This window comes from Halorubrum sp. C191, assembly GCF_002727095.1.
Taxonomy (GTDB): domain Archaea; phylum Halobacteriota; class Halobacteria; order Halobacteriales; family Haloferacaceae; genus Halorubrum; species Halorubrum ezzemoulense.
On sequence record NZ_NHNZ01000025.1, the window covers coordinates 1 to 54,886 of the forward strand.

Consider the following 54,886-nt stretch of genomic DNA (forward strand, 5'->3'; position numbering starts at 1 on the left):
CGGCGACGACCGCGAACCCGTACAGCGGGAGCGCGACGCCGCCGAGGAGCGCGTTCGCCGGCGCGCCCAGCCCGTTCCACGCGAGCCGGAGCGGACCGACGGAGTACTGCCAGCCGACGACGAGGATTCCCGCGAGGAGGGCGGCCGCTGTCGGCGGCAGGAGCGCCGCCTCAGCGAGCCCGGTCGCCTCGCTCGCGACCCCGAGGCCGGTCAGGGTCACGCCGAGCCCGCCGGCGGCGACCGCACCGCGCAGCGCGATCCTCCGCGGGAGGTCGGTCTCGACCAGCGCGCCGCTCCCGCCCGAAAACGGGGTGCGGTTGGTGAGCGCGTCCGTTTCGACGTCGGCGTATTCGTTAGCGTAGTGGACGCTCGCGGCGACCGGTATCAGCGCCGCGAGCCCGAGTCCGAGCCGCGCTGCGCCCCCCGTCTCGCCGTACCCCCGGCCGTACGCCATCGCGACGCCGAGCGCGTACACTAAGCCGATCAGCGCGACCTGCGACGGCCGCGAGAGCCGCCAGAGGGCGGCCGGGACGCGCCGGTCCATCGGTCAGTCGTCGCCCAGCCCGCGGACCTCGGCCAGCAGGTCGTCGATCTCGGGGCGGTCGGCGGGCATCCGACCCTCGTACGCGTACGAGACGACCGGTTCGCCGCCGCGAGCGTCGAGAATCATCGCCACCGGCATCCGCCCGACGAGGTCGTGGAGCGAGCCGAGGACCCCGAACCGCACGGGCTGGTCGTACGCGTCGCTCACGTCGGTCTCGGGGTCGGCGAGCAGCGGGAACGGGAGGTCGTACGAGTCCTGCCACGACCGCGCTCGGCCCACCGGCTCGGGGAGCACGGAGACGACCGTCGCGTTCAGTGCCTCGAACTCGTCGTACCGGTCGGCGATCGCTCGGACCTGCTTCCGGCAGTTCCCGCAGTGGTAGTCGCGCTGGAACAGGAGGACGATCGCGTCGGTGTCGGGGTCCGCGGCCGCGGCCGACAGTGAAAATCGGTCGGGACCCGCTCCCGCGTTCGGCAACTCGAAGTCGGGAACCGCCTCGGCGGACGTCCGAGTGTCGCTCATGGCGCTCGCTACGCGCTCCCGCCGCATAAACGGGGAGTCGGTGTGGCGCGCCGCGCGCGGAACCGGGACAAATATAGGTCAATGACACTCGTTCACGTAGTATGACCGAACGGAGCGGGACCGCCGGCTCGCCCGTCGAAGCTGCGAGCGGCGCGGCCGCGGAGCCCGCTCCGGTCGACGCCGCGCGGGAGTTCCTCCGGGCCGTCCGAACGGACGGCGACGTCGACGCGGCCCGACGACGGCTCGACGCGCTGCCGCCGGCCGCGCTGGACGCCCTCGACGCCGCGGAGCAGCTGGCGTTCTGGATCAACGTCTACAACGCCGCCACCGGGGACGCCCTCCTCGACGACCCGACGCGGCTGTCGAACCGGCGCCGCTTCTTCGCCGCGTCCGTCGTCTCCGTCGCCGGCGCCGACCTGAGCCTCGACGAGATCGAACACGGAATCTTACGCCGCTCGAAGTGGAAGTACGGGCTGGGATACCTGCCGGACCCGTTCCCCTCGGCGTTCGTCCGCCGGCACCGCGTCGCCGATCCCGACCCGCGGATCCACTTCGCGGTCAACTGCGGCGCCACCGCCTGTCCGGCCGTCTTCGCCTACGACCCGGCGACCGTCGACGAGGCGCTCGACCACGCCGCCGAGACGTACCTGCGAGGCGAGACGGTCGTCGCGGACGGCACCGCCCGCGTCCCGCGGCTCATGCTGTGGTACCGCGGGGACTTCGGCGGGAGGAGCGGGATCCGAGAGCGGCTCCGGCGGTACGGGGTGATCGACGCGGACGCGACGCCCGAGATCCGCTACCGCGAGTACGACTGGACGCCGTCGCTGGAGCCGTTCCGCGGCGGGGAGTGACTCTCGCTCGCTCGCGGCCGCCGAGGCCGTTGGGGCGGGCTTTTTGACCTCCCCCGCCGACGACCCGGGTATGACCGATCTCGACATCGACCTCGTCCTCGTGCCCGTCGACGGCAGCGAGGAGTCTCACGAGGCAGTCGATTACGCCATCGCACTCGCGGCGGAGTACGACGCGAGCGTCCACGCGCTGTACGTCCTCGACGAGGAGGTCGTCCGCGCCATCGACCACGGCGTGGTCGACGAGAGCGAGGTGGCCGACGACTCCGAGGCGTTCACCGACTCCGTCGCCCGTCGCGCGGAGACGGCCGGGGTCCCCCACAGCAACTCGATCGCCTACGGCTTCTCCACGTCGGTGAAGACCGTCCACCCGGGAAGCGTCGTCCTCGACACCGCGGAGGAGTTGGAGTCGGACTTCATCGTGGTCCCGCGCGAGCCGGTCTCCGGTGACCCCGGCGAGGTGCTGGGGAAGGCGGCAGAATATGTCCTCCTGTACGCGAGCCAGCCCGTGCTGTCCGTCTGATGGTCGGCGGCCTCCTCCCGGCCGGCACGACCCTGCCGCCCCTCCCGCACCTCCTCGCCGTCCTGCTCGCGACCGGCGGGGTCGTCGCCGCGCTTCGCCGCCGCCGCCCCGCCGTCACCGGTCGCCGGGTGCTCGCGCTCGCGCCGTGGATGGCGCTCGGCTCCGCCGCGCACGTCCTCTACGTCGTCGACGCGCTCCCGCCCCTGATCGCGCCGCTTGCGGGCTCGCCGACCGTCTACCTCACCGTCGGGTCGCTGGCGGGCGCGGCGTGGCTCGCCGCCGACGCTGCCCGTCCCGAACGGGTCGGGGGCACGCTCGCGACCACCGGCGTCGCCCTCCTCGTCCCCGTCGTCGCGGCCGCGGTCGGGGCCGGACTCTCCCCCGTCGGCGCGCGCTGGTCGGCCGTCGCGCTCGGGCTCACCGTTCCGATCGCCGGGGGCGCTTGGCTCGGGTTGACCCGCTTCCGGCCGGAGGTCGCGGTCACCGGCGGCGTCGGCGCGCTCGCCGTGTTCGGGCACGCGCTCGACGGCGTCTCGACCGCGGTCGGGACGACGCAGCTCGGCTTCGGCGAGCGCACGCCGGTGTCGCGGATCCTCTTAGAGATCGGCGGACTGCCCTCGCTTCCGGTGATCGGCGACGGGTGGCTGTTCCTCCTCGTGAAGCTCGCGGTCGCGAGCGCCGTGGTCTGGCTGTTCGCCGCATACGTCCGGGAGACTCCGGGAGAGGGCTACCTCCTCCTCGGGTTCGTCGCCGCGATGGGGCTCGGCCCCGCGGCGCACAACCTGCTGTTGTTCTCCGTCGCCGCCTGACCGGGGGCTGCGGGTCGTAACGCCTCACCATACGGCGAGCGCGAACACGACCGCGACGCTCGCCAGCATGACGGCTTGGACGAACGCGCTGGCGAGGACGCCGACGGCCGCGTACGCCGCCTGCCGGGCGGCCGCCTCGGGGTCGTCACCGTTCCCGTAGAGGGCGACGACGAAGACGGTCCCGGCCAGCCCGACGACGAGTCCGATCGGTCCCAGCGGGATCAGCAACGCGATGCCGACCAGCGTCCCGGCAACGACGGTCCGGGTCGACGCGCCGCCGAGCCGCCCGGAGACCATGCCGGACAGCAGGTCGACGGCGGAGGCGAGCAGCGAGACGGCGACGAGCGCGACCAGGACGGCGAGCCCCGGCTCGGCGAAGCCGGTGGTGTACGCGTAAGCGAGGACGGTCAGCGCCGCGAGGACGCCGCTGGGCACGAACGGAGCGAAGGCGCTGGCCGTCCAGACGACGAGCAGCGCGATCGCAAGTCCGGCCGCGGGAGAGACCATACGAGGCAGACGCGTCGCGCGTTCAAAAACGCGTCTACCGTCGCACCGTCTCGGGTCCCGTCACTTCGGGACGTACACGAGGGGTTCGTACCGGTGGGCGGCGTACGGCTCGGCGTCGTCGGCCAGCGAGAACACACTCTGCGGCCACGTCCCCAACACCTCGTGGATGCGTTCGTACGAAAGCAAGTTCTCGCCCGCGAGAACGAGTCCGAACCGATCGGTGAAGCGCTCGGGGTCCCACACGGCGTCCTCGCCGAGGTGTTCGTGCGGCGCTTCCGCGATCCGGTTGTAATGGGCCCGCGCGAGCCGGTTGTGGTAGTTGAAGACGAGACACCCACCGGGTTCCACCGCGCCGTAGAGGCGTTCTATCGCCCGTGCGATGTCCGCCACGTAACACAGCGTGAACAGACAGGAGACCACGTCGAACCGGCGGTCAGGGTCGAACTCCGGAAGGACCGCCCGCTCGAAGGCGACCTCGCGGTCGGCTTCGCGTGCGCGTTCGCGGTTCGCCGCGAGGACCGCCTCGGCGGCGTCGTACCCGACGACGGTCGTGTCCGGGTAGCGCTCCGCGACCTCGAACGCGAGGTCGCCGGGCCCGCATCCGACATCGGCGTACGCGTCCGGGCCGTCGCGGAAATTGGCGTCCAGAAACTCGACGAACGGCTCCGCGACGAGGTCCGCGCTCGGCCCCGTGTCCTCGCGCACCGCCTCATCGGCTCCGTCCCAGTACTCGCCCCAGTCGATAGTCCCCGCGTATTGGGTCTCGGTCATCGTTTCGTGGAAGTGATATTTTTGGCGTTCCCTGACCTTTCGGTCGGTTGTTTCGGCCTCAGTCCGAGAATAGAAAAGGAATCGACGAGCAAAAAAACTTACCAAAAATATTTACTTTACTGTTTGCTTACTATTTCGAGACGGAGAGAATTATATTTTGGGGTCCCGTAGCCGCGTTCCGTCGGACTCGTCCGTAGAACCCGTCGAAACCACTGTCCGACCACGCGTCGACGCCCGTTCGAACGAGGGCGACCCTCTCCGAACAGTTACAGCCCGTTCGGGCAGTGTTCTGGCCCGATCCGCGTGGCCCGCAGAAGTGTGCGTAAACCCGTTCTGACGCCGTCGATTCCGGTCCGGTTCGACGCCGTCAGTCCTCTTCCTCGACGACTTCCGGGTCCTCGATGGCCGACTGGAGGGAGTCGAGCCCGTTGACCCACTCGGAGACGAGGCCGTACTCCAAGTCCTCGACGAGTTCGATGTCGAGCGTCTCGCCGTCGATGACGCGCGTCCCGGCCTGAACGACGTAGCCGAGCGCGGCGTCGAGGTCGTCGCCCTCCTCGGCCTCGGCGGCCGCGCGGACGAACTCGCTCACGTCGCCGTCGACGACGCCGCCGACGAGATACTCCTCGGCCGCGTAGAAGACGGGGACGAGCGAGGTCTGGACGCCGTCGATCAGCATCACCTTGTCCTCGTCGTCGAACTCGACGTCAGCGAGGACGATGTCGCGGATGTCGCGGACCTCCTCGACGGCGCGGTCCTCGTCGATGCGGTCCTCGTCGAACGCGGCCAGCACCTTCACCACGGCGATCGCGGCGTCGTCCTGAAGGTTCAGGAGGAGCCGCGCGGAGTCCTCGTTCTCGGGGTCGATCTCCTCTTCGGCCAGCCTGTCGAGCCAGTTCTGCCAGCGTTCGTCGGTATAGAACGTTTCAACGGCGTCGTCGTCGGTCATGTCCCGTACGTCGCCCGGCCAACTCAAATGCCTTTCCTATCGATCGCCGCCCGAGAGACCGTCTCACTCGCGTGAATCCTCGGATTCAGGACTCGCGTTCCAGCGTCGCTTCGGTGTCGATCCCGTACACGGCCCGGGGAGTCTCGACGTGCGCCCGGCGGACCGCCTCGTCGTGTCCCGCCTCCAGCAGCCAGCGCACCCGGCGCGGGACGGTCTTCGGCCCGAGGACCATGCCCGGACGGTCCGGGTCGTCGACGAAGTCGGTCTCCATCAGGAACGGCTCGCCCGCCTCGGCCGCGCGCTCCAGGCGATCCTTGTCGCTCATCACGCTCGGCGTGACGCCGGCGAGTTCGCCCGCGGCGTAGTGTTTGACGACGCGCGACGGGTCCAGCCCCGACTCCTCGGCGACTGCGGCGAGGTCGGTCAGGTCCTCCGTGGCCTCGGTGTGGAGCTGGACCGCGCAGTCGACCTCCGCGCCGAGTTCGAACGCCCGCCGCGTGACCGCGTTCGACGCCTCCCAGACCGCGTCGCTCACGTCGTAGTGTGGGCGGCCGGACTTCAACGCGAGCGCGTCGCCCTCCGCGACGTACTCGCTCGCGACCTCCAGCCCGCCCCGCATGAGGTCGCGGGCCGCCTCGGGGGAGAAGTCGCGCTCGTCGACGAGCCGGCTGATCAGCCCGGGGTGGACGCCGAGGACGGGCCACGCGCGCCCTGGTAAGACCTCCGTCGCGGCCGCGACCGTCTCCAGCGTCTCCTCGAAGACGGCCCGGAAGTCGTCCGGCTCGTCCGGCTCGACGCCCAGCAGCCACGAGGGCTTGTTCACCACGAGCAGGTGGGTGCCGCCGAGCCGGACGAACTCCTCGACGGCCTCGATCCCGCGGCCGTGTCGGGGGTCGAGGTGGAGGTGGTCGTCCAACACCGGCGTGCCGAGGTCCTCGCTCATGGGCGACCGTTCGGCCGCGCGCGATTAGAAGGATCGGTCCGCGGCGATCGGGGGCACGGGGGCCGAGAGGGCGACGGACTCGCCGCGCCCGCTCAGTCAGCGCGGTTCGCCGCGAACTTCCCGTCGGGCCGGGGGACGGTCACGGCGGGGAGCTCGGCCTCGATGGCCTCGCGCCGCCCCTCGAACTCCCCGGGCAACACCAGCCGCTCGCCGAGCGCGTCGAGCGGCTCGTCGCTCGCGTAGCCGGGGTCGGCGGTGGCGAGCTCGAAGAGGACGCCCGCGAACTCCCGGAAGTAGACCGAGCGGAACCAGTGGCGGTCGATCTGCTGAGTTGGGCGCAGCCCCATCGACGCGACCGCGTCGCGCATCCCGGACTGGTCGGCGTCGGTCGGTGTCTGGAACGCGACGTGGTGGACCGTGCCGCGGCCGGAGCTCCCCTGTCGGTCCGTCTCGACGACGTCGACGTACTTCCCGACCGGGCCGCCAGCCGCGAAGCGAGTCCGCTCGTTCCCGGCCGCGTCGTCCGCCTCCGTCTCGGCCGCCGTCAGCCCCATCGTCCGGAGGAGCCGTTCGGTCCGCTCGGCGTCGCCGAGCCACAGCGTCACGGAGTGGAACCCGCGGATCGCGGCCGACTCGGGGACGAACGCGGTCCACGCCGTCGTCGGATCGTCGTCGGGAACCTCGACCGCGACCAGCTCGACGGGGAGCCCGTCGGGGTCGCGGAAGGGGAGGACCGCCTCGCCGAACCGCTCCTCGCGGGCGTCGTAGTCGACGCCGCGCTCGTCGAACCGGTCCTCCCAGTAGTCGAGGCTCCCCTCGGGCACCCGGAACGCGGTGCGCGAGACCTGACCGGCGCCGACCTCGCCCTCCGGGAGCTCCGTCCACGGGAAGAAGGTCATGCTGGTGCCGGGCGTCCCCTCCGCGTCGCCGTAGAAGAAGTGGTACGTCCCGGGGTCGTCCTGATTGATCGAGCGCTTCACGAGCCGGAGGCCGAGCGTCTCGGCCCAGAAGTCGAGGTTCCGCTGCGGGTCGCCGGCCACGCAGGTCACGTGGTGGATTCCGGGCGTCGGCGCGGGGCCGTCGCCGGTTTCGCCGTCTGTCGAGTCGGGTCCGTCGGTCATGTTACCCCGTAGGTCCCGGACCGACTTGAATCGGCGCGGACACGGATGTTACCGGGTCCCGGCGGCGGTGAGCCGGCGGGGCGACCGGTCACCGAGCCAGCGCCATCGCCCGCTCGATCCGCTCTCTGAGCGCCTCGAGCCGGTCGCCCACGGCGCCGACCGCCGCCAACACCGGATACGTGACGTCGAGGTCCTGGTAGCAGTACCCCGGGAGGTCGAGGTCGCCGTCGAGCGCGAGCCGGCGCGTGTGCTCGGCGAGCACGCGCTGGCGGCGCGCGGCGATCCGGTCGCAGTCGTCGCGGAGCGCCGCGGTCCGGGTCCGGCAGGCGTCGAGCGCGCCGAACCCGGCCGCCGCGTCGTCCCCCTCGTCGCCGAGTTCATCGTCGATCGCCGCGATCTCGGACCGGATCGGGTCGAGGCGGGACGCCGCGCGATCGATCGACTCCAGCTCCGACTCCACGGCGTCGAGGAACGCCTCGCGCTCCTGGACCGCGGTCTCGGCGGCGCTCAGCACCGACCGCTTGTACTCCTCGCGGAAGCAGTCCGTCCGGGTGAGCGCGTACGCCAGCTCGGGGCCGAACTCCTCGGCGACGCTCCGCTCGTAGGTGTCGTCGTACTCCTCGGCGTAGTGCGGGACCGACATCACCGTGGCGCGATACGCGTCCCTGACCGTAACGAGCCGAGAGCCGGGGGCCGCAGCCGCGTCGCCGCGACCGCCCGCCCCGTCGCCGACCGCACTGCGCATCGCGTCGGCGACGCCGGCGAACCCGCCGGGCGCGGAGGCGTCCGCGGGACCGGTGCCCCCGCTCTCGCCCGGAATCGACGACACGCGGCTCCGGAACGCCCGGAACGCCTCGCGCTCGTCGACGACCCGGCGCCGCTCGACGCGGAGCGCGGCCCGCGCCGCCCGGATCGGATCGCTCCCCTCGTCCGCGTGAATCGCTGCCATGTGTCGCGGCACGGCGACACCTCCCGTAAACGCTTATATGAGACGTATCCGCCACACCGGACGGCTCCGGAGGGGTATATAGCTCTCGGGCCGGGGACAGCGACTTTCCCGCTCCGCCGCCGATCGGCGGCATGGAGAAGGTGGCCCTCGCCGAGGCGTTCGGCTCGTTCGAGGAGACGTGGTCCCCGCGGCTCGCGGGCGAACTCAACGGACAGGCGGTCAAGCTCGCGAAGGCGGACGGCGAGTTCGTCTGGCACAGCCACGCGGACGCCGACGAGCTGTTCTTCGTTCACTCCGGGCGGCTCCGGATCGAGTTCCGCGAGGCGGACAATGTCGTGCTGGAGGAAGGCGAGCTCACGGTCGTCCCGCGCGGGACGGACCACCGCCCCGTCGCCGAGCCGGAGGCCGAGATCCTGCTGTTCGAACCCACCGAGACGCGCAACACGGGCGACGTCGAGACCGACGAGACCGTGACCGACGTGGAGCGGCTGGACTGAGTCACGAGACGACGGCGCGCGCGAGCGACCCGAACAGGAGGAGCGCCAGTCCCGCGCCGACCGTGAGGTAGACGACCGGACGCATCCCCGGCACCGCGGCGGCCGCGGAACCGAGACCGACCGCGAACGCCGCGAGCGCGACGATACCCGCACCGAGCGCGTACGCGACGCCCCGCCGGACCGTCGGCGCGACGAGCGACGCGAGCGCGCCGGCGGCGATCAGCCCGAGCCAGTGGACCGTCGCGAGCGCGACGCCGACTCCCAGCGCGGCGACGAGCGCGACCGCGTGAGAGCGCGGCTCCGTCCGGACGCGTCCGAGGAGGGGCAAGGAGTCGTCGGGGGCCGGCGCGTCGTTCGGGGACGGCGCGTCGCTCACTGCGACCCCTCCGTCGGGGGGTCGAACCGAACCGCCGGTTCGCCGCCCGCGCCGAGCGGCATCGGACGCTGGTCGTTACCCAGCCAGCGCCGGAGCTGGTCGTCGTAGTGTTCCGAGAAGTAGTCCCCGGAGTTCCCGCCCGGGAGGACCGCGGTCGCGTCGGTCCCCGGGCGCACCACCATCCGCCAGCTCGACCCGACCGCGGACTCGACGCGGTAGTTCTTCACCGTCGCGGGCGAACCGTCAGCGGACAGTTCGTCGTAGTTCAGGAACGCCGCCTCGCCGCCGAGGGGGTGGGTCATCGCCCGCGTGGTGTTGTAGTCGCCGTACGTCTCCCAACCCTCCTCGCCGATCTCGTCGAGCGCGTCGCGGAGGGCCGCGGCCGCGAGGTCGCCGCGCGAGCCCCCCTCGAACAGTGGATCGTCGTCGGGGAGCCGCGCGAGCGTCCAGTCGCTCGGGTAGTAGGACTCGCCGAGGCCGCCGTCGGAGAAGGCGGGCTCGAAGACGCGCTCGCGGAACTTCGGCAGGTACCGGGCGAACAGCAGCGCGGCCCGGGAGTCCCGTCGCATTCGGTAGTTCCACTCGTCGAGGGCGTCCGCGGCGTCGACGAGCGGCGGATCGGGGTCGTCGCGGTCGCGGACCGCGGCGACCAGTTCGGGGACGAGTTCCGGGCCGCGCCCGTCGCGCACGTCGTTCTGGAGGGCGCGGTGGAAGTCGGGGTCGGTCGACCCCTCCCCCCCGTCGATCGTCCCCTCGAGACGGTCGGCGATCCGGGCGCCGCGGTACGGGGTCGCGTAGTCGACGCCGACGTAGTGGATCGGGTCGTCGATCGGGCGCTGGTTGGCGGTCGACAGCGCGTCGGGGTCGATCGCGTGCGGCTTCTCCGCGAAGGGGACGAACCCCTCCCACGACGACTCACCGAACGGCTCGAACCCCGCCCACTCCCCCTCGCCGGCGGAGCCGTCGAACACCCGGTCGCCGTCGACGACCTCGCCGTCGGTGCGGCGGATCGGGAGTTTCCCGGTCGCGAAGTAGAGCGTGCGGCCGTCGGCGTCGGCGTACACGAGGTTCTGCGTGGGGAGATCGAAGTTGCGCGTCGCGTCGAGCAGGTCGTCGATCCCCTCGCTGCGTCCGTACGCCTCGATGGCGACGGTGGTGCGCGTCGCGGTGTGGCCGGTCCACGCGACGCCGACCGTCTGATCCTCGCGTTCGATCAGGGGGCCGTGGACGGTTCGGCGCACCCGGACCTCCCAGTCCTCGCCCCCGGCGACCGGGATCGTCTCGCGCTCGTCGACTTCGAAGGGGCGCCACTCCCCGTCGTACTCGTAGCGGTCGCCCGCCTCGTCGATATCGTACCGGTAGCAGTCCAGCACGTCGGCGCCGAGGTTGGTGAACGACCACGTGCCGCGGTCGTTCGCGCCCGCGATGACGAACGGGACGCCCGAGAACGTCGCGCCCCGCACCGACCGCTCGGGGGTGTCGACCGACTGCTCGTACCACAGCGGGGGCGCCTGAAGCGAGAGGTGCGGGTCGTACGCGACGATCGGGCTCCCGCTCGCGGCGTGCTCTCCGGAGACGACCCAGCTGTTCGAGCCGACCCCCGTCGGCGACTCGAAGCCGGAGAGCCAGTCGGTCAGTTCGGGGTCGACGGGGTCGGCGCCGCCCCCAACGTTCGAGGTCGCCTCTAGGTTCGGCGCGCGCTCGCCCGCCCCGCGAAGGCTCTCGGCGCCCCTCCCCTCGGAGAGCCGCGTCTCGGTCCCGTCGAGGATCGGGTCGTCGTGGTCGTACCGCGTCGGAAACAGCGTCTCGGCGCGCTCGGATCCGAGGCGGTCGGCGACGAGCGCGCGCCGTAGTTCGGCGAAGCTCCCCGTGAGCGTCCACGAGATCTGCTTTTCCATCAGCATCGAGTCGACGGGGGTCCACGGCTCGGGCTCGTAGCCGATCAGCTCGAACTCCAGCGGGAGCGGTAGGTCCTCAATCGCGGCGTTGACGCCGTCTGCGAACGCCTCGACGAGGGGCCCGGCGCGCGTCTTGGCGACCGCGTCCCACGTGGCCGCGGCGGCGTCGGCGAACCCCATCGCGACGTTGAACTCGTCGCTGTCGAGCGTCGCCTCCCCGATCACCTCCGAGAGCCGGCCGCGCATCACCCGCCGCTGGAGATCCATCGCGAACAGCCGGTCGAACGCCTGACAGTAGCCGACCGCGAAGTACGCCGCGGGCTCCTCGTCCGCCTCGATCTGCGGGACGCCGAACTCGTCGCGGGCGACCGTCGCCGCCCCGTGCGGGCTCTCGACGGTCTCCGGGAGGGACCGGTCGGCGGCGTCCCACGCCTCGCCCGACAGCGGGGCGAACGAGTCGAGGAGGTCGGCCGCGTCGCTCGCCGCCAGTCCGGCGCTGCCGGCCGCGAGGACGCTCGCGAGGACCGCGCGGCGCGTGGTGTCGCGTGTCACCTCACGACCGACGACCCGATTCCTCATTATAATTTGGATCGGATCGGGGAGGTTCACGTATCCGAGCGTGAGCAGTGGACGACGGCGAAGCCGTCAGTACGCGCGGACTCCAGTCTGCGCGCTCTCGGACACGCGAAAAAAAAGCCGCGGCGGCGCTACTCCTCGGCGGCGGGCTCTTCGACCTCCTGTTCTTCGGCTTCCTCTTCCTCTTCGGAGCGGGCGGCCACGAGGGCCCCGCTGGCGACGCTGTACATCGGCTCGTCCGGCGAGTGGACGCCGCTGATGGAGAACGGGATGTTCGCGTCTTCGAGGTGGTCGGCGAACAGATCTTCGAAGCCGTTGGGGCTCGAGGTCCCGCCCGTGACGACGACCGGAACGTCGAGGCCCTCCTCGATGTCCTCCTCGTCGACCTCGCTGGTGATGTTCTCTATCACGTAGTCGAGCAGGTTCTCGTAGTAGATGGCGAGCGCCCCCTCGACGCCCCCCACGTCTGTCCGGAAGTCCAGCTCGAAGTCGTCCTCTTTAATCGAGGTCACCTTGTCGACCGGCGTCCCGGTCGCCTGCGCGGTCTGCTCGTCCACCCAGTCGCCGCCGCGGGCGATAGAGAACTTCATGACCGGAACCGCGTAGTACGCCAGACAGACGTTGGTCATCCCCGCGCCGAAGCTGATCCCCAGCCCGGTGAAGTTGTTGTCGGCCAGCTCGGAGTAGATGACCGCCATGCCCTCGTTGATCGGCTCCGGGTCGTACCCCATGTCGCCGAGCATCGACTCCAGCGTTTTCTCGTGATACAGCGTCGAGAGGTCCGAGTCGATGGGGTCGGCCGGACTGGAGTAGTAGAGCCGCTCGTTGTGCCGCGACGGCTCGCCGACGACCTGCTCCGTGATGAGCTTGATCATCGGGATCGCCGAGGACTCGTCGCTCGAGAGGATCCCGTGTTGCATCGGGCGACGGGTCTCTTGGTTGAAGATGTTCGCGAAGTTGAGCGCGTCGTCCCCGACGACGTACACCTGATCGTCTTTTCGGATGTGGAGGACTTCGCTCCGGGAGAGCATCTGCTCGGCCATGTCGCTGTACTCGATCTCGACGAACGAGTTCCGCTGTTGCACGAAGACGGTTTCTGCGCCTTCCTGACGCGCGGAGAGAATATTCATCGTGCCAACGTCAAGTCCCTTGGCCATACGCTAACCTCAAAGCGAATCCACATAAGTTTTCGTAGGAAGACAGGATGCTTAGAACAGCCCGCGGATCCGGTCGATGAGCCCCTCGCCGGCCGCCTCGGCCTCCTCCTCCTCGCGCTGCTGTTCGCGGAGCTCCCGGAGCGCGGCCGCCTGGTCGTCGGTCCCCTCGCCGCTCGCGGTCTCGACCTCCCCGCCCTGGAGGCCCTGTAGCTGTGAGACCGCGTCGGAGACGTTGCCGTCGCTGGTCCGGGTCTCGATCCCGGAGTCCGGCAGATTCTCGCTGTCGATGTCGTCGATGGCGCTCGTGTCGAGGTTCAGCCGTCGCGTCTCCGTGCGGCTGACGCCGCCCCAGGAGAGCTCCGCGTCGTCGAGCGCGCTGTCGATGTCGGACCGTACCTGCTCGTCGCTGACGGTCTCCGTCTCCTCCGCGTCCGCCTCGGTCGCCTCGGCCTCGCCCGTCTCGTCGACCGCGCGCTCGACCCGGTGGGCGACGAGGGCCGCGCCGGTCGCGGCGACCACGAGCGCGATACCGACGCTGTAGAGGGCGATGACCTGCGCGCTGTAGTCCGGCGGCACGGTCACGTTCCAGTCCTGCGGGTAGGCCCACACGAAGAGGCCGACCGCGACGAGGTCGATCACCGAGCCCGCGGCGGCGACGTACAGCATCCGCTTGTCGACCGGCAGCAGGACAACGATTCCGAGCAGCAGCGCCGGGAATCCGACCGCGCTGGCGACGCCGGCGACCTCGCGGATCGCGTACGAGGACGACGAGGCCGCCGGCAACGTCGCGCTGTAGAGGAACACCACGACGCTGACGGCACCCGCGACCAGTCCGACGAAGAAGAGGCCGAACCCGGCGTACACGTCGACGGTCCGGTCGGGGTCGCCGATGTATCGTCGGTAGTACCGGAGGAGTTGGTTCGAGTCGGTCGCCTCGCTCATACGGGAGCGTTCCGCCCCGACTGTAATCATTGTTCCCCCCGACCCTAGTCCTTAACAACTCCGCGACTGAGGTTCAACTGATCAACAGTGGAGCCGGACTGTCCACGGTGTGGCGACAGCCTGACCGCGTTCACGCTGGCGGGCGTCGAGGCGCTCGCGTGCGAGGCGTGCGGCTACGTCGGCGTCGAGGCCGATCACTCCGGCGATCGGACGGTCGTCGAGAGCTGGGACGACGCGCTCCGGCGGTTCCACGAGGAGTCCTGACCCATGCCATCGATCGACATCACCGACGACCAACGCGACCGCATCGCCGCGCTGCGCGAAGAGCTCACCGACGCGCACGCCGACAGATACACCTCGGTCACACTGCGCGACACCGTGGCCTACCTCCTCGACCTCGCCGACGCCGTCGACGACCCCGACCGCCGGGCGGCGGTCGATACCAACCGATCGGAGGCCGACGACGACGACGGCGGGTTTCCGCGGGAGCGGCTCGAAGCGCGGCTTCGCGAGCGTAATCGCCGCCACAGCGACGCAAACCCGGACGACCCGATGGACCTGTACAGCATCGCTGCGGAGTACGACGTCTCGGGCCGCAGCAGCATGACCAAGGGAGAGCTCGTGACGGCGATCCTCGACGTCGCCGAACGGCGCTACACGGCCCCGTTCGCGCCGGTCGACGTCGAGTTACCCGACGCCGACCACGACGGTGGCTCCGGAGCAGACACCGACTCCGCCGAGGGCGGTTCCGAAGCGGACCACGACGACGACGACGGTAGTCCCGAAGCGGACCACGACAACGCCGAGGACGGCGGCGACGAGAGCGATACCGCCGCCGAGTCCGACGCCGACGACCAAGCCGGAGACGACGGTCAGCTCAACGCGATGTTGAGCCTGCTCGAAACGCACAGCGACAAGTGGGACTCGGCCGACGGCGACGCCCGCTACGAGGTCGAACTGCCGGACGGGAGGGTCGAGACCGCGCGCACCAAAGACGACGTTCGCGCGGCCCTGTTTAAACACTACTAACGATGGGACTGCTCGACACACTCAGATCGTGGCTCGGCCTCGGCGGCGACGGCGACGCCGACCGAGACGGGGACCCACACGCGAACGCCGAGGTCGATACCCCGGCCGCCGACGAGACCGACGGCTCGGCCGCCGACGAAACTGACACCGAGGCCGCAGCGGAGCCGAAACTCGATCCGAGCGGCGTGACCGAAACCCGGGTCGAATCGACGGACAGCGCCGTCGACGCACTCAAGCAGGCTCGTAACGAAGGCGGCGACGACGACACCGGGACGACTCCTGCCGACGGTCCGAGCGCCGGTGCCGATCCGTCGACCGAACGGCGCGACTCCGACGCGTCCGCGGACGACGACTCGTGACGCCACTCCCGCCTGTGAACACCGCGGCTTCCTGTACCGGGGAAGCAGTCGTTCACGCTACGCTGAGGCGGCTTCTAACCTTTATCAGTCCGACCCGCGTAGATACATGTGGTGTGTTCACGTGAAACTCGCATTGATCGGGGTCGGACAGGCAGGTGGGAAGGTAGTCGACGAGTTCCTGGCCTACGACGCACAGACGGGCGCAGACATCGTTCGGGGAGCGATCGCCGTCAACACGGCGAAGGCGGACCTCAACGGGATTGACCGCCTTCCGGAGGACCGCCGGATCCTGATCGGGCAATCGCGGGTCAAGGGCCACGGGGTGGGCGCGGACAACGAGCTGGGCGCGGAAGTGGCCGAGGAGGACATCGACGAGATCCAGGGGGCGCTCGACTCGGTGCCGGTCCACGAGATCGACGCGTTCCTCGTCGTTGCGGGGCTGGGCGGCGGGACGGGATCGGGTGGCGCACCCGTGATCGCGAAGAACCTCAAACGGATCTACACCGAACCCGTCTACGGGCTCGGCATTCTCCCCGGCAGCGACGAGGGCGGGATCTACACGCTGAACGCCGCCCGCTCGCTCAAGACGTTCGTCGACGAGGTGGACAACCTCATGCTGTTCGACAACGACGCGTGGCGCAGTTCGGGCGAGTCCGTCGGAGAAGGGTTCGACGCGATCAACAGGGAGTTGGTCCAGCGGTTCGGCGTGCTCTTCAGCGCCGGCGAAATCACCGAGGGGAGCGACGTCGCCGAGAGCGTGGTCGACTCCTCCGAGATCATCAACACGCTCAAGGGCGGCGGCATCTCGTCGCTGGGGTACGCCGACGTCGAGGTCGACGAACCGAAGCGGTCGGGGTTGCTCTCGCGGTTCGGCAACGATTCGAACGAGGGGATCGACAGCACGGAGGCCACCAATCGGATCACGAGCCTCGTCCGGAAGGCGACGCTCGGTCGGCTCACTCTGCCGTGTGAGGTGAGCGGGACGGAGCGGGCGCTGCTCGTCGTCGCCGGGCCGCCGGAGTATCTCAACCGGAAGGGCATCGAGCACGGTCGCAAGTGGCTCGAGGAACAGACCGGGTCGATGGAGGTCCGCGGCGGCGACTACCCGCGACGCGGCGAGGGAACCGTCGCGGGGCTCGTCCTGCTCGGCGGCGTGACGAACGTCCCGCGAGTGAAGGAGCTTCAGCAGGTCGCGGTCGAGGCGCAACAGAATCTGGGCGAGATCACCGACGAGAGCGAGGACCGCTTCACCGAGCTGATGGATAGCGACGGGGAGCTGGAGTCGCTGTTCTGACCGTCATCGCCTACTCGGAGCCGTCCTCCGAGGCGCCTCGGGCGGGGCCCGCTCCGGCACCCGGCCCGAGAGCGTGAGACGCACGCGCGGCGGCGATCACGCGGACGCGGTCGGCGAAGTGCTCGATCCGTTCCACCGACCCGGGGCTCTCGCATGCGAGCGGCCCCGAAGCGGAGTCGCTCGACGCTCGGTGCCGGGGGAGCGACCTCGTCACCGATCCTCGGTCGACGGCCGCCCGTCGACGAGGATGTCGAACGACTCCTCGATGTCGCCGAGCACGAGCAGCGCGTAGTACCGGAGGTACGTCACGACGGGGACCTGTGAGAGCGTCCCAACGACGAGCAACGCGACGCCGAACAGCACCGCGAGCGGGACGAGGAGGGCGAGTCCGAGCGGCGACGTCACCGAGACGGTCGCGTGTACGATCGCGACCGCGACGAGGAGGGGGACGAGGAGCGCGAACGCGACGAGCGCGACCGCGATCGAGACGACGACCCCGGTGGCGACCGTCAACAGGAACGCGACCGCGACGTACGCCAGGTACTGTTTCCACGCCGCCCTGACCGACGGCCAGAGGCGACGCCACGCCGCGACGACGCCCGAGTCCGACTGAATCATGAGCGGCACGACGAACGCGGTCGTGAACCCCGAGACCAACGCGTACCCGGCGCTGATGAGAGCCAGCACCGGGAGCCCGACGAGGAACGCCGTGGCGGAGCGCGCGGGGTCGCGCCCGGTCAGGACGGGAACGGCGAGCAGTGCGACCCAGCCGCCGAACAGCGCGAGCACCGGGAGTCCGATCGCGACTCGGAACCCGAACAGGCGGATCCCCTGCCGCCAGCGTCGGCGCCAGTGGCGTCGGAGCGACACCTCGCCGGTGCGGAGCGACTCGATCAGCACGAACTCCATGACCGCTCCGACCAGGCTGAACAGCCCGAGGAGCAGGAGGCCGACGGCGACGACCGCGGCTGCGAGCGTCAGCAGCTCGACCGGGAGCCCGGAGGGAATTTCGCCGGGAGAAACCTCTCCCGTCGGAGCCGACGTGCTGAACTGTGTCGTCGGGAAACTCACGCCACCGCCGACGAAGAACACGACGACCGCGAGCTTCAGCCAGCGGCGCACGGTGACGGGCGTCAGAAGCGCTCGAGTGACACCGAGCGCTTCCTCGACGTTTTCGACTGCGTGGAGGGCCATGCGTCGAGGTACACGGATCGCGTAGTTAGCCCTTCTGGTGGCTTCCGTCGGGACTTACCGCGGCGCCTTCAGGTGCGGGAAACCTACATCCGTCGCCCGACCGTACGAGATGCTGATGGAGGTCGCGCTGATCACGGTGGGTGACGAACTGCTCTCGGGCGACACGGTGAACACGAACGCCAACTGGCTCGCCGCCGAACTGAGCGAGCGCGGCGTCGCCGTGGCACGGATCCTCTCGATCCCCGACGACAGGGGAGAGATCGCCGACCGAGTCCGGGAGTACGCCGCGGACTTCGACGCCGTAATCGTCACCGGCGGCATCGGCAGCACCCCCGACGACGTGACGGTGGAGGCGGTCGCGGACGCGTTCGACCGCGAAATGGCCGTCACCGACCTCACGCGCGAGTCCGTCGAGCGCCGGCTGGCGGCGATCCGCGAGCGGGTCCCCGACCGCGAGTTCTACGTCGACGTCGAGGCCGAAGCGGCGGTCCCCGAGGGGAGCCGCCCGCTGGTGACCGACGCGGGGCTCGCGCCCGGCTGCGTGGTCGAGAACGTCTACGTCCTGCCCGGCATCCCGGACGAGCTGAAGGCGACCTTCGAGACGGTCGCCGACGAGTTCGCCGGGGACCGCCGCTCCCGGTTCCTGTACACCGTCGAACCGGAGTCGAACATCGTGCCCGCGCTGCGGGAGGCGATGGACCGGTTCGATGTCGCCGTCGGCTGTTACCCCGACCGCGAGGCGGACCACAACCGGCTGAAGGTGACCGCCACCGACGACGACGCGCTCTCGGCGGCCGCGGCGTGGCTGCTGTCGAACGTCGACGCGAGCGAGACGCCGGTGTCTCGCGACTGGTGACGCGGGCGACGCGGGCAACGCGGGCGAGACGACTCAGTCCGCGGGCTGTCCGCCGTCGACGGAGTCGGTCAGGCCTCTCGGTCGCCACGATGTCCGCCACCATGACGCTCGCCGCCTCCTCGGCGAAGCGCAGCGCCGAGGCGCGGCCGATGCCCGAGCCCGCACCGGTGACCGGCGCCGTCTTTCCGCCGACTCCGCTCACGATTCGATGTCTCGGTCCCGCCGGCGCCTCAAATCCCTTCAGGAACAGGGACCGACAGCGTCGAGCGGTAACGGCCGACCATCGCCTCCGGTCGCCCGTCCGGACCGGTGGGTGACCAGCGAAAAGAGCGTATTGGCACGAGCGACTCGGTGCCACGGCTGCTCCGCGACGTCTCAGCCGTCCGCGGCGGGCGTCTCGTCGGCGGGGCTGGCCGAGATCCGTCCGCTGCTGTGGACCGAGACGACACACTCCGAGAGAACGAACTTGACCACCCCGGTCGAGGGCGTCGCCTCCCCGTCACCCTCGCCGAACAGTCGGCTGAGGGCCGCCGCGTGCGCGCGGTCGTACCGGGACGCGACCGTCGAGCGGGCCGTCCCGGTGGCGTTCGAGACGGCCTCGGTGACGGCCTCGTAGAGGGCCGACTCGTCCCAGTGAGCGAGCTGGCGGTCGTGCCACAGTTTCGTCGATTCGTCGGCGGATCGGGGGTTGCGGGTCATTGGTCGAACGCGGGCGTCAGTTCGCCCGTAACTTCTACTGAACGTTCGGTAAGTATCAACCTTTCGTCCGCGTTTGGCGTCGAAGGGGCCGACTCCCCGTCGGTGTTCGGAAGTCGCCTCTAGCGCTGTATGACGGGGATTCTGGCAGGTAGACGACTTTGAGACCGCGGAAAGCGCTCTCGGCACACACCCAGAGACGCGGACGAAGCACTTTTACCTACCGAACGTTCAGTATTTAGTATGGCACGCGTTTCGCTCCGAAAGAATCCGCTGCTCGCCGCCCTGTTGGGGACGTTGGCCACCGGGCTCGGCCACCTGTACCTCCGGCGTTGGGTCCGCGCCCTCGGGTGGCTCTCGGCCAGCTTCGCCGCGACGGTCCTGTTCGTCCCCGAATCGACACTGTCCGCCGTGAGTTCGGGGACGCTCGTGGACCCGTTCTCGCTGCTCCCGCTCGTCCTCGTCACCGGTATCAGCGTCCTCGACGCGTACCTCGTCGCGAACGCCGAGCGTCGGTCCGACGACGCTCGGGCGAGCGATGCGGCGGGAGCGACGGAGGCGGACGAATCGCCGACCTGTCCCGCCTGCGGGAAGCCTGTCGACCCGGACATCGGGTTCTGTCACTGGTGTACGACCGAGTTCGAAGCCCTCGACGACGCCGGCACCGGACGGGTCGACGAGCGGGGAGACGAGTGACGATGGCCGCCGACGCACCCGAGCGGGACTGGAGCGCCGCCGAAGCGGAGATCATGGAGGCGACCTACCGAGCGCTGCTCGAACACGGCTACGCCGGGCTGTCGATCTCGCGGATCGCCGCCGAACTCGGCAAGTCCAAGGCCGCCATCTACTACCACTACGACGCCAAAGACGAGCTCCTGGCAACGTTTCTCGAGTTTGCCGTCGACAGGTTCGAAGCGACCGTCGCGACCGAGACCGGCGACGAGCCGACGGCCGACCTCGAACACGTCATTGAGAAGCTCCTGCCGCTCCAACCGGACGAGGAGCAGCGCCAGCTCCAGGCCGTCTTGGTCGAGCTCCGGTCGCAGGCCGTGACGAACGAGGTGTTCCGCGAGCAGTTCACGCGGATCGACGACCGGTTAGCGGCCGCCATCCGGGACATCGTCGAGCGCGGCATCGACGAGGGGACGTTCCGCGACGTCGACCCGTCGCGGGTCGCGGAGCACGTCTTGGCGACTGTCAACGGCGCGATGTACGCCCGCGCGACGACCGACCGCGAGAGCGCCGCGGCGGCGACCCGGGTCTCGCTCGCCTCGTACATCGACTCCGAACTCCGGCGTCACCGGTGAGCGGAGCGGTGACACGACCGCGCGGAGACGCGTAGCTCTCCCCGCGACGACACGACAGCATCATGTACACTATCGCAGACCTCCCGATCGACAACCGACTCCGGACCGTCCAGTACGACCTCGAGCTCGAAACGGCCCTCCGCCGGATGTTCGAGAACGACTACACGCAGGTCGGCGTCGAACGCGACGGCGAGCGCGTCGGGATTGTCACCTACCGATCCGTCGTCCGGACGCTGCTCGCGTTCCACCAGCTGGACGTGGGCCACAAGACGCTGGACAAGATATCGGTCGGGGCGGCCGTCGAGGACGCGCACACGGTCAGCGAGGACGAGACCGTCCTCGCGGTGTTCGACGCGCTCGCGGAGCACACGTACATCGTCGTCGACGGGGGCGAGGCGTGGCAGATCCTGACCGACTACGACCTCCTGACGCGGCTGAAGCGGATGCTCGAACCGTTCCTGCTGATCGAGTCGATCGAGATGCGGCTTCGCGAGCTCCTCGCGCGGGCGTTCGGCGACGCGCTGTCAGACGAGCTGGCCGCGACGTTCGACGAGGACCACCCGCTGCCGACGCCGGCGTCAGTCGACCACTGTAGCTACGCGCACTACGCCCAGTTCATCTCCATCCACTGGGCGGAGTTCGAGCCGATCTTCGACGACCAGCAGGACGTGATCCGCGAGCTCGTGCTCGAAATCGGCGACATGCGGAACCGACTCTTTCACTTCCGGGTCGACGACCCGGAGGAGTTCGACCGCGACCTCCTCCGGTTCGGCCAGTCGTACTTCTCTTCCGTGTGAGTCTCGCCGAGCGCGGAGGCGCATCGTCTCCCAGCCCGGCTCAGTCGGGCTGAACCAACTCCATTCCCTCTCGGACGGCCTCGCGTCGACCGAGCAGCGTGACGTGGTCGCCGCGGTTTACCACCGTGTCCGCGCTCGGCACCGCGACCGACTCGCTGTCGCCGTCGCTGAGAACGGCGATGAGGCAGCCGTCGGGGAGCATCGGACCCACCTCGCGGACGGCCTTACCGATCAGTTCCTCGTTGGTGACCTCGATCTGTTGGACGTCGCCGGTCTCCCCGATGTCGGTCATCCAGTGGGCGAGGTCCGGTCGCTCGATCTGATTGTCGATGGCCCACGCGGCCGACATCGCGGCCGAGATCGTACTCACGCCTAGGTCTTCGAACGCGTCGACGTTGTCGGAGTTGTTCGCCTTCGCGAGGATCTTCTCGACGCCGAAGTTCGTCTTCGAGAGCTGCGCGACGAGCAGGTTCGTGTCGTCGTCTCCGGTGGCCGCGACGAGGATCTTGGCGTTCTCCGCGCCGACTTGCGCAACACCTCCGTGTCCGTCCCGTCGCCGATCACGGCGGCGAAGCCGTCGTTGCGGAGCGATTCGACCGTCGCCTCATCTTCCTCGATGATGACGACGTTTTCGCCGCGGTCTTCGAGGCGCTCGGCGAGCGCGCGGCCCACCTGTCCGCCTCCGACGATGATGACTCTCATGGGTATCACGTTGAGGTACTGCGCGATGTACCGCGCCAGCCCGCCCTGGACGAGGGCGGTCACGAAGATGACGAGGAACACCGTCCCGATCAGCAGGTCCGCCTGCTGCGCCAGGGCGGGGTCGTTGAGCTCCGTGGCGGCCGCCCGAAGCTCGGTGGCGAACAGCGTCGCGACCGACGCGGGGATGATCCCGCGCGGCCCGATCGCGCTGATGAACAGCCGCTCGGAGAAGGTGAACCGGTCGCCGACGGTCGAGACGAACACGAGCAGCGGCCGGATCACCACCGCGACCACGACGACCACGCCGAGCCCCGCGAGCCCCACGTCGAATATCGCCGCGGGGGGGAGCTGCGCGGCAAGCGCGATGAACACGAACGCCAGCACGAGCAGCGTGATGTCGCCCTTGAAGTCGGTTATCTCCTCCTTGTATGGGATGTCCACGTTCCCGAGTGCCAGTCCGGCGGTGGCGGCGGCGGCGACGCCGGCCTCGCTCGCCAGCTGGTTTGCCCCCGCGTACGCGGCGAGCGCGCCGGCGAGGGCGAGCAGCCGTGCGTTCCGCGGCGCGGCCCCGGGCGACAGGTCGACGTACCGGAGCAGGTAGTAGAGGATGCCCGCGACGATGAGGCCGACGAGCAGCCCCTCTCCGAGGCGGAGCGCGAACCCCTGAATCAGTCCCTCGCCCGCGACAGTCGGGTTCACCGTCTCGAAGAGCACGACCGCCGTGATCGCCGCCGTCACGTCGTTGACGATCCCCTCCGTCTCCAGGACGGCTGCGACCTGATCGCGGACGGGGACCACCTCGAGGATCGGGGAGATGACCGTCGGGCCGGTGGCGACGAGCAGCGCCCCGATCACGAACGAGAGCTCCCACGGGAGCCCTTCGAGGACTCGGACGGCCACCGCGGTCCCGACCAGTGCGATGCCGGCCCCGACCGTGACGAGTCGGACCGCCGCCCGGGGCGCCTGCCGAATGCGCTCGAACTCGAGGTGGAACGCCCCCTCGAAGACGATGATCGCGACCGCGAGCCCGACGATCGCCGGGAGCGAGTCGCCGAAGCTCTCGCTCGTCACGATCCCGAGCCCCGGTCGACCGATCGTCACTCCGACGAGCAGAAAGAAGATGATACTCGGGACGCGGAGCCGAGCGGCGAGGATCTGCGCGAGGACGCCGAGTCCGATGATGCCGGCGACGAGCGGGATCAGAAACTCCTGTGACACACTCGGTCCTCCGTGCCCTGACTCACTTTTTGCTGGATTATAAGTCAGTTGGTGCGTCCCTCGGCCGCCGACTCGGCGCCGATTCGCCGCCCGTTGCGCGACGACCTGCCCCCGGACGTTCCGTTCCGCTGGCGACGTGTGAGCCGCCGGTTCACCGTCCGATCCCTGTCGAACGCCAAGAGAGGGATTACGCCGTCTCCACGAGCCGGTCCGCTATCCGTTCGAGTTCGTCAGCCTCGCCGACGGCGTCGAGCCACCGATCGGGAAGCGTCGATGCGCCGAACCGCGCACCCGCGACCGCACCCGCGATCGCCCCGATTGTATCGGCGTCTCCGCCGCGATTGACCGCGGTCACGATTGCCTCCTCGGCACTCTCGGCGGACAGCCCGTCGTGGAGTGCCGTCCGTAGCGAATGAACGACGTAGCCCGACGTCTCCAGGTCGTCGAGCGAGTCTCCCCGAGCGAGCGGCCGAAGCGCCGTGACGAGTTCAGCGGGTGCGTCCGTACCCACGTAGTCGAGCGCATCCCGTAACGGCGCGTCCGCGTCGTCGAGGAGCCCAGCCACCGTGAGGTTCAGGATCCCGCACCCGTACGTACACCGCGGATCGGCGTGCGTGATCCGCGACGAATCCCGGCTCACCTCGACGAGTCGCTCTCGGTCCGCCGCGTACGGAACTGCGAGCGGCGCGCACCGCATCACGCTCCCGTTCCCGGCGTTCTGCCCCTCCGGGCTGTGTTCCCAGACGTGCCGGCCCGCCTCGTCCCACTCGCCGCCGTGCTTGAGTCGGCTCAACGACTTCATCGTCATCCGGCCGATGTCGAACGGGTCGCTGTCGTACCACGCGACGAACCGCTCCGCGATGTCCGCCGGATCGAACTCTCCCCGCTCGACGAGGCTCCGCGCGATACACAGCGCCTGCTCGGTGTCGTCCGTGATCGTCCCGGCGGGCTGGTTCCACGTTCCGTGGCCGACCATCTCGTCGAGTCGCCCGTGACCGGTACGGATCCCGGACGCGGACATGAACTCGACCGGCCGACCGAGCGCGTCTCCACAGGCGATCCCACAGAGGACACCGCGGGCCCGATCAACGTCCATACGTCACACGACACGAGCCCCCACGAAAAGTGTCGGGTGACGCGCACCGGCTCCGGCAGCTCTCGCTCTCGCAGTCGACGGTTCTGGTCGACCCGTCCGCCGTCGGCACCGACCCGGCCGTATTCGTTCGTGGGGACGCCGGTCCCGATCCGAACCCGGATCGAAATTCAAATATCCGAACACCTGTAACAAGATATGTTCAAATGACAGAGGAAAGCAGTTCTACCCGGGTTCCCAGTCAGCCGGTCGTCGTCCAGGAGGACACCCATCAGAACGAGGTCCCGGACAACATCGACTCGGAGCTGTACTCGGCGGACAGCCCGGACAACTCGTTCCACGAGTTCACGATCGAGCGCGGAGACGAACTCGTCGAGGCGCTCCGCGACAACGGCTACACGGTGGAGTTCAGAGAGTGAAAGCCTACGGATTCTCCGACGCACAGTGAATCTCCGCAGCGGACGACGCGTCACTCCGAACGAACTGCCGAGGGTGGCCGCTTCGCGTTCATCGATGCTGCGGTTGCCGATGCTGCCTTCACTCGGCGCCCGTATAACGCGTCACCGTTCGAGGAGCTCTCAGGGTTCGCTTCCGCGGTGCGGAACGCCGGGGTAAGTGTTAAAATGCTGCCTTGTCAATTAACATACCATATATGAAGATTGAGGTTAACGCCCTCGGAGAGTTTAATCGCCTCGCTCATGACGGGTCGAAACAGGCCGCGAACTCACTCGGACAGTTGACCGGTGTCCGGCCGACGGTCGAAGCGACGAGCATCGATCTCCTCCGGCGTCGAGATATCATCGCTGACCTTCACAATCAGGATCTCATCGGTATTTCGAGCGAATTCTCCGGGGGTATCGCTGGGACAGCACTGCTCGTCTTCAACGAGGCGGGCGCGAGGACGCTCGCGAAGAGCCTTCCCGGTGACTGCGCCGAGGCGATCGGTCTCGAATCGCGGCTCACGGAACTCGGAAACATCATGCTTAGCGGGTTCATCGACGGGTGGGCGGACTATCTGAACCAGGCTATCGATCAGCGCCCACCGACGTACCTGACGGGAGGCGGGACGGACATCATCCCGGACGCGACGCCGATCGATCAGGCGTCGAATCAGGTGCTGACGGTGAACACTACGTTCGAAACGTCGAGCGCAGTCGTCGAAACGACGACGTACGTATTCCTCGAGGAGGCGTCGTTCAGGCATATTCTCGATACCCGGCTCACCAGCGAGTCGACGCCGATACCGCTGGACAAGCTCCAGGTGTTCAGCCGAATGGCCGCGAAGGGCGGCGACACCGCAGGCGACAGCATAACGATGATGACCGGGATCGACACGTCGGTTACGGTCAGCCGCATGAGCTTCCTTCAGGTCGAACAGATCGGACCGCGACTCGGTGACGAGCAGCAGGTGGGCGTCGTTGCGAAGCTAACCGGCCTCCCCACCGGCTACGTCCTTGTCCTGTTCGACGAGCCCTCCGCCGAAACAATCGCAGAGGCGATGGGTACCGGAGCGGTCACCGACGGATTCGACGGAATTCACGAGAGCGCGATCGAAGAGATCAGCAATATCATGATCAGCGGATTCGTCGACGGGTGGGCGAACGTGCTCGGCACGTCGAACCAGCATACCCCTCCGGAGTTCGTCCACGACTTCGCGTCGGCTATCGTCGATCCGATAATGCTGGATCTCGCGACGACGCAGGAGTACGTGTTCGGGTTCGACACCCTCATTAAAACGGCTGGGGACGCCGTGAGTTGCAAAATACTCGCCCTCCCACGGGCCGAGGAGCTCAAGGAGGCGCTCGACGAACTCTCGGTCGGCGAACTGTCCGCTGACGTCGAGGCAGAAATGGAGGCCGACCCCGAGTCCCTGTTCCAAGAGCACGTCGAGTAGCGCTTTGGGTGCGGTGATGTCGTCCGAAGTCATCGCGTCGCCCAGCGGCTAACGGTCGACCCGGAAGTCACGAATCCGCCGGTGCGCTGGAACGGAGGGCGACTGGAACCACCGGCTTGAACAGGCCCGCTCATCCCGTGCGCCGGCGACTCTTCTCGTCGTTGGCGAGATTCGTCTCCGTCACGGCGAGGTCCCGCGGCGTCGATCGTCGCACGGTGAGGTCATCTCTGCCGGTCGTCTCGCCGGCGTCGAGACTGTATTGTGCGAATTGTACATAAGCTAACGGGACCAGTTATGAACGACGTGCCGATTTTTATCGTTCACGCACACACGGGCGAGGGGGCCACTCCATTTCTCTGAGACGCGTCTGTGAGGTCGCGATCTGAGACCAAGCCGTCTCCGAGACCGGAACTCCCCGACTACGTCGAGGGAGCGGACCGGCCTACCGTGGTTTCACGACCGCATCGCAGTCCGGACACTCCGCGAAGACACCCGTATTCCCGTCCCCGTGGTCGTACTCAATGATCTTCCACGCCGCGGGGATCTCGCGGTCGCAGCTCGGGCACTGTCCGAGCGGCGCCGAGCTGTCGGTCATTAGGGGGGAAAGGGAGCGTGGGACTCTCTTTCCGTCCACCAGTTCGCGGTTAGCTGGATTAAACATTCGGCAGAAATGTGTCGTAGACACACAAGCACTCGTTCGGTTCTCGCTTCGATCTATTGCCCGACAACTCCGAGGGCCCACGCGACCGTCGGCCGAGACTTCACCGGTGGGTCCCCGCTGAACAGTGAGTCACTTCGCCGTTAGGGGCGTTCGCCGGGTGCGTAGTCCGTCCGCTCTCGACACATACCTCCCGACGACCGGGCGGCCCGTCTCACGCCGGTCCAGAGACGACCGGCGGGACTCACCGATCGGGGCCGAGACTGAGTCGTATCCCGGCGAGGCCGGCAAAGAGGAGCGCCCGTCCCACCGGCCCCAGCGGGGTGGTCGGGGGCCTCGGCCCGGAGAGGCTCAGGTCCCCACCGGCGCGACGCCGACGAGACTCAGTGCGACCCCCACCCCCATCAGCTCCGGATTCATGTCGAGCGAACGATTGCGGCGACACGACGTGAAGTTTGACACGGTTTCTGTCACGCCGCCGGTGAGTAGCCTGGGTGACGCGCGGAACGCGATCGACGGGAAACGCGTACGACGCGGTCCGGTCTGTCGAGCGCCGTCGGAGTTCAACGGCGACAGCGTACCGGACGCGCTTCTAGCCGCTCCGCCGGTCGGCGCCGGGTCCTGGATCACACCGAAGGTCGGCCTCGGCGATGTGATACCGCACACGACACCGATCCACTCGACTCTCGCAGTCGCAGCGACCGACTCCTCGGCTCCGCCGTCGCATCAGAAGGCCCTTAACTAATCAGTTAGTAAGTTGAGACAGAACGAAATGGGATCGGAGACAAAATCCGAGATCATCGACGCGACGAATTCGGTGCTGTGTGAGCACGGGTACGCCGGCCTCACGGTACAGAAAATCGCCGACGAGGCGTCGATGACCACCGCCGCGATCCACTACCACTTCGACACGAAAGCGGAGTTGCTGAACGCGTTCCTCGACGACCTGATCGAGCGGTTCAAGACGAAACTCACGTTCGAGGCGACCGACCCGCGCGACCGGCTCACAGCGTTCCTCGACCACGCCTTCACACCGTCGGATCCCGCCGCCGACGGCTTCCCCGTGGCGATGATGGAGCTGAAAGCCCAAGCACCCTTCCAGGAACTGTACCGGGAACGGTTCCTCGAACTCGACGACATCGTGTGCGAGGTCGTCAGGGAGATCGTCGCCGACGGTGTCGACGGCGGACACTTCGCCGAGACTGACCCGGACGAAGTCGCCAGGCTCGTCACGACGACGATCAACGGCGCACACGCCCGACACGTGGCGCTCGGTGAGCCGCTTGACGACACGCGTCGGATGCTCGAAAACACGCTGGAACTCCACCTCGGCTGGCAGCCCCGATCGGAGGTGGTCGCGTGAGCTTCTTCAAAGGCCAAGAGGAGCTCAACCTGACGGAGGGCGGCATCGTCAAACCGCTGTTTTTCCTCTCGCTTCCCATCGTCATTACGAACCTGATGCAGACCGCCTACAACCTGGCGGACACGTTCTGGCTCGGCCAGTACTCGACGGAGGCGCTGGCGGCCATCTCCTTCGCGTTCCCGATGGTGTTCCTGCTCATCTCGCTCGGGATGGGGCTCTCGGTCGCCGGGAGCGTCCTCGTCGCCCAGCACACTGGCGCCGAGGAGACGGAAAAAGCCGAGTATGCGGCCTCGCAGACGGTCTCGTTCGCGTTCATCGCCTCGGTCATCTTCGGAGCGATCGGGTATCCGTTCGTCGAGGAGTTCCTCGCGTTCCTCGGCGCCTCGCCCGAAGTCCTCCCCGGCGCGACGGCGTACATGCAGGTGGTCGCGCTGGGCTTGCCGTTCATGTTCGGATTCTTCGTGTTCATCTCGCTGATGCGCGGCGCGGGCGACACGATCACGCCGATGCTCGTCATGTTCGGGACGGTCGTCATCAACGTGATCCTCGACCCGTTCCTGATCAACGGTTGGGCGGTTGGCCCGATCGCGTTCCCGGAACTCGGGATTCAGGGCGCCGCTATCGCCACAATCTTCTCGCGGGCGCTGGCGATGCTCGTCGGCCTCTACATCATGCTGTCGGGAACGCGGGGGATTCAGATCAACGTCGCCGATATGAAGCCCGACCTCCAGTATCTCCGGAAGATCCTCCGAATCGGCGTCCCGGCGTCGATCGAGGGGACCGGTCGGGCGCTCTCGATCAACGCCCTGCTGATTGTCGTGGGGCTGTTCTCGACCTCGGTCGTCGCCGCGTTCGGTATCGGAACGCGGGTGTTCTCCGTCATCTTTCTCCCCGCGATCGCCGTCGCGCGCGGCGTCGAGACGATGACCGGGCAGAACGTCGGGGCCGGCAAGTACGACCGCGCACAGGAGGCCAACTACGTGGCCGCGAAGGGACTGTTCGGGATCCTCGGCGTCGTCGGCGTCGCCATCTTCTTCGTCCCGACACCAATCGTCTCGGTGTTCACCGACGACCCGGCCGTGCTCGATGTCGGTGCGCAGTTCCTCCGGTACGTCGCGCTCTCGTTCGGGTTCATCGGGATCCAGCGGGCGTTCACGGGCGGCTTCCGCGGCGCCGGGAAGACCCTGATCGCCGCCGCCATCTCTATCACGGCGCTCGCCGTCATCCGGCTGCCCGTTTCCTACGTGGCCTCGCAGGGCATACTCCCGACCGACCTGTGGTTCCTCGGCCAGCCCGACGTCCGGGGCATCTGGATCGCGTTCTTCGCCTCGAACGTCGCCGGGGCGGTCATCGCGTGGCTGTGGTTCCGACGCGGGACGTGGCGTGCGGGCGACGTTCGCGGGACGCCGGACCCCGGCGGCTCCGAACCGGGACCTGAACCGGACGACGCTGAGGCCACCATCGGGGACGACTGATCACTTCAGCCGTATCCGAAACGCACCGTCGACGCTTTCGGCCCCGTGGACGGTCTCGGGGCCGCGCGTCGCGGCGCTCGCCCCGTACACCGGTAGAACTGGGCAGTCGCCGCAGCGGGCGTTGTCACGCACAGACGCAGCGGGTCCACCTGCGCCGATCGCTCGCTACAGCGCGGCGCGCGCCGGTCAGACCGATGAGACGGAGACGGACCCGTCGGGTTTTCGGCGGACGACCTCCAGCGAATCAGCGCTCTCGATCAGGACGCCCTCGCCCCCTGCCGAGCGGTGGTTCATCCGGATGATGTTCCCGCAGACCACGTTGCCGTTCCGAACGGGGTCAACTCGCTTCGTGTGGCCGACGATCTGTGGTGGGGCCGACGGGTCCAGGTGCGTGAAGTCCAGCCAGCAGAGCCCGGCATCGGGGCCGCGGCCGCCGTCGCTGCCGAGGGCGAACACGCGGCCGTGTCGTCGTTCGAGCCGCTTCTGTACCGTTCTGTCGTCGCCGTCGACGGCCAACAGCTCGCTCGCGGCGTTCCGGACTACGTCGTTTACCCTCGTCACGTCGAACGGCTCGTTCTGTCCGGCGTGACTGTAGCGATACTGATATCCCTCGAAGGCGGCCGTGACAGTTCCCTCGCTGGCTCGCCGGAGAAACTCGCGCCGGTCCGCCGCGTCGAGGCCGGTGGAATACGCACCCGGCCACCGGACGAACGACGGGAGCAGAATAGCCAACTCGTGATTCCCTAACTGGTATCGGACCCGCCCGGGCGGGGCTTCCTCTTGGAGTCGCCAGACCATCTCGAGACACTCCTCGTTCGCCGGCCCCCGGTCGATCACGTCGCCGTTGACCACGAGTACGTAATCGTTGTCCGCCCAGTGGAGCCGGTCAGACTCATCGGCCCGTACGAGGTCCGGATACTGCCCGGAGTCACCGACGGCGAGCAGCGCGCTTCGAGTGTCCGTGAGGTAGCCGTGGATATCACTGACGTGTACGATCAACGGGTCGCCGGAGGTTCGTTCGACAGTAGCGGGCGGAACACTCATCTCGGTACACCTTGGTCTTCGACCCCCGAAGTCGTTTGGTGGAGATCGAGCGGACCGTGGGTGATGTAGCGTGATTTATTAGCGTGACTCTCTCAGGTTGAGCAGACCACGTGACGACGTGCTGTTGGGTAGAGTATCATCATGGACCGAACGGACTTGACGCCGGACCCGAACGAGCTGCTCGAGGCGGCGCTCACAGATCCCGAATCGTTCGACGCCGCGCGGACCGCGCGGGTCGTGGCGCAGCTCGAGCACGACGACGAGGAAGTTCAACGAGCCGCGTCGTGGGCACTTCGATTCGTGTCCGCGGAGACGCCCGAACTCGTCAACGCCTGTGCCGGACGGTTCCGACGAGCGCTTCGCGATCCAGCGGCCCGGTCGGTCGCGCTTCGAACTCTCGCGGTGCTCGATGACCACAACCAGGAGGCGGTCGCCGAGATCATCGACGGGGCGGTCGAAGCCGGGTTGATTGACGAGTCACTTGCCATCCGGACTGTCGCCGGCTATCAACCCCCCGAGTTCGAATCCGGCGGGTCAGTGATCGCGGACGAAGGGGACGAAGCGATCTCACCGACCGAACCCGCCGTCGCGGCGGGCCGGGAGGAGTCGACCGGCTCCGCGGACGGCGAGGACGCGTCGCCGACGCCCGGACATCCCCCAAACGAGCCCCCTGCGAAGCCACCCCGACTCGACCGATCGCTGACCGAACACAGGTCAAGAGAGGCTGCTGAAGCAGCCGGCGATTCAGACGCCGAGCGCATCCAATTCGCGACGAGCGGGCGCGAATTCACAGCGACGTGCCGCCGGGGTGTGATCGCCAGCGGTATGCATGACGACGCCTTTCGGGACGCGATCGAGCGGTGGCGTCGGATCGACGATCATGACGCTGTCGCACGCGTCGTCGACGCTGGAACGCGCCCCGTACCGTGGCTCGTCTCTGAGCGGGGCGCACTGGGGCTCCTCACCGAGAGAGAGACGCCGGTCTCACCGGCTGAAGCCAGGTGGATTCTGTTACAGATCGCCGACGCGGTTCAGTACGCACACGCTGCGGGCGTGCTTCACGGTGCGATGTGGCCGGGCGTGATTACTGCGGTCAACGCCGTCGAAGACCCTGACGCGTGGGCCTTTCCGCGGGTCAGCGACTGGGGACTGCGGGAAGTGTTCGGGCCGGAGACTACGTTCTCCGAGATACCCGACTCGTACGCGGCACCGGAACACGTCGCTCCCGACCGATTCGGCGGGGTCGACACTGCGACCGACATCTACGGGCTCGGTATGATCGGGCACGAGCTACTGACGGGCGCCGCGCCGACCCGCGACGACGGGACCGTTCACACGCGAGACGTCGTGACCGGTATCCCCGAAGGACTGTCCACAGTCCTGCTGAAGTCGCTGAGAACAGCAAAGATGGAGCGATACGCCTCTGTGGCAGCGTTCAAACGAGACTTGTTATCGTGACCAGCAATGCGTGACCGCGTCGTCGAACGTGGCGGGAACGAACTGATGACGGCGACTCTCGGGTCGAGCGCGTTAGAGCCGGGACCAGCGGTCGTTAGTACCTCGTCACCGGTACTCGGGGTCGGCGTCACTCGGTTCGTCGCCCTCGTCCTCGTGCTGGCCGCGTGCCTCGGAACGGCGCGGTACGCGCTGGTAACAGCGCGACACGAACCGCATGACACGCTCGTGTGGCGGTACGTCGCGTTGTCGACGGCCGTCGGAGGGGTGTTCTCGGCGCTGTTGCTGGCCGAGACGACTCGCCCGGCAGTTGGAACGGTTCTCGTCGCGTTCAGACTCCTTTCACAGTTGTTCTTTGCCGTCTTCCTCGCCTTGTCACTCCGAGAACTGTACTACGCTCAGCCCGCGACATCGACCGAGGGAACCCGGATCTCGCTGTCGACGGCCCGACGGATCGAGACTGGATTCATGCTGCTCGCCTTAATCCAGTTCCCGCTCGTTGTCTGGCTCGGGCCGACGGTGGTCGCGGAGGTGATCGTCGCGACCGCGGCCGGTGCGTTCACCGTTTACGGGGTCTCGTTCGGACAGGCGATTCGGGCGCGTCGGCTGACGCACGGGACCGTCCTCGATGCCACCGTCACCTACGTGATCGCCGTGCTGATCTGTGTGGGGACGGTGAGCGTTATACAGGGCGCCACCGTCACCTCGCTCCCGGCGCCGGCAATCCGAGGGGCCGTCAACGTGCTCTTGGTGATGATAGGGACCTTCCTGATTAGTCTCATTATCAGGCTCAAGCGGAGCGCCGACGCAGCCAGCGCTAGTGCCTGACGACCGGAAACTGCTCGGCAGCACGGAGCGGGACGCGCGGGGAAAACGACAGCAGGTGACGCCACGCTCGAAGGCGAGCGTTTACGTCGGAAGACGCCAAGGGTAAGTCAACACATATGGTAGCCAGCGACACACGGTCTGTCGACGAGCTAGAGCGACGCGTCGAGGCGATCGCCGCGACGGAACCGGCCGAGAGGAGCCCGGACGATCACGCGCGATTGACCGACGCCCTCGTCGCGCTCGCCGACGCCTACGGCGAACGCGGAGCGTTCGACGCTGAGGCCGAGACGATCGCGCGGCTGGACCGGCTCCGCGGCCACGGCGGAGCCAACGACACGGCGGTCCACCTCGCGAACGCCCTCGCGAACGCGACGAGCGTGCGTGACCGTGACGACCTCTACGAGACCGCGATCGACCCCGGCCGCATCGAGGCGTACCGAGACCGAATCCAAACGCTGTACGACCGCCGCCCCGAGCCGGCGATCGCGGCGCCGCTGGCTCGGGCGACCGCCGAGACGATCCACGCGAACGGGAAGGGGGATCGCCGCGATCGGATCGAACCCCTGGTTGACCGTCTCGAAACGCTGTACGACGCGCATCCCGAGCCGGACGTCGCGGCCGCGCTGTTGCGGGCGTACGCTCACGCGGAACTGTACCTCGGCGAGGAACCCGAGAGCGAGGAGACCGCTGACGTGCCGCTGGGCCGCAACGCCGGTGCCGACACGGGCGACGACCATCCCGATTCGGCGGTCGAAGGTGACCGCGTCGCCCGCGCGGAGGAGCTGTTTCGAACTCACCCGGACGGCGACGTCGCCGCCGGCCTGGCCGGCGTCCTCGCCGGCCGAACAAACGCCGACGCCAAGCGGACGGACGTCGAAGCGATCGAGGACCGGATCGGTCGGATCGAAGCGCTCGCCGACCGGTACCCGGCCCGGGAGGAGTCGATCACCCGCTGGCTCCCGGTCGCGACGGCGAACGCCGCGCGCGCCGGCTTCGAGGCGGCCGACATCAGTCGGGTCGAACACTGGGCGAGCGAGACGGCCGCGCACCACGAGCGACTCTCGACGCCGTCGAGTGCGACGTGGGCGGCGGTGGCGGCGTTCTTCTCCGCGCGGGCGTCGTTCTTCGACGGCGACATCGACGCGGGCGAGACGAAGCTCGAACGCCTCGAAGCGCTCGAAGACCGGTACGAGAACCCGGTGTTCGCACACTGGCTCGGCCGGGCAATGTTCGACGCCGCCCGGAGTTACGTCGAGAACGACCGATCCGAGCGCGCCCGCGAGATGGTCGATGAGCTGTCCGAGTTCGCGGTGGGCCACCAGGACCGTGAAGAGATCGAGGCTGGGCTGGAGGCGCTCCGCTCGCACGCGCCGCACCTGTTCGACGAGCCCGACGACTCGGGTGGCGAGGCCACGGACTCGGTCGAAGTGACCGCCGGGCCGGTCGCCACGGACGACGGCCCGGACGAAACGCCGAGCGAGACGCGGCCGGACGGCGTCTCTCGCGAACCGGACGAGACGAGTGCCACCCCCGACGCAGACGAGGCCACCGCGGCCGACCGGGGCGGATCGACGGCCGACTCGGCGGACGACGACTCGACGGACGCGCCGGGGTGTGGGAACTGCGGCGACGACGGCTGCGGAAACTGCGGCACGGGCGACGACCTGAAGGAGCCGGCGTCCGGTCCGGTGCTCGCTGCCGTCGGTGCGGCGGTAGTCTTCGTCGGGGTCTCCGTTGCGTACACGCTGTACCGCGCACAGCGCGCGCTCCGGCGGTCGGTCGGATCGCAGTGACGAAGCGAGCCACCCGTCGGCGCCCGCCCTGATCGCCGACACGACGACGCCGCACTGTGCCGCACCGGCTCCTGTCGCGCAATGCCACAGACTTTCCGTGCGGCGCTGTTCGAACGCGTATGACGATCGATACCGGCGATTCCGTGACGATCGAGTATACGGGCCGACTCGACGACGAAACAGTGTTCGACACCACCCGGCAGTCCGTCGCCGAGGAGGCGGGGCTCGCCGAAGCGCAACCCGACAGAGAGTACACGCCGTTGACGGTCGAAATCGGGGCCGAGCAGGTCATCGAGGGGATGGAGGAGGGACTGATCGGCTTAGAGGCGGGAGACACGGAGACGCTGACGATCCCGCCGGAGAAGGCCTACGGCGAACCCAGCGAGGAACACGTCCAGGAGTTCGAGACCGCGGAGCTCAGAGAGATGCTCGGCGGACAGACGCCGGAGGAGGGCTCGTATCTCGAGGCTCAGAACGGGAGTCAGGGAGAGGTCGTTCACGTCGACGAGGAGATCGTTCGGGTGGACTTCAACCCCCGCCTCGCCGGCGAAACGCTGACGTTCGACGTGGAGATCATCGAGGTCAACTGAGTCTGACTGAGGTGTCGGTGGCCGCCGCACACGGAGAGCCGCACCTCGGGAACGTCCCCCACGAGTTATGTTCGTCTGGGAGACAGTTCCGTTGTGAACGACGAGCTCTTCGAACGCATTCTCGTCCCGATTGCGAGTCCCGAAGACGCGGAGGCGACGGCGCGTGCGATCCGGCCGCATCTCGACGCGGGGACCACGCTCATCGTGACACACGTCACGCGGGGGACCGACGCCGAGACGACGATCAAGACCGGTCGAGACCAGTTCGCCGGGGCGACCTACGAAACGTTCTCGGACATCCTCTATCGCCGCGACCTCGAGTTCGAGTGGGTGACGCTCGAAGCGCGCGAGGTCACGGAGGCGCTCGTCGACGCGGTCGAGATGACCGCGGCGACGGTGGTCGCCTTCACGCCGCGCGACATGGACACGTGGAAGCAGACGCTGGCGGGCGACCCCGGGAACCGACTCATCCGGGAGGCGGCCGTACCGGTGATGGTCTTCCCCAACCAGCAGTCCTGAGAGGCCGTGCCGCTCCGCGTCGCGGGGCGACGCCTCGGGAGCTGAACCCGTGACAGGTCACTCCGAACTGAACTCGACGCCCGTGACTTCGAACCGGGCGCCGTCCCGAGCTCCGGTAGTCACCCGGATGTCCCATCCGTGTGCTTTCACCACCTGATTCACGATGTGTAGTCCGAAGCCGGTCCCGTTTCGCGTGGTGGAGTAGCCCGGTTCGAACACGCTGTCACGGTTCTCTTCCGGAATCCCCACACCGGTGTCTTCGACGTAGAACCCGTCGTCCAGTTCCCCGACGGTAACCGTCACGTCCTCGCCTCCGTGCTCGATCGCGTTACTGATGAGATTTTCGAACAACTGGCGAAACCGACTTTCATCGGCACGAACACTCCGGCTGATAGCCGTTCTGAGCGTCGCCTCAGTGGTAGCGACCGTCCGCCAGCAATCGCTGGCTACATCCGCCGGGTTCACTCGCTCTAACTCGCCCATCTGTTCTCCGACGCGAGCGAGCGCAAGCAGATCGTCGATCAAGTCCTGCATCCGCTCGTGAGACCGGCGCACCGCGTCGATATGCTCACCGTCGTACTCCTCTCGTACCAACTCCAGTCGGCCCTTCGCGACGTTCAGGGGGTTCCGTAGGTCGTGCGAAACTATCGACGCGAACTGGCTCAACTGCTCGTTCTGATCTCGGAGCTGTTCCGTCGTCCGCTTTCGCTGGAGTTCCACCGTCACCCAGTTGCTCATCAGGTCAACCAGCGTCTCCTCCCAGTCCGTGAACCGATCGGCCCGGGCCGCAGTGTCGTAGAAACAGAACGTCCCGTACACGTCACCGGTGTCGAACACTGGGGCTCCGATGTACGACGAAATCCCCCACTCGGTGAATCCCGCCCGGCCGGTCTCCTCGGGCGCATCCCGTTCGACGTCGCCGATCACGACCGTCTGTCTGGTGCTCGCTACTAGTTCACAGTTCGTCGCCGAGACCGGAACTACGTCGCCGGGCTGGATCGTCTCACGGTCCGTGTCGACGAACTCGAAGACGTATTCGTCGTCGTGAATGCTCGAGAGGGTCCCGTACTCGGTTCCTAACTCCCTCCGACCGAGCCGCAGAAGCGCTTGTACCTTCTCGTCAAACGACAGATCCGGGTCCGAAGTGACGTCGTACAGTTCGTGAAGCGCCCGCTCTCGTTGCTTCCGCTCAGTAATGTCGTGAACGGCCCCTCGGAGCGTCGTGACTTCACCGTTTTCGACGTGAGGGTCGCCGCGGATCTCCATCCACCGATCCTCGCCGTTAGACCGCTGGAGGCGGGCCTCTATCGCGAACGATTCCCCGTGAGTAAGTGCGTTTTCGACCGCGGCTTCAACCCTCGGCCGGTCTTCCTCGACGTAGCTGTCGACGACGTCCTCCAGTGAGGGCGTTCGGTCGCCCTCCCAGCCGATGAGCTCGAACAGGTGGTCGGACCAGAACGCGTCTCCCGTCTTCGGGTCGACCTCCCAGCCGCCGACATCGGCGACCCGTTCCGTGTGATCGAGGAGTTCGACGACGCGATCAAACTCACGCTCGCGTTCTCGCCGCTCAGTTATATCCGAGGCGATACCGACGGTCCGATACACTTCTCCGGCCTCGTTTTTCACCGGAACGGCCCGGTCGTACACCCATCGCGTCTCTCCGTTCGGCCGGACGATGCGGTACTCCTCCTCGTAGGAGCCAGTCGACTGCGGATCGAGGATCTCTTCGACTCGGTCTCGGTCCTCCGGATGGATGGCGTCCGCAAATGACTGCGGGTCCTCGTATAGCGCGTCGGGCGATCGGCCCCAAATCTCCTCGTACGCGGGGTTGACGTAGAGTACTTCACCCTTCGTCGGGTCGGTCATCCAGACCATTTCCTGGATGTTCTCGGCCATCTGCCGGAACCGCCGTTCTCGCTCTCGGAGTTCGTCTTCCATCCGAACACGCTCCGAGATGTCTCGGAGAACGCCGACGAACTTGCGTTCGCCGCCCTCGTTGAACGTGCTGAACGATATCGAGACCGGCACCTCGTGTCCCTCTCGATGCTGGGCGGAGAATTCGATCGCCGTCCAGTCCAGCGACCGGTCGTTCGTCTCCAGGAACCGCTCCATTCCCTGCCGGTGGCCGTCTCGATACCGCTCCGGTATCAAGGTGAACAGCGAGTCGCCTCTGAGGGTCTCCGGGTCGTACCCGAACAGGTCTTCGGTCGCTTGGTTTACGAACTGGATCGTGTTCGTGGAGTCGACGGTGAGGATGGCGTCGCTTGAGTTTTCGGCGATCGCCTCGAGGCGCCGCTTGGTCCGTTCGGCCTCCCGCTCGGCCCGCCACTTGTCGACGACGTTTCGGACCCGATTGGCCAGAACGGCGTACTGATCGGTGCCGACTCCCTTCTGTAAATAATCCGTAACGCCCGCCGAAATCGCATCGCTCGCGATGTCCTCGCTTCCTTTCGCCGTGAACAGTATAAATGGAAGATCGGCGTCCCGCTCGCGAACGGCTTCGAGAAGTTCGATCCCGTTCCGCTCCGGCATGTCGTAGTCGGAAACAACGCAGTCGATGTCCGTTTCAGCGAGTGTGTCGAGTCCGTCACTCGCGCTCCCCGCGGATACGACCTCGAAATGACTGTCCTCTCTTCGGAGATAGGTACTGACCAATTCCGCAAGGTCGGGATCATCGTCGACATGTAAAATGCGGATTGAGTTCACTTTCTCGCTCATGTGACGCCTTACTGTTAGATATATAATTACATAGTAATAAGTCCCCTATAGAAATGTAACTGAACGTGAACCAAGACGCAGCACTCGGGTAGTGTTTATGAGCGAATGTCGGCCTCGCGCCTCCGGTCTCGACCGTGGTAATAACCGTGATCAGACACCGAGAACGGGCACTCGCCCGTCGGTGCTCACTCCTCGCTCTCGTACGTCTCGCCGACGGCGGAGGGGGTCCGCGTGGAGCCCCAGATCGTCAGGACGAGGATCACGCCGGCGTACGGGAACAGATTAACCAGCCTGTTCGGGACGTTGATGCCGACCGTCTGTAGCTGGATCTGTAACATGTCCAAGCCCCCGAACACGAGCGCTGCGGCGGCCGCTCCGAGCGGGTTGTAGTTCCCGAACAGGTAGGCGACGATGCCGATCCAGCCGCGGCCGCTGACCATCGTGTCACCGGTGCCGGTGAACGACCCCGCCTGTGCGAGCAGTACCGCGCCGCCGAGGCCGGCCATGACGCCGGAGAAGATCACTGCCGCGTATCGAACACGCGTCAGGTCGACGCCGGCCGTGTCGAGCGCTTCCGGGTTCTCCCCGGCCGCTTGGATCCAGTATCCGTACCTCGTGTCGTTGAGGAACTTCCACGCGGCCACGGCCACGACGGCCGTGATCATCACGAGCGGTGACGCGTCGAAGAGGATCCGACCGAGCACGGGGACGTCTGCGAGCACGGGGATAGCCAGGTTGTCGATGCTCTCGAGGCTCGGGCTGTTTCGGCTGTCCCAGACGAGCACCGCCATGAACGGCCCGAAGCCGAGCCCGACGAACCAGAGCGCCAACCCGGCGACGATCTGGTCCGCCTCGTATCTGATCAACAGGATCGCGAACAGCACTGCGAACGCGAGACTGACCAGCACCGAGGCGAGGATCGCGAGCCAGATATCGCTCTGCCCCGGATCGCCCCCGCTGATGATCCACATCGTCGTCGCCGCGGTCGCCGCCCCGAAGATCATGAACCCCTCGACGCCGATGTTGAAGACGCCGCTCTTCTCGGCGTAGAGACCGCCGATGGCCGTCAGCGCGATCGGTGTCGCGGATTGAAGCGAGCGCTCCACGAACCCGATCGTGACGATCTCGACGATCGGTAGATCCAGCGCGACGGCCACCGCGACGGCCGCGGCGACGAGGGCGGCACCGTCCCCGATCCGGAGTCGGTTGCCGTCTGCGTAGCCCGCGAGACTCATCGGCGGTCACCCCCTACCCCGGTCCGCACGGCGGCCGTCCGGAACAGTTCCGGCACGGCGACGAAGAGGATGACGAGCCCGATGACCCCGTCGATGAGCTGTACCGGAAGGTCGGTGTAGATCCCGATGTGGGACCCGGCGGACTCGAGGCCGCCGAAAAGTAGTCCCGCCGGGACGATGCCGATCGGGTTGTTCGCGGCGAGCAGGCTCACGGCGATCGCGTCGAACCCGTACGTCCCGATGCCGCTCAGGTCGGTGTAGCAGCCTTGGATCATAATTGCGAACACCGCGCCGGCGATTCCCGCCACCACCTCCGAGAGGGTCATCGTCGAGACGACGGTCCGTTCGGCGTCGACGCCCGAGTACGTCGCCGCCGACTCCTGGTGGCCGCTCGTCACCATGTCGTATCCGAATCGGCTGCGCTCCACCACGACGGAGATCACGACGACGGTCGCGAGCGCGATTCCGGGCCCGACGATCGAGAAGCCGGAACTGTCGAACACGACGCCGGGTAGGGAGACGTACTCCGGAATTCGCTCCGTGTTCGGGGCCGCGTTGCCTTCGCCGCGGAACGGGTTCTGGACCAGCCACCCCACCACCCCGACCGCGATGAAGTTCAACATGATTGGACGTGTCGCCAGCCCCCGGGCAGACGGCCTCAAGTGCCTATAGGACGAATGGTTCGTATGACTACGCAGCCCGAAGCTATCGCGGGCGTTGCGGACATGGACTGTTCCGAAACGCGAGCGCTCGTGACCGGTTCGACGAGCGGCATCGGCCGCGCTGCGGCGCTCGCGTTGGGGCGTCTCGGTGCCGATGTCATCGTCCACGGTCGCGATCAGGAGGCCGGGGCGGCGGTCGTGAACGAACTCGACGCGCTCGGGTCAGACGGTCAGTTCGTTCGGGCCGATTTCGCTGACCCCGACGCCGTCCGAGAACTGGCCGCGACCGTCCGCCGGACGACTGACGGCCTTGACCTCCTCATCAACAACGCGGGCGGCTTCTTCCGAAGCGGGCGGCTCACCGACCTCGGCGTCGAGTACACGTTCCACGTCAACCACCTCAGCCCGTATCTGTTGACCGCGGAGCTGCTCGACCATCTCACCGCCGGCAGTCGAATCGTCACGACGGCCTCGGCCGCGCACCAGGGGACGTCACTGGACCTCTCGCGGGTTCAGACGCTCGACGAGTACTCCGGCATGTGGGCGTACAGCCACTCGAAGCTCGCGAATATTCTCTTCTCGAGTGAACTCGCTAGACGGCTCGACGCCGCCGACCGAGACGTAGTCTCGAATAGCATCCATCCCGGTGCGATCCCGGGAAGCGGGTTCAGTCGGTTCCTCCCTGGACCGATCCCCCGCGTCCTCGAAGCGCTCGATGGTCTGCCGATCGTCACGAGCGTTGCCGAGGGGGCGGCCGAGATTCTGGTGCCCGCCCTCTCGCCGCGGACAGCGACGATCTCTGGACGATACTTCAGCGATCAACGGCCGACACAGCCGTCCGCTCCGGCACAGGGCACCTATGCGGCGCAGCGTCTCTGGAATGCGAGCGCGGATCTGCTCGGGATAGCTACGCCCCTCGCAGAGGGTGCCGAATGAACTGGGCGTTTGCGACAGTACGATATCCACTTCGTCTTTAGAAGCATTCAACAGAGCCACGTTTGCTAGCTGATAGAGGACCTTGGCGGCTGTGACCGATCATTGGTTGTTACTGTCGGTTTGTGATTTTGTGCTGACAAGAATTACAGACTTATTTTGATCGAAGGGCCTGACCGACCCAGTACACTGAACACAGATAGCTGGAAAGAGAGCTATCTCCCCAGACTGAATGACACAGCGAAGGCTGTCTACTTCAGAAACCGCAGGAAGACGCATGGGTTGGGGCGGATTCGAACCGCCGGCCTGCTCCGTGTGAAGGAGCCGTCATAACCTAGCTAGACCACCAACCCGCTCACTTCGAGGTATCCGACCTCCGGACTTAAGAGTTACCTTACGCGGAAAGTACATCCCGGACCCGCTCGGATCCCCCGCCGTGACCCACGAACTCCGGTTCCTCGAACGGGTCCGACAGAGCGTCGCGAGCCTCCTCCACGCGCCCCTGTCGCTCGTCGGGCTCTACGCCGAGCGCGAGACGCCGCGCGAGCAGTACGCGTTCACGCTCCGCGAGCCGTTTCCCCTCGTCGAAGCGCAGCTCCACCGGCTCGGGTTCGTCCGCAACCTCGTCTCCTCGCTGAAGTACCGCGACTACGAGACGCCGCCCGAGACGACCGTCGCGAGCTGGGCGTGGTACCCCGAGGGGGCGCTCGCCAGCGACGACCAGCTCCACCTCGCGCTGTACGTCGGCCCCGACCGCTCGACCACGGACGTGTACGCCCACTGGGAGCCGTCGTGGATCCGCCACCCGGTCCGGCACTACCGCGCGACGGAGGTCGACGCACAGCGGGGCATCGAACGGGTGCGGTCGCTGTTCGAAGAAGCGGGCATCGAGTACGCGGTGGTTCCCGCTGACGAACGGATCGGTGGGGACGAAACCGCCGGAGCGGAGCCGCCGATCCGATAGGACGCGGCGCGACTACTCGGCGGCGGTGTCCTTGCCGCGGTACTCCGCGACGCGCTTCCGGGCGGACGCGACCGCCTCGCGGGCCTCGCCCTCGGCGCGCTCTTCGAGGTCCTCCAGGTCCGCTTGGAGCTTGTCCAGCCGCGACGGCTCCGGCTCTGGTTCCTCGTCTTCCCGGCCGACGAGCTCCTTCACGCGGGCTTCGACCGGCTCTAACTCTTCTACCACGCCCGCCTTCGCGTGTTCGGTCGCCCGACCCAGGTAGTACCGCGCGTCTTCGAAGTGTTTGCTCATATCTGTCCCTTGGCCGAGGGCAGATATAACCTTTGTGGCGACTCGGCGGGGACAGTATTCGAAACGGCCGGTCTCACTCGCGCGCGCCCGGCGGGAGAGGGTCGGCGTGGTCCGCGATCGCCTCGGCGACGCGGTGCGGGTGTTCGTGGACGACCCAGTGGCTCGCCTCCTCTATCGCGAGCAGGCGACCGTCGGCGCAGCGGTCGACGCTCTCGTTGGCCAGTCGGCGCGCGAGGAACTGGTCCTGCGCGCCCCAGATCACGAGCGTCGGGACGGCCACCTCCCTCTTGATCGGCTCGGGGCGGTCGCGCACGATCGCGCGGTACCAGTTCACCATCGCCTCGAACGCGCCGTCGCGGTTCCACGCCCGGCGATACCGGCGCAGGTCCTCGTCGGTGAAGGTGCCGGGTGCGCTCGTGTCCCGCAGCGCGTTCGTCGCGAGCCGCCAGTTCCCCGCGCTGGCGACCGCCTCGGGCAGTTTCGGGAGCTGGAACGCGAGCATGTACCAGCTCTTGAGCCGCTGGTCCCACGACCCCCGGAGCGCCTCCTCGAACACCGTCGGATGCGGGACGTTGACCGCGACCAGCTCCGAGAGACGGTCCTCGTGGTGGAGAGCGAGCCACCACGCCACCGCGGCCCCCCAGTCGTGCCCCGCGACGGCGGCCGTCTCGCGGTCGTATGCGTCGATCAGGTCGACGACATCGCGCGAGAGTTCGCCGATCCGATAATCGCGCACCGCCGACGGCTTCGCCGAGAGGTTGTAGCCGCGCTGGTCGGGGACCACGACGCGGTAGCCGGCGTTCGCGAGCGGGACGACCGCCTCGTGCCAACCGTACCAGAACTCGGGGAACCCGTGGAGCAGCACGAGGAGCTTCCCGTCCTCCGGACCGGCCTCGACGGCGTGAAGTGTCGCACCGCTGGTCTCGATCGCCCTGGACTCGGCGGGGATCGACTCGGGAATCTCGTCGTCGGGGACCGACTCCGGCAGCGCCGCGGCGTCGACCGGTCCGCTCTGTGGCGTCTCGCACATGGTCGGGTCGAGGAGCGGGACGGGCAAATAGCTACGCTCGACGCGGGCGCACACGCACCAACGGACTGCCGCGCTCCGGGAGATGGGAGGGATCGAAATCCTCAAACCGCTGGCAAACCGCATTTAAGTATACTCGTGACGCTCCGCGCGCCGCCGCCCGAGGCGCGGCCGCGGGGGGTCCGCCGCGTACTCTATGACATCCGATTCGTCGACCCGGACGGCCGCAGACCCCGGTACGCCGAGCGACGACGCGGCCGTCTCGAACGTCGTCCTCGTGACGGTTGACTCGCTGCGGGCGGACGCGGTCTCCCCGTACGACCCGGAGCGACGCTCGCCGGTGATCGACGGGCTCGCCGACGGGGGAACCGTGTTCGACCGCGCGTTCGCGACCGGCAACTGGACGCCGTTCTCGTTCCCGTCGATCCTCGCCTCGGAACCGGTGTTCACTCGGGCCGGTGACATCGGCGTCGACGAGTCGGTGACACTCGCGGAGGTGCTCTCCGACGCCGGGATCGCGACCGGCGGCTTCAACGCCGCGAACGGATTCCTCACCGACCACTGGGGGTATCCCGACGGCTTCGACGAGTTCGAGCCGTTCGTCACCAGCGTCGGATCCAGCGTCTACAGCCGGTACCTCGCGGCCCACCCGACCGTCGAGGCGTGGATCCAGCTCGCGACCTCACCCGTCCGTCGGCTCGGCTCGAAGTTCCGCGGCGACAGCGACGACCGCCCGTTCCTCGACGCCTCGCGCATGTTCGACGTCGAGGACGCCGCGACCGGGTTCGTCGACGACACCGACGAGCCGTTCTTCCTTTGGGTCCACTACATGGACACGCACACGCCGTACGTCCCCGCGCCGCGCTACATCCGCGAGGTGTCCGACGGTATCGTCGGCACGCACCAGATGCTCCACGCGCACGCTCGGACGAGCCTCGGCCTCGAAGTCGGCGAGCGGACGCTCAGCGAACTGCGGGCGCTGTACCAGGCGACGGTGCGGCAGGTCGACGCCAGCGTCGGGCGACTGCTCGACGCCTTGGACGCCGCGGGCGTCCGCGACGACACCGCGGTGCTGCTCGCGGGGGACCACGGCGAGGAGTTCCAGGAACACGGCCACCTCGCCCACTACCCGAAGCTGTACGACGAGCTGATCCACGTTCCGTTCGTGGCCGACGTGCCCGGGCTCGACGGCGGCCACGTCGACGGCCACGTGGGCCTCGATGCGATCCCCCCAACGGTCGCGGACCTCCTCGGCGTCGATCCGGTGCCCGAGTGGCACGGCGAGTCGCTCCTGCCGGCGCTCCGCGGCGAGGAGAGGCGCTCCGGCGGCGGCGAGGAGACGCTCTCTGCCGCCGGAGAGGAGACGCCCTCCGACACCGTCGGCGATGCGCCGTCCGAGTCCGGCGGCGACGGTGACCGCGACGCTGCCGACCCCGTCGTCTCGGTGACCGTCCGGGGCGAGGACGTGACCCAGCAGCCGATCCCCCGGTCACTGTCCGACGGCGACCTGTTCGTCAGCGCGCGCGACGACGACTGGACGTACATCGAGAACGTCGACGCCGGCGACCGCGAGCTGTACCACCGTCCCACGGATCCAACCCAACAAGAGAACCTCGCGGTCGACCCCGACGCGGAGGGACAGGCAGTCATCGACCGGCTCGCCCCGGTCGTCGATTCCCACGCGAAACTGCTCCGCGAGCGCGGCGCCGCGGCGGAGGCGGCCGCCGCCGAGCGCGGCGACGACGAGGTCGACGAAGACCTCGAAGCTCGCCTCGAAGCGCTCGGGTATAAGTGATGCTTCGAGCGGTCCTCCGCGACCTCGCCAGCGGACCGATCGCGGTCCAGATGCGCCGGTTCGTCGTCGTCGGTGCGCTCACCGCAGGGCTCCAGCTCGCCCTGCTTTGGCTGTTCGTCGACACCGCGGGACTGAACTACATCGTCGGCGCGACGATCGCGATCGAGATCACGATCGTCTGCTCGTACGTCCTCAACAACGCGTGGACGTTCCGGGCGAGCCGGAACACGGGCGCCTCCGAGTACCTCGCCGGACTGCTGAAGACGAACCTGGTCCGCGGCACGGCGATCCCGATCCAGCTCGGCGTGCTCGCCGCGCTCGTCGAGTGGGCCGGGGTGATGTACCTGATCGCGAACGTGGCCGCGATCCTCGTCAGCGGACTCTACCGGTTCGTCCTCGACGCGCACTGGACGTGGGGCTGACCCCGGATCGCTCGTCTCGGGCCCCTCAGAAGGGGAGCCGCGGCTCGACGCGTTCGACGAGGTCGCGGACCGCCTCCTGCTTGTAGTACCCGACCGCGGACGCGGCGACGACGAGCGCGACGAGCGCCATCGCCGAGAGGAACCGGCCGCTCGCGAGTTGGCCCCCCGCGTACACGGTGAGGACGTACGCCGGAAGGCGACCGACCGCGATGACGGCCATGAACGTCGGTAGCGACCACTTGGTGAGGCCGCTCAGGAAGCAGATCGCGTCGTCGGGGAGGCCGGGAATGATGACGAACGCGAACAGCCCGGGAACGCCGACTGTGTCGACGAACCCGTCGAAGCGGGCGATCACGTCCTCGTGGATGACCCGCTCCACGAAGGTGCGCCCGTACCGCTTCGAGAGCGAGAAGGCTACCGCGCTCCCGATCAGCACGCCGGTGAGGCTGTACACCGTGCCCGCGAGCGGGCCGAAGAGGAACCCCGCGACCAGCGCGACGACCTGCCCCGGGATCGGGGCGACGATGACTTGGAGGGCCTGAAGGCCGATGAAGACGATGGGGGCGAAGATACCGAACTGGTCGAGCCACGTCCGGAGGGCCTCCGCGTTGGTGAGGAACCCTGCGTAGCGGCTCACGAGGACGTAGAGCCCGACCGCGAGGACCGCGACGCCGACCGCGGCCGCGATCCCTCGCCGGCGGTCCGCCCGCGAGGAGAAGAGTTTCATTCGTGTCGTAGCGGGTGACAGAGGGACTTCAACCTTACCACCCGGCGGATCCTCACGCCAACGGGTCCGCGCTCCAGTAGGCCATCCGCATCGGGACCCCCTCGTCGTCCCGGAGATCCGCGTCACCCGGCAGGAACCGTAGCTCGTCGACCGGGCGGCGGGCGACGACCGCCAGCCCGAGCGCGTCCACGGCGTCGTCGGCGGTGGGGTCCGCCTCCCTCACGGCGTCGATGGGCTCGTCTGCGAGCCGTCGACAGACCCGACCGAGCGCGGCGCCCGGGTCGTCGAGGTGCCCGTCGAGCGCGCCGAGCCGCTCGCCGACGCCCGGGGCCGTGGTCTTCGAGTGGTCGAGCCGCCGGCCGTTGAGCCCGCGGAAGCACACCTCCGGGTGCGCCTCCATGACCGCCTCGCGCGCCGCCTCGTCCCGCCGGAGGAACGCGTCGACCTCGCCGACCGCCGGCGCGATGTGGTACGACTGTCGGCTGAGCCCCTTGCCGAGGTCGGCCCGGTTCCGCTCGCTCACCGCCTCGTAGTCAGCGCCGTCTCTGGCCGCTTCGCACGCGCCCCGCGAGGGGACGGGGAACACGCTGCTCGGACGCTCGGCGGCCGACCGCGCGGCCGAGTCGACGGCCTCGCGCTTCGCCAGCGTCTCGGCGTCGTGGGGGAGACCGATCGGCACGTCGACCAGCAGCCGATCAACGCCGTCGTTCCACAGCGCTTCGAGGTCGCGTTCGAGGCGCGCGTCCGGCCCGCCGGTCCCGTCGAACACGACCGCGAGCCACGCGCCGCCCGCCCAGTCGACGCCCGCAACTGTGTCGGGTGTCATCGATCGATCGCTCGTTCCCGTGCCTATTCAATCGGCCCGGTCCGCGGACCGATCGCTCGGGGCACAGGGCCCTGCGCGGTGCGGTCGAAGCCGCGGCGTGGCCCGCTACGGCGAGACGGGTACGTCGTCTGTCACGGGAACCGCCGGGTCGACGGTCACGTCGAACCGGACGCCGCCGCTCGCGCTGTCGCCGACCGAGATGTCCCACCCGTGGGCGTCGGCGATTCGCTCGACGATAGTCAGCCCGAACCCGGTCCCGTCCGTGGCGGTCGTGTACCCCGCTTCGAACACGCTCTCGCAGTCCGTCTCGTCGAGCCCCGGCCCGTCGTCGGCGACGTAGAACCCGTCGGCGGACGCACCGATCGTCACGGTCACGGGCGACCCGCAGTGGTCGTCGACGTTGCGGAAGAGATTCTCGAGGAGCCGCCGGATCCGGGAGCGGTCGCCGGAGACGGTGATCTCGTCGTCCACCACGTCGAGCGTGTCGGCCGGACAGCCGAACGGTTTCCACGCCTCCGCGGCGAGCGCGCCGACGTCGACCGGCTCCGGCTCGGACACCGACTCGCCCTCCTTCGCGAGCGTGAGCAGCTCGCCGATCATCTGCTCCATCCGCTCGTGTTCCCGTTCGAGGGCCTCGAAGTGCGTCGCCTCGCTCTCGGCGCGAGCCATCTCCGCCGCCGTCTTCGCGTTCTGGAGCGGCGTCCGGAGGTCGTGCGACACGATCGACGTGAACTCGTCGAGCCGCTTGTTCTGTCTGATCAGCTCCTCGCGCTGCCGCTGTTCGCGCGTCGCGTCACGGAGGATCCCCACGGACCCGCGGAACTCGTCGTCGAACGGGAGCGCGGCCATGTGGTCGTAACACGGCACCGTCTCGCCGTCTTTCGTGTGGATGTCCACCCGGAACTGCTGCGTCTCCGGCCCCGCGCTGGAGACGATCGTCGCGAGCATGTCGTTCGCCCGCTGGACACCCTCGTCGGTCTTGATCTTGCCCGGCGGGCTGCCGATGATCGCCTCCCTGTCGTAGCCGACGAGGTCGAGGAACGCCTCGTTGACGTACTCGAACTCCGCCTCGGCGTTCACGACGTAGATCGGATAGTCGAGCGCCCGGAGGACCGTCGAGTACCGCTCCGACTCGATCTGGGCGCGGTACTCCGTCGCGGCGTGCTTGACCCGGTTGGCCAGGCGGCGGTGCTGGTCGGGGCCGCCCTTCTGGAGGTACCCGGTCACGCCGGCGTTGATCGCCTGCGCCGCGATCTCTTCGCTGCCCTTCCCCGTGTAGAGGATGAAGGGGAGGTCGGCGTAGTGATCGCGGACGGCGTCGAGCAGTTCGAGTCCGTCCGTCCCGGGCATCTCGTAGTCGCTCACGACGCAGTGGACGGACCGCTCGTCGAGCGTGTCGAGCACCGCGTCCGGACTGGCCACCGTGGTTATTTCGACGTCGCCGAGCTCCCGCTCGATGAAGGATTTGGTCAGGTCGAGAAACGCGGGATCGTCGTCGACATGTAAGACTTCGATCGACGCAGTGGCGGCTTCATTCGGGTTATCGATCGACATTCCAACTACCGATCAAGAGGGGTTCTAAACGGAAAAATATCTGGCTGTAGTGTCTCGTTTCGAGAAGCCGATCGGGGAGCTGTTCGACCGATCGTCCCGGATACCTTATACTTCAGGTCACCGGCGACGGGACCGCGATTTCCGCCGTTTCGGCCTCCCCGCTGCGCCCGGGAAACACACGTCTCGGAACGCGGTGGTCGGGTGACATCCGCGGCGGAACACCGCGGCTTCACCGAAGGTAGGTACGCGTCAGTAGTCGGCGGAGAATGCGGGAGAAGTGGGCCGGCACGAATTTGAATCGTGGTTACGGCCACCCGAAGGCCGAAGGATACCAAGCTACCCCACCGGCCCGCACTCGACAGAAAGCCGTTCGTTCTTTTAATCCTTCCGAAAGGGGGGCGATCAAGACGGACCGGAGGGGGGAGGAGTCGATAGAATATCCAGTTCATCGACGCCAGACGCGGGTACCACGAAGCCCCAGTCGCGAGGACTCGATGCGCTCGTTGCGGTCCTCAGTCGCTCGTTTCACTCGCTCCCTGCGGTCCTTACGTCGCGCGTCTTCGTCCTCGCGACTGCCCCTTCGAGTCCCGTCCCGCACCGCAACCGCACCTCACGCCTCCCCAGCCTCGTCAGGCGCGTCCTGCGGGCTCCCTTCAGTCGCCCTCGTCGCGCCTGACTCCCTCGCGCGTCCTGACTCGCGCCCGTCGGGCGCTCGCAGGCACACGCCACCGCTGCCGCGCCATCAGTTATAAACCGTCGTCACCGTCCTCGTCCCCCGAGCCCGCCACCTCGAAGTACCGGCCCCGATGCTTCCGACAACCGGGATTGAACGCGGCGCCGCACGCCGGGCACGTATCGTCGCAGTCGAGGTACTCGCTCGCGGTTATCGTCGTCTCGCAGACGCCACACAGGACCGCCGGATCGTCGAAGCGGTCGCGGGGCCACGGGACCGCCTCGTGGTCGGTCGCGGCGTCGTGGCAGGCGTCGCAGGGGTAGTACGCCTCGCAGCAGCCGAACCGGAGCGCGACCACGTCGACGGGGTCGTCCCAGTGGGCGCAGCGCGTCTCGGGGTCGACGGCCACCCCGCGGAGTGGAACCGCGAATCGGGAGTCCGCGTCGGGCGCGGTCGTGGTCTCTCGGTCGGGCGGCGACGGGTCGCTGCCGGGGGGTGGTGCGGTCATCCGTCGCGCAGTCAGTAGCTGGCGTACCCGTCGGTGTCGAGCCAGTTGTGGACCACCGTGATCGCGTGGTCCGCGTGGAGCAGTTCGGGGCCGACCCGGAGCCGGCGGTCGGCGCGCTCGTCGACCGCAGCCGCCTCGTCCGGCGCGAAGTCGTGGTGGTCCGAGAGCACGAACACCGGATCTTCCGGCGGTTCGGCGTCGATGAGCGGGGCGCCGTCCTCGTGGAGCTGAACGAGCGTCCCGTCCGGGCCGCGGCCGTCCGCGCCGACGAGCCGGTCGAGCGTCGCGTCGAGCCCCATCCGGCGGAGTTCGACGCCCGGAGAGACGTCTGCGGGCATGTGGCCGATCGCCTCGTCTCGCGCGTCGAGCGCGTCGCGGACCCGCGCGGCGACGTTGCGCTCGTCGGGGTGGAGGTGCCGGAGCGCGTCGGAGTCGAAGGAGACGGTGAACTCGTCGCCGATCGCGAGGTGGACCCGGACGGACTCGCGGATGCCGTGCGAGAGGAAGACGCCGGCGCTCACGCACCGGCAGAGGAGGTCGAGCCGGCCGGCCCCGGGGATGTCGGACAGCGATATCGCGTCCGGATCGGTTGGCACGTCGCGGCCGATGACGACGAACTGGCGCATACCGGGCGGTCGCCCCCGATCGTCATAAGCCGTCCGACCCAACCGCCGCCGTGAGCCGCACTGGACTGTGCCAGATCTGCGAGGCGGCTACCGCGAGCCGCGCCTGCGACCGCTGCGGCCGCGCCGTCTGCGACGACCACTGGGACGAGACGGCCCGAGCCTGTACCGCCTGCGTCACCGGGCGGCGCTAATGCGTCGCGACGCGACGGCTCAGCGGTGCTGGTTCAGCCGCTTCTTGAGTCGCTTCGCCGCGTCGCCCGCGGCACCGAAGTACGTCGCCTCGTCGCCGGGCCGGCTCGACTCCTCGCCTGCGAAGATGATCCCGCGCGAGGAGTTCACGAGCCCGACGTCGACCGGGAGGTCCGGGCGCTCGGCGAGCCCGTGTTCGACCGCGGCCTCGGCGTCGCCCCCCTGCGCGCCGACGCCGGGAACGAGGAACGGGATCTCGGGGACGATCTCGCGGACCGTCTCCAGCTCCTCGGGCGTCGTCGCCCCCACGACGAGTCCGACGTTGTCGTTCGCGTTCCACACGTCCGCGAGCGCCGCGACGCGCTCGTACAGCGGCTCGCCGGAGGCGAGTTCGAGATCCTGGAGGTCCGCGCCGCCGGGGTTCGAGGTGCGACAGAGCGCGAACACGCCCTTGTCAGCGCGGTCGAGGAACGGCTGGAGCGAGTCGCGCCCGAGGTAGGGGTTCACCGTGATCGCGTCGACGTGGTCGAGCACCTCGGCGTACCGCCGCGCCGTGTTGCCGATGTCGCCGCGCTTCGCGTCGAGCAGGACGGGGACGCCCTTCCCCTCGGCGTACGCCGCGGTCTCGCGCAGCGCGCGCCAGCCGTCCGGATCCTCGTAGAACGCGGCGTTCGGCTTGTAGCAGGCGGCGTGCTCGTGGGTGGCGTCGATGATCCGGCGGTTGAACGCCCACCGCGGTAGATCGGCGTCGGCCACGGCGTCGGGGAGCCGGCTCGGGTCGGGGTCGAGCCCGACCGAGACGACGCTGTCGACGGCCTCGATCCGGTCCGCGAGCGCCTCGAAGAAGTCCATACGCGCCCTGTGTCGGCGGGCGAACTAATCGTTGCGTTCCGCGGTCGCTCACGCGTCTCCCGGTCGGGGGCGCCTCAACAGGAGCAGTAGTACTCGCGGTCGACGAACTCGGTCTCTAGCAGCTTCGCGGCCGGATCGGGGTCCGAGGGGCGGTAGACGCCCGCCGTCAGGTCGCCCTCGCGCTCGAACGCGCCGGAGACGAGCCGCCGCCAGTCGGCGGCCGACAGCTGGTCCCAGAACGCGTCGTCGCCCGCGAGCAGCGAGAGGTAGTCGCGGAGGTACACCCACCGCATCGGCTCGATTCCGGACGACTCGTAGGTCGCGTCGGTGACCGCCGCGTAGGCGGCCATCGGGAGGTTCGCGCCCGCGGCGACGGGCATCCCGATCCACTTCCACGGCCGGGTGTTCACGTCGAGCAGCAGGAACTCCTCGCGCTCGGCGTCGTAGACGAACTCCGCCTCGCTGATCCCGTGGTACCCCGCGTCATCGAGGACGGCGAGCGCGTGCTCCCGGATCGCCGGCTCGTTCGCGGTCTCGACGAGACAGGAGGTGCCGAAGTTTCGCGGGTACCGGACCGCCGCGTTGCCGACCACCGCGAGCGCGTCGTCGCTCCCGGACGGGGGGACGTAGGAGGCCAGCGAGTGGTCCCGTCCCGTCGCGATGTCGACGCGCTTCTGGGCCATCACCGCGATGCCCTCGTCGGCCGCGGCCGCGACGACGTCCGCGAACTCCTCGCGGTCCGCGACCTCGATCACGTTGGTGCCGAACGCCTCCTCGAAGTCGCGCTTGAGTTCGGGTTTCACCACCAGCGGGAAGCCGAGCGCCGCCGCGGCCTCGTCGACGGTGGCGTCCGCCTCGCGGGTCCCGCTCGCCGCGGTCGCTTCGAGCCGGTACGTCTCCGGGTAGGGCACGCCGAGTTCCTCGCAGGTCGCGTACAGCTCGGACTTGTTCAGCACGTCGTCGAGCGTCTCGCTCCCGGCGAACGGGAGCCGGACGCCATCGGGGTCTGCCTCGGCGTACGACAGCGCCCACTCGTCCATGCAGCCGAACGCGACGGCCTCGGTGCCCGCCGCGTCGACGATCGCCTCCACGTCCTCGCGGAACCCGTCGAGGTCGTCGAGCGGGTACGTCACCGCCCCCGCGTAGTCGACCGCGCCAGAGGGGGGCGCGAGGCCGTCGTGTGCGACGGTCTCGGCCTCGGTGTCGGCGCCGTCGCCCGCGCGGTCGAGCGCGATGACGGGCACGTCGTGGGCGTCGAGGGCGCGCGCGACCCCGAGCCCGGTGATGTGCGCGTTGCTCACGAGCGCCGGCGGTCGGTCGAACTCGGCGGTCGCGAGCGCGTCGATCAGTCCCTCCGTGGACCGGAACCGGTCAGCCATACCTCGTCTCGTCGGTCGACGCATAAAAGCGCCCGACGTACCGGCTCGGTGTGCCCGTATCGGTGACGGGTGCGACGGGGCCGTCGGCGGCGGGGCGATGCCCGGCTCGCGCGGGCGACGCGAGCGGCTTTTCAGGCCGCGTCACCTCCGGATAGGTATGACCGAAACCGAGGACGACGACGCCGACGCGGCCGACGAACTCCCCGGCCGAGTCCGGCGCGCGTTCGGCGACCACGGCTCGTTCGAGCGCGACGGCGACGGCTGGGTGTCGACGACGACCGCGTTCGACGGGCGCGTCCGGGCCGAGCCGGCCGGCGAGGGGCGCATCCGGTTCACCGTTACCGTTCGCGTGCCAATGCTTTCCGCCGCCACCGCCGACGAGGTCGCGGACGTGGTCGAGGACGGCTGGGTCGACACGTTCGAGCGCCGCGCCGTCGATGTCGGCGGCGTCACCCGCAAGGATCGGGATTTCGATCCGGCCGTCGAGCGCGACGACGACGAGATCGCCATCACCTACGCGCTCTCGGACATCAACGAGCGGCGGGGCGTCGACGACGCGGGCGCCCTGATCGACTTCGTCGAGGGCACGTACGTCCAAGGCGTGATCCCGGGCTACGAGTACACGGCACCCGTCTCGGACCTGCTCTCGGCCGCGCGACAGCAGGGCGGCGGCGGGCCCGTCTGAGGTCGATAGGGGGAAGTGTCGGGGGATCGTACGGCGACTATGCTCGCGCTGTTCGGGTTCGGCAGCCTCCTCGCGTTGGTCGCGTTCCACACGTTCCTCGCCGGGGTCGCGACCCGGTTCTTCCGGATTCAGCTTTCGACGTCGTGGGGGTCGATCCTGTACATGCTCGTGTTGACACCGATCCTGCTGCTCGTCTCGACGCTCGTCTTCACCGGCGCGCTCGGCGTCGGGACCGGGATCAACGTCGGGAGCTCGACGATCCTGCTGGCGCTTCTGATCGCGCTCCCGATGGCGCTCGGCGCCGCCATCGACTACCTCTACCTCACGCCGCCCGACGAGTACGAACTCCCGGACACGCGCTGAGAGGGCTCGACCGCGACGCCGTCAGCGGTCGACGAGCCCGGCCACGACCTCCTCGACCCGAGCGACCACGTCCTCGGGCGCCCGCGTCGCGTCGACCCGGTGGAACCGCCCGGGCTCGGCGTCGATCAGGCGCTCGTAGTTGTCGCGCACGACCGCGAGGTAGCCGTCGCGCTCGAACTTGTCGGTTCGCCCGGCGCGCTCGGCCGCCGTCTCGGGGTCCAAGTCGAGGTAGATCGTCGCGTCCGGCGGGTGCGAGAACGCGGCGTGGATCCCGCGGACGTACTCCAGCGGCCGCTTGATATCCGCGTCGGTCCGTGCGAGCGTCGCCCCCTGATAGGCGAACCGCGAGTCCGAGTACCGG

At 68.3% G+C, this 54,886-nt stretch carries 56 protein-coding genes, 2 tRNA genes and 4 pseudogenes (1 of these 62 cut by a window edge); 29 read left to right on the forward strand and 33 right to left on the reverse strand.

Going from position 1 to position 54,886, the window contains the following annotated elements:
- Window positions 1-544: pseudogene (locus Z052_RS01265) on the reverse strand (UbiA family prenyltransferase); the annotation flags it as partial.
- Between the two features lie 3 nt (window positions 545-547).
- Window positions 548-1,066 carry a peroxiredoxin gene (locus tag Z052_RS01270; protein ID WP_094520677.1) on the reverse strand — a complete coding sequence of 173 codons (519 nt, stop codon included), beginning with the start codon at window positions 1,064-1,066 and terminating at the stop codon, window positions 548-550.
- A 101-nt stretch (window positions 1,067-1,167) separates the two neighbouring features.
- Here Z052_RS01270 and Z052_RS01275 point away from each other — a divergent pair, with 101 nt between their 5' ends.
- From Z052_RS01275 to Z052_RS01285, 3 genes are all read left to right on the forward strand, one after another.
- Window positions 1,168-1,917, forward strand: a complete 750-nt coding sequence (locus tag Z052_RS01275) for a DUF547 domain-containing protein (protein ID WP_086216462.1) — start codon at window positions 1,168-1,170, stop codon at window positions 1,915-1,917.
- Between the two features lie 70 nt (window positions 1,918-1,987).
- Window positions 1,988-2,437 carry a universal stress protein gene (locus tag Z052_RS01280; RefSeq protein WP_049930984.1) on the forward strand — a complete coding sequence of 150 codons (450 nt, stop codon included), beginning with the start codon at window positions 1,988-1,990 and terminating at the stop codon, window positions 2,435-2,437.
- The gene (locus Z052_RS01285) at window positions 2,437-3,246 is read left to right on the forward strand and encodes a DUF63 family protein (RefSeq protein WP_049930986.1); all 810 of its coding nucleotides are present in this window, start codon (window positions 2,437-2,439) and stop codon (window positions 3,244-3,246) included. Before Z052_RS01280 ends, Z052_RS01285 begins: the two co-directional genes overlap by 1 nt.
- Before the next feature lie 24 nt (window positions 3,247-3,270).
- On the opposite strand, the gene Z052_RS01290 is transcribed toward Z052_RS01285, so the two are convergent.
- The 6 genes from Z052_RS01290 to Z052_RS01315 all read right to left on the reverse strand — a co-directional run bounded on the left by Z052_RS01290 (window position 3,271) and on the right by Z052_RS01315 (window position 8,486).
- Entirely contained in the window at window positions 3,271-3,753 is a 483-nt protein-coding gene (locus Z052_RS01290; protein WP_049930989.1) for a DUF456 domain-containing protein, read from the reverse strand.
- A 60-nt stretch (window positions 3,754-3,813) separates the two neighbouring features.
- Entirely contained in the window at window positions 3,814-4,524 is a 711-nt protein-coding gene (locus Z052_RS01295; RefSeq protein WP_094520676.1) for a trans-aconitate 2-methyltransferase, read from the reverse strand.
- Between the two features lie 367 nt (window positions 4,525-4,891).
- The gene (locus Z052_RS01300) at window positions 4,892-5,473 is read right to left on the reverse strand and encodes a DUF2150 family protein (protein WP_049930992.1); all 582 of its coding nucleotides are present in this window, start codon (window positions 5,471-5,473) and stop codon (window positions 4,892-4,894) included.
- Between the two features lie 85 nt (window positions 5,474-5,558).
- Window positions 5,559-6,416: a TatD family hydrolase gene (locus tag Z052_RS01305; protein ID WP_049930995.1), complete on the reverse strand. Its 858-nt coding sequence runs from the start codon at window positions 6,414-6,416 to the stop codon at window positions 5,559-5,561.
- A 92-nt stretch (window positions 6,417-6,508) separates the two neighbouring features.
- Window positions 6,509-7,537 carry a VOC family protein gene (locus tag Z052_RS01310; protein ID WP_086216459.1) on the reverse strand — a complete coding sequence of 343 codons (1,029 nt, stop codon included), beginning with the start codon at window positions 7,535-7,537 and terminating at the stop codon, window positions 6,509-6,511.
- Between the two features lie 88 nt (window positions 7,538-7,625).
- Entirely contained in the window at window positions 7,626-8,486 is an 861-nt protein-coding gene (locus Z052_RS01315; protein WP_086216458.1) for a hypothetical protein, read from the reverse strand.
- Window positions 8,487-8,617: 131 nt separating this feature from the next.
- Here Z052_RS01315 and Z052_RS01320 point away from each other — a divergent pair, with 131 nt between their 5' ends.
- Window positions 8,618-8,983 carry a cupin domain-containing protein gene (locus tag Z052_RS01320; protein WP_049930998.1) on the forward strand — a complete coding sequence of 122 codons (366 nt, stop codon included), beginning with the start codon at window positions 8,618-8,620 and terminating at the stop codon, window positions 8,981-8,983.
- Between the two features lies 1 nt (window position 8,984).
- Here Z052_RS01320 and Z052_RS01325 read toward each other — a convergent pair whose 3' ends face one another.
- The 4 genes from Z052_RS01325 to Z052_RS01340 form a co-directional block, all read right to left on the reverse strand.
- The gene (locus Z052_RS01325) at window positions 8,985-9,359 is read right to left on the reverse strand and encodes a hypothetical protein (RefSeq protein ID WP_394338376.1); all 375 of its coding nucleotides are present in this window, start codon (window positions 9,357-9,359) and stop codon (window positions 8,985-8,987) included.
- Entirely contained in the window at window positions 9,356-11,809 is a 2,454-nt protein-coding gene (locus tag Z052_RS01330; protein ID WP_094520675.1) for a penicillin acylase family protein, read from the reverse strand. The genes Z052_RS01325 and Z052_RS01330 overlap by 4 nt, the downstream gene beginning before the upstream one ends.
- Window positions 11,810-11,964: 155 nt before the next feature.
- Window positions 11,965-12,990 (reverse strand): cell division protein FtsA, encoded by a 1,026-nt coding sequence (locus tag Z052_RS01335; RefSeq protein ID WP_049931005.1) that lies wholly within the window; start codon window positions 12,988-12,990, stop codon window positions 11,965-11,967.
- A gap of 51 nt (window positions 12,991-13,041) precedes the next feature.
- Entirely contained in the window at window positions 13,042-13,932 is an 891-nt protein-coding gene (locus Z052_RS01340; protein WP_094494666.1) for a permease, read from the reverse strand.
- An 87-nt stretch (window positions 13,933-14,019) separates the two neighbouring features.
- Between Z052_RS01340 and Z052_RS01345 the strand changes: the two genes are divergently transcribed.
- The 4 genes from Z052_RS01345 (at window position 14,020) to Z052_RS01360 (ending at window position 16,614) form a co-directional block, all read left to right on the forward strand.
- Window positions 14,020-14,196, forward strand: a complete 177-nt coding sequence (locus tag Z052_RS01345; protein ID WP_080508566.1) for a zf-TFIIB domain-containing protein — start codon at window positions 14,020-14,022, stop codon at window positions 14,194-14,196.
- Between the two features lie 3 nt (window positions 14,197-14,199).
- On the forward strand, window positions 14,200-14,961 hold the full coding sequence (locus tag Z052_RS01350; protein WP_094520674.1) for a Rho termination factor N-terminal domain-containing protein: 762 nt from the start codon (window positions 14,200-14,202) through the stop codon (window positions 14,959-14,961).
- Between the two features lie 2 nt (window positions 14,962-14,963).
- A complete protein-coding gene (locus Z052_RS01355) occupies window positions 14,964-15,320 on the forward strand; it encodes a hypothetical protein (RefSeq protein ID WP_094520673.1) in 357 nt (118 codons plus the stop codon).
- Between the two features lie 121 nt (window positions 15,321-15,441).
- Window positions 15,442-16,614 (forward strand): tubulin/FtsZ family protein, encoded by a 1,173-nt coding sequence (locus Z052_RS01360; RefSeq protein ID WP_080508569.1) that lies wholly within the window; start codon window positions 15,442-15,444, stop codon window positions 16,612-16,614.
- Window positions 16,615-16,824: 210 nt separating this feature from the next.
- Here the strand turns inward: Z052_RS01360 and Z052_RS01365 are convergent, their stop codons facing one another.
- Complete coding sequence (locus tag Z052_RS01365; RefSeq protein ID WP_094520672.1) at window positions 16,825-17,808, reverse strand: hypothetical protein; 984 nt, start codon at window positions 17,806-17,808, stop codon at window positions 16,825-16,827.
- Window positions 17,809-17,923: 115 nt separating this feature from the next.
- Here Z052_RS01365 and Z052_RS01370 point away from each other — a divergent pair, with 115 nt between their 5' ends.
- Complete coding sequence (locus Z052_RS01370) at window positions 17,924-18,664, forward strand: molybdopterin-binding protein (RefSeq protein WP_094520671.1); 741 nt, start codon at window positions 17,924-17,926, stop codon at window positions 18,662-18,664.
- A gap of 82 nt (window positions 18,665-18,746) precedes the next feature.
- Here Z052_RS01370 and Z052_RS20820 read toward each other — a convergent pair.
- Window positions 18,747-18,866: pseudogene (locus Z052_RS20820) on the reverse strand (short chain dehydrogenase); the annotation flags it as partial.
- Between the two features lie 173 nt (window positions 18,867-19,039).
- Entirely contained in the window at window positions 19,040-19,363 is a 324-nt protein-coding gene (locus tag Z052_RS01380; protein ID WP_086219264.1) for a HalOD1 output domain-containing protein, read from the reverse strand.
- A gap of 240 nt (window positions 19,364-19,603) precedes the next feature.
- Here Z052_RS01380 and Z052_RS01385 point away from each other — a divergent pair, with 240 nt between their 5' ends.
- The 3 genes from Z052_RS01385 (at window position 19,604) to Z052_RS01395 (ending at window position 21,464) form a co-directional block, all read left to right on the forward strand.
- Window positions 19,604-20,056 (forward strand): zinc ribbon domain-containing protein, encoded by a 453-nt coding sequence (locus Z052_RS01385; protein WP_094520670.1) that lies wholly within the window; start codon window positions 19,604-19,606, stop codon window positions 20,054-20,056.
- Window positions 20,057-20,058: 2 nt separating this feature from the next.
- Window positions 20,059-20,667 (forward strand): TetR/AcrR family transcriptional regulator, encoded by a 609-nt coding sequence (locus tag Z052_RS01390; RefSeq protein WP_086219266.1) that lies wholly within the window; start codon window positions 20,059-20,061, stop codon window positions 20,665-20,667.
- Window positions 20,668-20,729: 62 nt separating this feature from the next.
- Window positions 20,730-21,464 carry a CBS domain-containing protein gene (locus Z052_RS01395; RefSeq protein WP_094520669.1) on the forward strand — a complete coding sequence of 245 codons (735 nt, stop codon included), beginning with the start codon at window positions 20,730-20,732 and terminating at the stop codon, window positions 21,462-21,464.
- 40 nt (window positions 21,465-21,504) lie between these two features.
- On the opposite strand, the pseudogene Z052_RS01400 reads toward Z052_RS01395, so the two are convergent.
- Both Z052_RS01400 and Z052_RS01405 read right to left on the reverse strand, forming a co-directional pair.
- Window positions 21,505-23,384 (reverse strand): annotated as a pseudogene (locus Z052_RS01400) (cation:proton antiporter).
- Window positions 23,385-23,571: 187 nt separating this feature from the next.
- Window positions 23,572-24,480, reverse strand: coding sequence for an ADP-ribosylglycohydrolase family protein (locus Z052_RS01405; RefSeq protein ID WP_049931026.1), 909 nt, complete (start codon window positions 24,478-24,480; stop codon window positions 23,572-23,574).
- 203 nt (window positions 24,481-24,683) lie between these two features.
- Here Z052_RS01405 and Z052_RS01410 point away from each other — a divergent pair, with 203 nt between their 5' ends.
- From Z052_RS01410 to Z052_RS01425, 5 genes are all read left to right on the forward strand, one after another.
- Window positions 24,684-24,896 carry a hypothetical protein gene (locus Z052_RS01410; protein ID WP_049931028.1) on the forward strand — a complete coding sequence of 71 codons (213 nt, stop codon included), beginning with the start codon at window positions 24,684-24,686 and terminating at the stop codon, window positions 24,894-24,896.
- 233 nt (window positions 24,897-25,129) lie between these two features.
- Window positions 25,130-26,371 (forward strand): chemotaxis protein CheC, encoded by a 1,242-nt coding sequence (locus Z052_RS01415; RefSeq protein WP_094520668.1) that lies wholly within the window; start codon window positions 25,130-25,132, stop codon window positions 26,369-26,371.
- A 1,106-nt stretch (window positions 26,372-27,477) separates the two neighbouring features.
- Window positions 27,478-27,774: a hypothetical protein gene (locus tag Z052_RS19605; protein ID WP_129452406.1), complete on the forward strand. Its 297-nt coding sequence runs from the start codon at window positions 27,478-27,480 to the stop codon at window positions 27,772-27,774.
- Between the two features lie 27 nt (window positions 27,775-27,801).
- Entirely contained in the window at window positions 27,802-28,392 is a 591-nt protein-coding gene (locus tag Z052_RS01420) for a TetR/AcrR family transcriptional regulator (protein WP_086216523.1), read from the forward strand.
- Window positions 28,389-29,867: an MATE family efflux transporter gene (locus Z052_RS01425; protein WP_094520667.1), complete on the forward strand. Its 1,479-nt coding sequence runs from the start codon at window positions 28,389-28,391 to the stop codon at window positions 29,865-29,867. Before Z052_RS01420 ends, Z052_RS01425 begins: the two co-directional genes overlap by 4 nt.
- A 186-nt stretch (window positions 29,868-30,053) precedes the next feature.
- Here the strand turns inward: Z052_RS01425 and Z052_RS01430 are convergent, their stop codons facing one another.
- Window positions 30,054-30,911 (reverse strand): metallophosphoesterase, encoded by an 858-nt coding sequence (locus tag Z052_RS01430; RefSeq protein ID WP_094520666.1) that lies wholly within the window; start codon window positions 30,909-30,911, stop codon window positions 30,054-30,056.
- Window positions 30,912-31,052: 141 nt separating this feature from the next.
- Here Z052_RS01430 and Z052_RS01435 point away from each other — a divergent pair, with 141 nt between their 5' ends.
- The 5 genes from Z052_RS01435 (at window position 31,053) to Z052_RS01455 (ending at window position 36,096) form a co-directional block, all read left to right on the forward strand.
- Complete coding sequence (locus Z052_RS01435; protein ID WP_099288615.1) at window positions 31,053-32,369, forward strand: hypothetical protein; 1,317 nt, start codon at window positions 31,053-31,055, stop codon at window positions 32,367-32,369.
- Between the two features lie 6 nt (window positions 32,370-32,375).
- Window positions 32,376-33,194: a hypothetical protein gene (locus tag Z052_RS01440; protein WP_094494678.1), complete on the forward strand. Its 819-nt coding sequence runs from the start codon at window positions 32,376-32,378 to the stop codon at window positions 33,192-33,194.
- Between the two features lie 116 nt (window positions 33,195-33,310).
- Complete coding sequence (locus tag Z052_RS01445) at window positions 33,311-34,987, forward strand: hypothetical protein (protein ID WP_094519733.1); 1,677 nt, start codon at window positions 33,311-33,313, stop codon at window positions 34,985-34,987.
- Between the two features lie 143 nt (window positions 34,988-35,130).
- The gene (locus Z052_RS01450; protein WP_049931060.1) at window positions 35,131-35,577 is read left to right on the forward strand and encodes a peptidylprolyl isomerase; all 447 of its coding nucleotides are present in this window, start codon (window positions 35,131-35,133) and stop codon (window positions 35,575-35,577) included.
- Window positions 35,578-35,670: 93 nt separating this feature from the next.
- Window positions 35,671-36,096 (forward strand): universal stress protein, encoded by a 426-nt coding sequence (locus Z052_RS01455; RefSeq protein WP_049931046.1) that lies wholly within the window; start codon window positions 35,671-35,673, stop codon window positions 36,094-36,096.
- Window positions 36,097-36,153: 57 nt separating this feature from the next.
- Here Z052_RS01455 and Z052_RS01460 read toward each other — a convergent pair whose 3' ends face one another.
- The 3 genes and pseudogenes from Z052_RS01460 to Z052_RS01470 all read right to left on the reverse strand — a co-directional run.
- Window positions 36,154-38,814: a PAS domain S-box protein gene (locus Z052_RS01460; protein WP_094519734.1), complete on the reverse strand. Its 2,661-nt coding sequence runs from the start codon at window positions 38,812-38,814 to the stop codon at window positions 36,154-36,156.
- 185 nt (window positions 38,815-38,999) lie between these two features.
- On the reverse strand, window positions 39,000-40,049 hold the full coding sequence (locus tag Z052_RS01465) for an ABC transporter permease (RefSeq protein ID WP_094494681.1): 1,050 nt from the start codon (window positions 40,047-40,049) through the stop codon (window positions 39,000-39,002).
- A pseudogene (locus tag Z052_RS01470) lies at window positions 40,046-40,675 on the reverse strand (ABC transporter permease); the annotation flags it as partial. The pseudogene Z052_RS01470 and the gene Z052_RS01465, both read right to left, overlap by 4 nt.
- Window positions 40,676-40,735: 60 nt before the next feature.
- Between Z052_RS01470 and Z052_RS01475 the strand changes: the two are divergent.
- Window positions 40,736-41,647 carry an SDR family NAD(P)-dependent oxidoreductase gene (locus Z052_RS01475; RefSeq protein ID WP_094494682.1) on the forward strand — a complete coding sequence of 304 codons (912 nt, stop codon included), beginning with the start codon at window positions 40,736-40,738 and terminating at the stop codon, window positions 41,645-41,647.
- A gap of 275 nt (window positions 41,648-41,922) precedes the next feature.
- Here the strand turns inward: Z052_RS01475 and Z052_RS01480 are convergent.
- Window positions 41,923-41,997, reverse strand: a tRNA-Val gene (locus tag Z052_RS01480).
- 83 nt (window positions 41,998-42,080) lie between these two features.
- Here Z052_RS01480 and Z052_RS01485 point away from each other — a divergent pair.
- Window positions 42,081-42,608 carry a hypothetical protein gene (locus tag Z052_RS01485; RefSeq protein ID WP_089308729.1) on the forward strand — a complete coding sequence of 176 codons (528 nt, stop codon included), beginning with the start codon at window positions 42,081-42,083 and terminating at the stop codon, window positions 42,606-42,608.
- Between the two features lie 12 nt (window positions 42,609-42,620).
- Here the strand turns inward: Z052_RS01485 and Z052_RS01490 are convergent, their stop codons facing one another.
- On the reverse strand, window positions 42,621-42,899 hold the full coding sequence (locus Z052_RS01490) for a hypothetical protein (protein ID WP_049932917.1): 279 nt from the start codon (window positions 42,897-42,899) through the stop codon (window positions 42,621-42,623).
- A gap of 73 nt (window positions 42,900-42,972) precedes the next feature.
- Window positions 42,973-43,929, reverse strand: coding sequence for an alpha/beta fold hydrolase (locus tag Z052_RS01495; RefSeq protein WP_094494683.1), 957 nt, complete (start codon window positions 43,927-43,929; stop codon window positions 42,973-42,975).
- 193 nt (window positions 43,930-44,122) lie between these two features.
- Here Z052_RS01495 and Z052_RS01500 point away from each other — a divergent pair, with 193 nt between their 5' ends.
- Window positions 44,123-45,721 (forward strand): sulfatase-like hydrolase/transferase, encoded by a 1,599-nt coding sequence (locus tag Z052_RS01500; RefSeq protein WP_099288617.1) that lies wholly within the window; start codon window positions 44,123-44,125, stop codon window positions 45,719-45,721.
- Window positions 45,721-46,143: a GtrA family protein gene (locus Z052_RS01505; RefSeq protein WP_089308733.1), complete on the forward strand. Its 423-nt coding sequence runs from the start codon at window positions 45,721-45,723 to the stop codon at window positions 46,141-46,143. The genes Z052_RS01500 and Z052_RS01505 overlap by 1 nt, the downstream gene beginning before the upstream one ends.
- Before the next feature lie 25 nt (window positions 46,144-46,168).
- Here Z052_RS01505 and Z052_RS01510 read toward each other — a convergent pair whose 3' ends face one another.
- The 6 genes from Z052_RS01510 to trmY form a co-directional block, all read right to left on the reverse strand.
- On the reverse strand, window positions 46,169-46,870 hold the full coding sequence (locus Z052_RS01510; RefSeq protein ID WP_049932921.1) for a TVP38/TMEM64 family protein: 702 nt from the start codon (window positions 46,868-46,870) through the stop codon (window positions 46,169-46,171).
- A 52-nt stretch (window positions 46,871-46,922) separates the two neighbouring features.
- Window positions 46,923-47,696, reverse strand: coding sequence for a DUF429 domain-containing protein (locus Z052_RS01515; protein ID WP_094521404.1), 774 nt, complete (start codon window positions 47,694-47,696; stop codon window positions 46,923-46,925).
- Window positions 47,697-47,801: 105 nt separating this feature from the next.
- Entirely contained in the window at window positions 47,802-49,250 is a 1,449-nt protein-coding gene (locus Z052_RS01520; protein WP_089308735.1) for a response regulator, read from the reverse strand.
- A 278-nt stretch (window positions 49,251-49,528) separates the two neighbouring features.
- Window positions 49,529-49,601, reverse strand: a tRNA-Pro gene (locus tag Z052_RS01525).
- Between the two features lie 395 nt (window positions 49,602-49,996).
- Complete coding sequence (locus tag Z052_RS01530) at window positions 49,997-50,431, reverse strand: CHY zinc finger protein (RefSeq protein ID WP_086215989.1); 435 nt, start codon at window positions 50,429-50,431, stop codon at window positions 49,997-49,999.
- 11 nt (window positions 50,432-50,442) lie between these two features.
- The gene (gene trmY / locus Z052_RS01535) at window positions 50,443-51,057 is read right to left on the reverse strand and encodes a tRNA (pseudouridine(54)-N(1))-methyltransferase TrmY (RefSeq protein WP_094494685.1); all 615 of its coding nucleotides are present in this window, start codon (window positions 51,055-51,057) and stop codon (window positions 50,443-50,445) included.
- 50 nt (window positions 51,058-51,107) lie between these two features.
- Between trmY and Z052_RS20375 the strand changes: the two genes are divergently transcribed.
- The gene (locus tag Z052_RS20375; protein WP_176455142.1) at window positions 51,108-51,248 is read left to right on the forward strand and encodes a hypothetical protein; all 141 of its coding nucleotides are present in this window, start codon (window positions 51,108-51,110) and stop codon (window positions 51,246-51,248) included.
- A gap of 19 nt (window positions 51,249-51,267) precedes the next feature.
- Here Z052_RS20375 and pyrF read toward each other — a convergent pair whose 3' ends face one another.
- Entirely contained in the window at window positions 51,268-52,098 is an 831-nt protein-coding gene (gene pyrF / locus Z052_RS01540) for an orotidine-5'-phosphate decarboxylase (protein WP_094521405.1), read from the reverse strand.
- Window positions 52,099-52,172: 74 nt separating this feature from the next.
- Window positions 52,173-53,477 (reverse strand): carboxylate--amine ligase, encoded by a 1,305-nt coding sequence (locus Z052_RS01545; RefSeq protein WP_094521406.1) that lies wholly within the window; start codon window positions 53,475-53,477, stop codon window positions 52,173-52,175.
- A 157-nt stretch (window positions 53,478-53,634) separates the two neighbouring features.
- Between Z052_RS01545 and Z052_RS01550 the strand changes: the two genes are divergently transcribed.
- Both Z052_RS01550 and Z052_RS01555 read left to right on the forward strand, forming a co-directional pair.
- Window positions 53,635-54,162, forward strand: coding sequence for a DUF5813 family protein (locus Z052_RS01550; protein WP_049932928.1), 528 nt, complete (start codon window positions 53,635-53,637; stop codon window positions 54,160-54,162).
- Window positions 54,163-54,201: 39 nt separating this feature from the next.
- On the forward strand, window positions 54,202-54,525 hold the full coding sequence (locus Z052_RS01555; RefSeq protein ID WP_099288619.1) for a hypothetical protein: 324 nt from the start codon (window positions 54,202-54,204) through the stop codon (window positions 54,523-54,525).
- 21 nt (window positions 54,526-54,546) lie between these two features.
- Here Z052_RS01555 and tmk read toward each other — a convergent pair whose 3' ends face one another.
- Window positions 54,547-54,886, reverse strand: partial view of a dTMP kinase gene (gene tmk / locus Z052_RS01560; RefSeq protein WP_094521407.1) — the 3' portion only. Its footprint extends 254 nt past the window's final position; only the last 340 of its 594 coding nucleotides appear in the window; its start codon lies off the right edge, out of view; its stop codon occupies window positions 54,547-54,549.

Bases quoted from the DNA above. Each gene is read 5' to 3' on its own strand.
- Z052_RS01365 (WP_094520672.1), bottom strand. From the start codon at position 17,808: ATGGCCCTCCACGCAGTCGAAAACGTCGAGGAAGCGCTCGGTGTCACT.
- Z052_RS01515 (WP_094521404.1), bottom strand. From the start codon at position 47,696: ATGACACCCGACACAGTTGCGGGCGTCGACTGGGCGGGCGGCGCGTGG.
- Z052_RS01440 (WP_094494678.1), top strand. From the start codon at position 32,376: ATGCGTGACCGCGTCGTCGAACGTGGCGGGAACGAACTGATGACGGCG.
- Z052_RS01350 (WP_094520674.1), top strand. From the start codon at position 14,200: ATGCCATCGATCGACATCACCGACGACCAACGCGACCGCATCGCCGCG.
- Z052_RS01510 (WP_049932921.1), bottom strand. From the start codon at position 46,870: ATGAAACTCTTCTCCTCGCGGGCGGACCGCCGGCGAGGGATCGCGGCC.
- Z052_RS01530 (WP_086215989.1), bottom strand. From the start codon at position 50,431: ATGACCGCACCACCCCCCGGCAGCGACCCGTCGCCGCCCGACCGAGAG.
- Z052_RS01550 (WP_049932928.1), top strand. From the start codon at position 53,635: ATGACCGAAACCGAGGACGACGACGCCGACGCGGCCGACGAACTCCCC.
- Z052_RS01390 (WP_086219266.1), top strand. From the start codon at position 20,059: ATGGCCGCCGACGCACCCGAGCGGGACTGGAGCGCCGCCGAAGCGGAG.
- Z052_RS01505 (WP_089308733.1), top strand. From the start codon at position 45,721: ATGCTTCGAGCGGTCCTCCGCGACCTCGCCAGCGGACCGATCGCGGTC.
- Z052_RS01340 (WP_094494666.1), bottom strand. From the start codon at position 13,932: ATGAGCGAGGCGACCGACTCGAACCAACTCCTCCGGTACTACCGACGA.
- Z052_RS01405 (WP_049931026.1), bottom strand. From the start codon at position 24,480: ATGGACGTTGATCGGGCCCGCGGTGTCCTCTGTGGGATCGCCTGTGGA.
- Z052_RS01310 (WP_086216459.1), bottom strand. From the start codon at position 7,537: ATGACCGACGGACCCGACTCGACAGACGGCGAAACCGGCGACGGCCCC.
- Z052_RS01295 (WP_094520676.1), bottom strand. From the start codon at position 4,524: ATGACCGAGACCCAATACGCGGGGACTATCGACTGGGGCGAGTACTGG.
- Z052_RS01500 (WP_099288617.1), top strand. From the start codon at position 44,123: ATGACATCCGATTCGTCGACCCGGACGGCCGCAGACCCCGGTACGCCG.
- pyrF (WP_094521405.1), bottom strand. From the start codon at position 52,098: ATGGACTTCTTCGAGGCGCTCGCGGACCGGATCGAGGCCGTCGACAGC.
- Z052_RS01415 (WP_094520668.1), top strand. From the start codon at position 25,130: ATGAAGATTGAGGTTAACGCCCTCGGAGAGTTTAATCGCCTCGCTCAT.
- Z052_RS01465 (WP_094494681.1), bottom strand. From the start codon at position 40,049: ATGAGTCTCGCGGGCTACGCAGACGGCAACCGACTCCGGATCGGGGAC.
- Z052_RS01420 (WP_086216523.1), top strand. From the start codon at position 27,802: ATGGGATCGGAGACAAAATCCGAGATCATCGACGCGACGAATTCGGTG.
- Z052_RS01435 (WP_099288615.1), top strand. From the start codon at position 31,053: ATGGACCGAACGGACTTGACGCCGGACCCGAACGAGCTGCTCGAGGCG.
- Z052_RS01380 (WP_086219264.1), bottom strand. From the start codon at position 19,363: ATGACCCGCAACCCCCGATCCGCCGACGAATCGACGAAACTGTGGCAC.
- Z052_RS01355 (WP_094520673.1), top strand. From the start codon at position 14,964: ATGGGACTGCTCGACACACTCAGATCGTGGCTCGGCCTCGGCGGCGAC.
- Z052_RS01280 (WP_049930984.1), top strand. From the start codon at position 1,988: ATGACCGATCTCGACATCGACCTCGTCCTCGTGCCCGTCGACGGCAGC.
- Z052_RS01315 (WP_086216458.1), bottom strand. From the start codon at position 8,486: ATGGCAGCGATTCACGCGGACGAGGGGAGCGATCCGATCCGGGCGGCG.
- Z052_RS01290 (WP_049930989.1), bottom strand. From the start codon at position 3,753: ATGGTCTCTCCCGCGGCCGGACTTGCGATCGCGCTGCTCGTCGTCTGG.
- Z052_RS01460 (WP_094519734.1), bottom strand. From the start codon at position 38,814: ATGAGCGAGAAAGTGAACTCAATCCGCATTTTACATGTCGACGATGAT.
- Z052_RS01520 (WP_089308735.1), bottom strand. From the start codon at position 49,250: ATGTCGATCGATAACCCGAATGAAGCCGCCACTGCGTCGATCGAAGTC.
- Z052_RS01545 (WP_094521406.1), bottom strand. From the start codon at position 53,477: ATGGCTGACCGGTTCCGGTCCACGGAGGGACTGATCGACGCGCTCGCG.
- Z052_RS01285 (WP_049930986.1), top strand. From the start codon at position 2,437: ATGGTCGGCGGCCTCCTCCCGGCCGGCACGACCCTGCCGCCCCTCCCG.
- Z052_RS01395 (WP_094520669.1), top strand. From the start codon at position 20,730: ATGTACACTATCGCAGACCTCCCGATCGACAACCGACTCCGGACCGTC.
- Z052_RS01370 (WP_094520671.1), top strand. From the start codon at position 17,924: ATGGAGGTCGCGCTGATCACGGTGGGTGACGAACTGCTCTCGGGCGAC.
- Z052_RS01300 (WP_049930992.1), bottom strand. From the start codon at position 5,473: ATGACCGACGACGACGCCGTTGAAACGTTCTATACCGACGAACGCTGG.
- Z052_RS01495 (WP_094494683.1), bottom strand. From the start codon at position 43,929: ATGTGCGAGACGCCACAGAGCGGACCGGTCGACGCCGCGGCGCTGCCG.
- Z052_RS01305 (WP_049930995.1), bottom strand. From the start codon at position 6,416: ATGAGCGAGGACCTCGGCACGCCGGTGTTGGACGACCACCTCCACCTC.
- Z052_RS01490 (WP_049932917.1), bottom strand. From the start codon at position 42,899: ATGAGCAAACACTTCGAAGACGCGCGGTACTACCTGGGTCGGGCGACC.
- Z052_RS01430 (WP_094520666.1), bottom strand. From the start codon at position 30,911: ATGAGTGTTCCGCCCGCTACTGTCGAACGAACCTCCGGCGACCCGTTG.
- Z052_RS01335 (WP_049931005.1), bottom strand. From the start codon at position 12,990: ATGGCCAAGGGACTTGACGTTGGCACGATGAATATTCTCTCCGCGCGT.
- Z052_RS01475 (WP_094494682.1), top strand. From the start codon at position 40,736: ATGACTACGCAGCCCGAAGCTATCGCGGGCGTTGCGGACATGGACTGT.
- Z052_RS01275 (WP_086216462.1), top strand. From the start codon at position 1,168: ATGACCGAACGGAGCGGGACCGCCGGCTCGCCCGTCGAAGCTGCGAGC.
- Z052_RS01270 (WP_094520677.1), bottom strand. From the start codon at position 1,066: ATGAGCGACACTCGGACGTCCGCCGAGGCGGTTCCCGACTTCGAGTTG.
- trmY (WP_094494685.1), bottom strand. From the start codon at position 51,057: ATGCGCCAGTTCGTCGTCATCGGCCGCGACGTGCCAACCGATCCGGAC.
- Z052_RS01555 (WP_099288619.1), top strand. From the start codon at position 54,202: ATGCTCGCGCTGTTCGGGTTCGGCAGCCTCCTCGCGTTGGTCGCGTTC.
- Z052_RS01410 (WP_049931028.1), top strand. From the start codon at position 24,684: ATGACAGAGGAAAGCAGTTCTACCCGGGTTCCCAGTCAGCCGGTCGTC.
- Z052_RS01385 (WP_094520670.1), top strand. From the start codon at position 19,604: ATGGCACGCGTTTCGCTCCGAAAGAATCCGCTGCTCGCCGCCCTGTTG.
- Z052_RS01320 (WP_049930998.1), top strand. From the start codon at position 8,618: ATGGAGAAGGTGGCCCTCGCCGAGGCGTTCGGCTCGTTCGAGGAGACG.
- Z052_RS01445 (WP_094519733.1), top strand. From the start codon at position 33,311: ATGGTAGCCAGCGACACACGGTCTGTCGACGAGCTAGAGCGACGCGTC.